Raw genomic sequence first — 56,840 nt, 5'->3', positions numbered from 1 at the left:
GCTGAGCCGGAGGATCAGCATGCCCAGCAGCGCGATGCAAACGGTGGCACCCGCGAACGCGACCGCTCGCCCGGTGGTCGCGACGGCGTTCTCGGCGGCCTCGGCGACCGTGAGGCCGCGCTTCAGTCCGCGCCGGTGCCTGGTGACGATGAAGAGCGCGTAGTCGATGCCGACGCCGAGTCCGATGAGGGTGCCCAGCATGGGCGCGAAGTCTGCGACGGTCATGGCGTGGCCGAGCAGGGTGATGCCGGCGTAGGCGGTGCCGACGGAGACCAGCGCGGTGGCGATGGGCAGCAGGGAGGCGGCCAGGGAGCCGAAGGCGAGGAAGAGGACGACGGCGGCGACGGCCACGCCCACGACCTCGGCGAGGTGGCCGTCCGGCGCCTCGGTCACCGCGACGGCGCTGCCGCCCAGTTCGACCTGGAGCCCGTCGGTCCCGGCCGCCTTCGCGGTGTCGACCACGGCCCGCGCCTCGGCCGGGTCGATGTCCTGGGAGGCGTCCTCGAAGGTGACCGAGGCGTACGCCGTGTGGGCGTTCTCGCTGATCTGCGGCGAGTCGGCGTCGTCGTAGGGGTTGGTCACCGAGGCGACGCCGGGGAGGTCCGCGATGCGGTCCAGGGTGCGGGTCATCGTCTGTTCGACGTCGGTGGCGCGCACGGTGTCGGTCGTCGTGTGCCAGACGATCGTGTCGCTGTCGCCGCCGAGGCCGGGGAAGCCGGAGGTGAGCAGCCGGGAGGCACGGTCGGAGTCGGTGCCGGGCACGCCGTAGTCGTTGGAGTACGCCGATCCCGCGACGCCGGCGGCCGCGGCGACCCCGCCGAAGGCGAGGAGCCAGAGCAGGACGGTGCCGAGACGACGTCGAACACACCAGCGTGCGAGGGCTGCCACGAACATGCTCCCAGGTGTCTGATTGTGGATCTTTGACCGGGAACAGTCGTCCTTGGTGTGAACGGCCCGCAAAGAACGCATGAGCAATGCAAAGTCACTCTTGCAGGCGGACGTGATCGTTTGCGGATTTAGTGGGCTTATTCACAACAACGGCCCTGGGGAACTCGTCGTGGTGACGTGTTCCCCAGGGCCATCGGTGCCGGGCCGCGGAGGTGCTCAGCCTTCGGAGACTCCCAGCTTCTCCAGGATCAGCTCCTTGACGCGGGCCGCGTCCGCCTGACCCCGGGTCGCCTTCATGACCGCGCCGACCAGGGCGCCGGCCGCGGCCACCTTGCCGCCGCGGATCTTGTCGGCGATGGCCGGGTTGCCGGCGATGGCCTCCTCGACCGCGGTGGTGAGCGCGCCCTCGTCGGAGACGACCTTCAGGCCGCGCTTGTCGACGACCTCGTCCGGGGTGCCCTCACCGGCGAGGACGCCCTCGATGACCTGGCGGGCCAGCTTGTCGTTCAGGTCGCCCTTGGTGACCAGCTCGGCGACGCGGGCCACCTGGGCCGGCGTGATCGCCAGCTCGTCGAGCGCCTTGCCGGACTCGTTGGCGGCGCGGGCCAGCTCGCCCATCCACCACTTGCGGGCGGAGGCCGCGTCGGCACCGGCGTCGATCGTGGCGACGATCGGGTCCAGCGCGCCGGCGTTGAGGATCGACTGCATGTCGGTGCCGGAGATCCCCCACTCCTCGCGGAGCCGGTTGCGGCGCACCAGCGGCAGCTCGGGCAGCGCGGAACGGATCTCCTCGACCCACTCGCGGGACGGGGCGACCGGCACCAGGTCGGGCTCCGGGAAGTACCGGTAGTCCTCCGCCTCCTCCTTCACGCGGCCGGAGGTCGTGGACCCCGTGTCCTCGTGGAAGTGGCGGGTCTCCTGGATGATCGTGCCGCCGCCGCCCAGCACCGCCGCGTGGCGCTGGATCTCGAAGCGGGCCGCGCGCTCGACGGAGCGCAGCGAGTTGACGTTCTTCGTCTCGCTGCGGGTGCCGAACTTCTCGGTGCCGTTCGGGCGCAGCGACAGGTTCACGTCGCAGCGCATCTGGCCCATCTCCATGCGGGCCTCGGAGACGCCGAGGGCGCGGATGAGCTCGCGCAGCTCACGGACGTACGCCCGGGCGACCTCGGGGGCGCGCTCGCCCGCTCCCTCGATCGGCTTGGTGACGATCTCGATGAGCGGGATGCCGGCGCGGTTGTAGTCGAGGAGGGAGTGCGAGGCGCCGTGGATACGGCCCGTCGCGCCGCCGACGTGCGTCGACTTGCCGGTGTCCTCCTCCATGTGGGCGCGCTCGATCTGGACGCGGAAGGTCTCCCCGTCCTCCAGCTGCACGTCGAGGTAGCCGTCGAAGGCGATCGGCTCGTCGTACTGGGAGGTCTGGAAGTTCTTCGGCATGTCCGGATAGAAGTAGTTCTTCCGGGCGAAGCGGCACCACTCGGCGATCTCGCAGTTCAGCGCGAGACCGATCTTGATCGCCGACTCGACGCCGGTCGCGTTGACGACCGGGAGCGCGCCGGGCATGCCGAGGCAGACGGGGCAGGTCTGGGTGTTCGGGTCGGCGCCGAGCGCGGTCGAACAGCCGCAGAACATCTTGGTCTTGGTGCCGAGTTCGACATGGACCTCGAGGCCCATGACGGGGTCGTACGACGCCAGCGCGTCCTCGTACGACACCAGGTCGGTCGTGGTGGTCACGGTGTAACTTCCCTCTCAGCCCAGCAGGACGTCGTCGTCGCCCAGGCGCTTCAGCTCGCGGTAGAGGATGGCGAGGTTGGTGACGACGGCGGCGCCGGTCACGACGGCGTCGAGCAGCCGCAGCGTGTCACTCTCGCCACGCGCCTTCTTGATCTGCTTGTAGACCCCGACGGCGCCGAACGCCGAGGTGGCCATCGAGACGTACAGACCGGACTTGGACTTCTTGAAGCCCTTGGCCTTGGACAGTGCGCTCACAGCGACGGTGCCTCCTCGATCAGCGGGTGGCCCCACTTTTCCACGAAGGCGGCCTCGACGGCGGCGCCGACCTTGTAGAGCCGGTCGTCCTTCATGGCGGGGGCGATGATCTGCAGACCCACCGGCAGGTTGTCCTCCGGCGCGAGGCCGCAGGGCAGCGACATGGCCGCGTTGCCCGCCAGGTTGGTGGGGATGGTGCACAGGTCGGCCAGGTACATCGCCATCGGATCGTCGGCGCGCTCGCCGATCGCGAAGGCGGTGGTCGGGGTCGTCGGGGAGACGATCACGTCGACCTGCTCGAAGGCCCGCTCGAACTCCTGCTTGATGAGGGTGCGGACCTTCTGGGCGCTGCCGTAGTACGCGTCGTAGTAGCCGCTCGACAGGGCGTACGTGCCGAGCATGACGCGGCGCTTGACCTCGGGGCCGAAGCCGGCCTCGCGGGTCAGGGAGGTGACCTCCTCCGCGGAGTGCGTGCCGTCGTCGCCGGTACGGAGGCCGTAGCGCAGGCCGTCGAAGCGGGCGAGGTTGGAGGAGCACTCGGAGGGGGCGATCAGGTAGTACGCGGAGAGCGCGAGGTCGAAGGACGGGCAGTCCAGCTCGACGATCTCGGCGCCCAGCTCCTTCAGCAGCTCGACGGACTCGTCGAAGCGCTGGACGACGCCGGCCTGGTAGCCCTCGCCGCGGAACTGCTTGACGACGCCGACGCGCATGCCCTGCACGCTGCCGTTGCGGGCCGCCTCGACGACCGCGGGGACCGGCGCGTCGATCGACGTGGAGTCCATCGGGTCGTGCCCGGCGATCACCTCGTGCAGCAGGGCCGCGTCCAGGACCGTGCGGGCGCAGGGGCCGCCCTGGTCGAGGGAGGAGGAGAAGGCCACCATGCCGTAGCGCGAGACGCCGCCGTACGTCGGCTTGACGCCGACCGTGCCGGTGACGGCCGCGGGCTGGCGGATGGAGCCGCCGGTGTCGGTGCCGATGGCGAGCGGCGCCTGGAAGGCGGCGAGGGCGGCGGAGGAGCCGCCGCCGGAACCGCCGGGGATCTTGGTGAGGTCCCACGGGTTGCCGGTCGGGCCGTACGCGCTGTTCTCCGTCGAGGACCCCATGGCGAACTCGTCCATGTTGGTCTTGCCGAGGATGACGACGTCGGCGGCCTTGAGGCGCTTGGTGACGGTCGCGTCGTACGGCGGGAGCCAGCCCTCGAGGATCTTCGAGCCGACGGTCGTGGGCACGCCCTCGGTGGTGAAGATGTCCTTGAGCGCGAGCGGCACGCCGGCCAGCGGGCCGAGCTTCTCGCCGCGCTGGCGCTTGGCGTCCACGGCGCGGGCCTGGGCGAGGGCGCCCTCGCGGTCGACGTGCAGGAAGGCGTGCACCTTCTCGTCGACGGCCTCGATGCGGGCCAGGTGGGCCTCGGTGACCTCGACGGCCGTCAGCTCGCCGGCGGCGATCTTCGCGGCGATCTCGGCCGCGGTGAGCTTGATGATGTCGCTCATGGCGGTTACTCCTCCCCCAGGATCTGCGGCACCTTGAAACGCTGCTGCTCCTGGGCCGGGGCGCCGGAGAGCGCCTGCTCGGGCGTGAGCGACGGACGGACCTCGTCCGGCCGCATGACGTTCGTCAGCGGGAGCGGGTGCGAGGTCGGCGGTACGTCTTGGTCGGCGACCTCACTGACGCGGGCGACCGCGCCGATGATGTCGTCCAGCTGTCCCGCGAAGTGCTCGAGCTCTTCGGGCTTCAGCTCCAGACGCGCCAGCCGGGCGAGGTGGGCGACCTCCTCGCGCGTGATGCCAGGCATGCAGCGTTCCTCTGGGGTGAGTGTGTGGTTGGGGCAAATCGGCTTTGGCAAGTCGGTTTGGCCCAATCCTATGGGGCGCCGCCCCGTGCCCGTGAAACGGTTTCCCCCGCCACCCGCTCAGGCACGGCGCGCGCCCCGGGTCCCGCACGGCTGCCGGGGCACACACGCAGGCGGAAGGCCACAGGTGACCGGACCACAGACAGCACGCCCCCGGCACCCCGGCCCTGGCACCAAACCTCAGCCGACCCGGCCCAGGTCACCCCCGCCACCGCTCAGCCACGGGCACGCCCCGGGTCCCGCACGGCTGCCGGGGCACACACGCAGGCGGAAGGCCACGGGTGACCGGGCCGCGGGCAGCGTGCCCTGGGCATCCCGGCCCTGGCGCGGAACGTCAGCCGACCCGGCCCGGGTCACCCCCGCCACCGCTCAGCCACGGGCACGCCCCAGGTCCCGCACGACTGCCGGGGCACACACGAAGACGAAAGGCCACAGGTGACCGGGCCGCAGGCCGCCGTGCCCCGGACCGGGCGTCAAACGTCAGCCGACCCGGCCCGGGTCGTCCCCCGCTGCCGCGGGGAGCGCGGCGGCGGGGCGCTGCCAGCCGCGGGCGCCGCGGGCCAGCAGCCAGGCGGTGGTCTCCTCCGGCGGCATCGCGGCGGCGACCAGCCAGCCCTGTACGGCGTCGCAGCCGAGGTCGCGCAGGCGTTCCCAGGTCTCGTCGTCCTCCACGCCCTCGGCGACGACCAGCAGGCCGAGGGAGTGCGCGAGGTCGACGGTGCAGCGCACAATCTCGGCGTCCTCGGTGTCGACGGCCAGCCGGGCCACGAAGGAACGGTCGATCTTCAGCTCGCTGACCGGCAGGCGGCGCAGGTGGACGAGGGAGGAGTAGCCGGTGCCGAAGTCGTCCAGGGACATCTTGACGCCGTGCCCGGTCAGGGCGTTGAGGGTGTCGGCGGCGCGCTGCGGGTCCTCCAGGAGGACGTGCTCGGTGATCTCCAGTTGGAGCGCTCCCGCCGGGACGCCGTGCCGGGCCAGCCGGGCGGCGACCGAGCCGGCGAAGCCGGGGGTGTGCACGTCGCGCGGGGAGACGTTGACCGCGACCGGCACGAACAGGCCCTGGGAACGCCAGTGGGCGACCTGTTCGAGCGCCGTCTCCAGTACGTACTCGGTGAGATGGGGCATCAGCCCGGACGACTCCGCGATCGCTATGAACTCGTCCGGCGGCACCTTGCCCCGCTCCGGGTGCACCCACCGCACCAGCGCCTCCAGACCGGCCACGTGTCCGTCGAAGCGGACCTTGGGCTGGTAGTGCAACTGCACCTCGTGGGCGTCCAGGGCGCGGCGCAGGTCGCCGAGGAGACCGAGCCGGTCCGGGGTGTTGGAGTCCCGCTTGGACTCGTAGACCTCGACGCCCGTGCGGTCCCGCTTCGCCTGGTACATCGCCACGTCCGCACGGCGCAGCAGCCCCTCGGCGTCCAGCGCGTGGTCGGGGAAGACCGCGACACCGGCGCTGGCCTCCAGGACGAGGGTGAGCCCGTCGAGGTCCATCGGGGAGCTGAGCGCGCCGACCAGCCCCCGGGCGATCCGGGTCGCCGACGTGGTCGAGTCGGCGACGGGCAGTAAGACGGCGAACTCGTCGCCGCCGAGCCGCGCGGCCTCCGCCCCGCGCGGCAGGGCCTGCCGCAGCCGGTCGGCGGTCTGCAGCAGCAACCGGTCGCCGGCGAGGTGTCCGAGGGTGTCGTTGACCGAACGGAAGCGGTCGAGGTCGATCAGCATCAGGGCGGCGCGGGCGCCGATGCGCTCGGCGTCGTCCAGCGCGGTCCAGGTGCGCTCCAGCAGCCACTGCCGGTTGGGCAGGCCGGTGAGCGGGTCGCGCAGCTGCTCCTCGGCGCGGGCGCGGGCGATCCACAGCGTGTAGTCGAGGGCGATCAGCGGAATGGCGAACAGCGGCAGCAGCAGCGGCTTGGCGACGGCCACCACGCAGACCAGCGGGGCGATGCCGAGCAGTGCCACGGCGACCAGGCCCTGTCTGACGAGGGCGGTGCGGGCCACGGTGGGCAGACCGGCCCGCGGCGCCTGGAGGTACCACAGCAGGGCTCGGGTGACGGCGAGGTAGGCGACGGCGACGAGCACCACCTTGGGCGCCGCGTACACCCCCCAGGTGTGCGGGTCCCAGGGTTCCTCCACGGACGGCACGGAGCCGCAGACACCGAGCAGCGTCGCCCCCGCGGCGATGCCGAGGATGTCCACCGCGCCGTGCAGGACGCCGTGCCGCCAGCGGCCCCGCCGGGCTATGCCGACCAGGACGACGACGGTGAGGCTGACCATGCCGGCCGGAACCCAGCCGTACAGCAGCAGGACGGCCAGGGTGAGGGCGGCGCCGGAACCGGTGCCGCCCCACCAGCGGGAGCGGCCGAGCATGACCAGGTGGCCGACGACGATGCCGGTCAGCACGGCCAGCGCCCAGCCGGCGGTGCCGGACGGGAAGAGCGCGTGGCCGCCGGTGAACGCCCGGTAGAAGCCGGCGCCCAGCACGAAGGCGGCGGCCGCGACGACCGCCGAGGGCAACGCGGGCCAGGACAGGTGCCGTTCACCGTCCGGGCCGGGGCCGTCGACCGCCCTTTCCGAGCCGTGGCCGTCGGACGACCACGCCCGGCCGTGGCCGGTCGGCGGCGGAACCGAGCCGTGGCCCGTCGCCGAGGGGGCCGGACCCCGGCCGGTCGCCGACGGGGCGAAGCCGTGGCCGGGCGGCGACGCTGAGGCACGGGCGTCCGCGGCCGGACGCGGTGCGCCACCGCCCCGCTGCCCGAACCACCGGCTCACGGGCCACGCGCCCACCATGCGGCGCAGGCGCAGCCGTGAGCCTTCGGCGGCGCTCTCGGTCGGTTCCATTCCCGTCCCTCTCACAGCCGGCGGTGCCCACGCCACGCGGCCCCCGCCTCGACCACCCTCAACGGCTCCGCGTTGGAAGACCCTTCCCCTTGCCCCTCCGGAGCAGGGGAATGCCCCGGCCGCAGCTGGGCACGGCAGGCGCACACCTCAACAGTAGGCCGCGGAAGGCTTCCAGGGGCACCGGTCGTCGACGGTTGCCCGAATGCGACCCGGCCTCCCGTATGCATCTGGTATGCGCCGATCGGGTGGCCTTCAACCGCTATTCCTCGGCCGAAAGCGCGACTTCGGCCGCCGCCTCGGGTCCCTGCTCCAGCAGGACGGTGAAACCGTCCTCGTTCAGAACCGGCACCTTCACTTGCATGGCCTTGTCGTATTTGGACCCTGGATTGTCACCGACCACGACGAACGAGGTCTTCTTGGAGACCGATCCGGTCACCTTGGCGCCCCTGCTCTGCAGGGCGTCCTTCGCTCCGTCCCGGGTGAAGTTCTCCAGGGTGCCGGTGACGACGACGGTGAGTCCCTCCAGCGGGCGCGGGCCCTCGTCCTCGCCGGTCGACTGCTCCTCCAGCGGAACTCCGGCCGCCTTCCACTTACGGACGATCTCGCGGTGCCAGTCCTCGGCGAACCACTCCTTGACCGCGGCGGCGATGGTGCCGCCCACTCCGTCCGCGAGCGCCAGCTCCTCCTCGGTGGCCTGCTCGATCCGGTCGATGGAGCGGAACTCCCGGGCCAGCGCCTGGGCGGCGACCGGACCCACGTACCGGATGGACAGGCCGTTGATGAAGCGGGCCAGCGGGCGGGTCTTGGCCTCCTCGATGTACTTGAGCAGGGCGAGCGTGTTCTTCTTCGGCTCGCCCTCCTTGTTGGCGAAGACCGTGGCGATCTTCTCCTCGCCCGTCTTGGGGTCGCGCCTGGGCAGTCCGCTGTCCGGGTCGAGGACGTACGCCTTGATGGGCAGCAGTTTCTCGACGGTGAGGTCGAAGAGGTCGCCCTCGTCCACCAGCGGCGGGTCGGCCGGCTCCAGGGGCCCGGTCAGCGCGGCCGCCACGACACCGCCGAAGTGCTCGATGTCCAGGCACTCACGGCCGGCGAGGTAGGCGACGCGCTCGCGCAACTGGGCCGGGCAGGTGCGGGCGTTGGGGCAGCGGAGGTCGATGTCGCCCTCCTTCATGGCCCGCAGCGGCGTCCCGCACTCGGGGCACTCGGCCGGCATCACGAACTCCCGCTCGCCGCCGTCCCGCAGGTCGGCGACCGGGCCGAGGATCTCCGGGATGACGTCACCGGCCTTGCGCAGCACCACGGTGTCGCCGATGAGGACGCCCTTGGCCTTGACGACCTCCTGGTTGTGCAGCGTGGCGAACTCCACCTCGCTGCCGGCCACGGTGACCGGCTCGACCTGCGCGTACGGAGTGACGCGGCCGGTGCGGCCGACACCGACCTTGATGTCGACGAGCTTGGTGTTGACCTCCTCCGGCGCGTACTTGTAAGCGATGGCCCAGCGGGGCGCGCGGGCCGTGGAGCCGAGGCGTCCCTGAAGGCGGATCTCGTCGAGCTTGACGACGACACCGTCGATCTCGTGGGCCACCGAGTGCCGGTTCTCGCCGTAGTGGGCGATGAACTCGCGTACGCCGTCGAGGCCGTCGACCACCCTGTTGTGCGGGGAGGTGGGCAGGCCCCAGGTCTTGAGCAGGTCGTAGGCCTGGGAGAGGCGGGTCATGCCCTTGTACCCCTCCAGGACGCCGATGCCGTGGACCACCATGTGCAGCGGGCGAGTGGCGGTGACGCGCGGGTCCTTCTGGCGCAGCGAACCGGCCGCCGCGTTGCGCGGGTTGGCGAAGGGCTTGTCCCCCGCCTCGTTCAACCGGGCGTTGAGCTCCTGGAACTTCTCCATCGGGAAGTAGACCTCACCGCGGATCTCCACGAGGTCGGGGACCTCGTCGCCCTTCAGGCGGTCCGGGATCTCGGTGATGGTGCGGACGTTGGGGGTGATGTCCTCGCCGGTGCGGCCGTCGCCGCGGGTGGCGGCGCGGACGAGGCGGCCGCGTTCGTAGGTGAGGTTGACGGCGAGTCCGTCGACCTTCAGCTCGCACAGGAAGTGGTACTCCTGCTCGCCCAGCTCCTTGGCGATGCGCTCGGTCCAGGCGGCCATCTCCTCGTCGTTGAAGGTGTTGTCGAGGGAGAGCATGCGGGAGCGGTGCTCGACGGCCGTGAACTCCGTCTCGTAGGACCCGGCGACCTTCTGGGTCGGGGAGTCCGGGGTGCGCAGCTCCGGGTACTGCTCCTCCAGCTCCTCCAGGGATCGCAGCAGCCGGTCGAAGTCCGCGTCGCTGACGACGGGGGCGTCGTTCACGTAGTACCGGAAGCGGTGCTCCTCGATCTGCTCAGCGAGCTGCACGTGCTTCTCGCGTGCCTCGGCGGGCACGTTCGTCGTCTCCGCTTGCTTGTCGCCGGCCACCGTGTGGTCCTCCCGTTACTCTGGGTTGTCCGCGAGGGATCTCGTCGCCCGGACGCAGTGGGCGAGGGCCCGGCGGGCGTACTCGGGGGACGCGCCCGCGAGTCCGCACGACGGCGTGACGGTGACTGCCTCCGCGAGAAGCCCCGGATGCAGCCCCAGCCTGCGCCACAGCGTTCTGACACCCATGACGCTACCGGCAGGGTCTGACAATGCGGTGTCCGTGCCCGGGACGACACCGGCGAACAGGTGGGTGCCGCCCTCGACCGCCTCGCCGATCGCCTCGTCGTCACGCTCGGTGAGGAGCGAGAAGTCGAAGGAGACGCCGGCGACGCCCGCCCGGCGCAGCAGGGCGAAGGGCACTTCGGGGGCGCAGGAGTGGACGACGACCGGGCCGTCGGCGTGGACGGCGACGAGGTCGCGGAGGGCGGACTCGACGACCTGCCGGTCGGCGGCGCGGTGGGTGCGGTAGCCGCTGGCGGTGCGCACCCGGCCGCGCAGCACGGCGGTGAGGGACGGCTCGTCGAGCTGGAGGACGACGCGGGCGCCGGGCACCCGGCGCCGCACCTCGGCCAGGTGCAGGCGCAGGCCCTCGGCGAGCGAGGCGGCGAGGTCGCGGCAGGCGCCGGCGTCGGAGAGGACGGCCTCTCCGTTGCGCAGCTCCAGGGCGGCGGCGAGGGTCCAGGGGCCGACGGCCTGGACCTTGAGCGGGCCCTCGTAGCCCTGGGTGAACTCCTCCAGGGCGTCGAGGTCCTCCCCGAGCCAGGAGCGGGCCCGTTTGGTGTCCCGGCCGGGATGGTCGCCGAGGCGCCAGCCGCTGGGTTCCACCCGCGCGTACAGCTCGACGAGCAGGCCGGCGGTGCGGCCGATCATGTCGGCGCCGGGGCCGCGGGCGGGCAGTTCCGGGAGGAAGGGGAAGTCCTCGAAGGTGCCGGTGCTGGTTTTCGCGGCCTCGCGGGCGTCCTGGCCAGGCAGGGAGCCGATGCCGGTGGCGGGGCCGAAGCGGGGGTTGTCGTTCACGGGGGAAGCGTACGCAGGTCTCCGACGGCGGGGCGGGGGTGGTCGCGCCGGTGGCGCGGGCGGGGTTTCGCCCCCGCCGCCCCTTCCCGTCTCGTCCCCTGGGCTGCGCCCCCGGACCCCCGCTTCGGCCCTGAACGGGCCTCGTCCTCAAACGCCGGACGGGCTGAAAGACCGGTACTTACCGTCCCGGGCGCACCGTCAGGTCGTTGACCTCCGCGTCCCTCGGGAGGTCCAGCGCCATCAGGATCGTCGTGGCCACCGACTCGGGGTCGATCCACTGCGCGGGGTCGTACTCCTTGCCCTCCTGCCGGTGAACCTTGGCCTGCATGGGGCTGGCGGTGCGGCCGGGGTAGACGGAGGTGACGCGGACGCCGTGGGCGTGCTCCTCGTGGCGGAGGGAGTCGGCGAGGGCCTTCAGGCCGTGCTTGGAGGCGGCGTACGCGGACCAGCCGGCGTGGGCGTTGAGGCCCGAGCCGGAGTTGACGAACAGCACGTGGCCCTGGGCGACGCGGAGCTGGGGCAGGAAGAGGCGGGTCAGCTCGGCGGGGGCGACCAGGTTGACGTTGAGCTGGCCCCGCCAGGTCTTCGGGGTGAGGTCGCCGACCGGGCCGAGGTCGACGACGCCGGCGATGTGCAGCAGGGAGTCCACGCGGTCGGGCAGCGTCTGGTGGGAGAACGCCCAGGAGAGCTTGTCCGGGTCCGCCAGGTCGCCGACCAGCGTCCTCGCGCCGGGGAGCGCGGCCGCCAGTTCCTTCGCGCGGCCCGCGTCGCGCGCGTGGAGCACGATCTCGTCGCCGCGTTCGTGCAGGCGGCGGGCGACGGCCGCGCCGATGCCGGAGCCCGCTCCGGTGATCACATGTGTAGCCATGCCCGCCATGCTCGCATCACCGGCGGCTCACTCGATGCCCTGGCTCTCCTCCAGGTAGGCGAGCGCGCCGACCGGCTCCTCGGCGAAGAAGACCAGCTCGGTGAGGGGGCGGGGCAGGAAGCCCTCGTCCTCCATGCGGCGGAACTGCTCCTTGAGTCCGTCGTAGAAGCCCGCCGTGTTGAGCAGGACGACGGGCTTGTCGGTGTGCCCGTGCTTCTTCAGCTCCAGGATCTCGGTGGCCTCGTCCAGCGTGCCGGTGCCGCCCACCATGATCACCACGGCGTCGGCCTTCTCCAGCAGCAGCCGCTTGCGTTCGGCGAGGTCCGGCGCGATCACCATCTCGTCGGCGCCCTCGCGCGCCTTGGCCGCCAGGAAGTCGACCGAGACCCCGAGCAGGCGTCCCCCGGCCTCCTGGACCCCGTCGGCGACGACCTTCATCAGACCGACGTCGGAGCCGCCCCAGACGAGGGTGTGACCGCCCTTGCCGAGCAGTTCGGCGAACTCCCGCGCGGGGCGTGTGTAGCGCTCGTCGAGGTCGGCGGCGGAGAGGAAGACGCAGATGTTCATGGCGTCCACCGTACGGCCCGGTCCGGAGGGGAAGAACCGGGCCCACGGGGACGCTGTAGTGACGGAGACCACTGCCACCAGGAGGACGACCGTGACCGAGGGACTCAAGGGACTCAAGGGACACCGCATCACCGTCGAGCCGAGCGAGCGGCACGTGCGCGTGGTGCACGGCGGGCAGGTGCTGGCGGAGAGCGACGCGGCGCTGGTGCTGCACGAGACGGGCTGTCCGGACCGGTACTACATCCCGGCCGGCGACGTGCGGACCGACCTGCTGTCGCCGTCCGCCACGACCACCCACTGCCCCTTCAAGGGGGACGCCTCCTACTGGTCGCTGCCGGACGCGGCGGACCTGGTCTGGGCGTACCCGGACCCGAAGCCGGAGGTGGCGGAGATCGAGGGGCACCTCTGTTTCTACGACGTCGAGGTGTCCTGAACGATGAATGGCCCACCGTGCGGCAGTCTGCACAGGCATGGAGAAGACGACTGTTTCACGTGACGGCACCCTGATCGCCTACGAGCGCTCGGGACGGGGACCGGCGGTCGTGCTCGTCAGCGGCGCCATGTCGACGGGCGCCACGATGGCGCCGCTGGCCGCCGGGCTGGCGGGGCGCCTCGACGTCACCGTGTACGACCGCCGGGGGCGCGGCGCGAGCGGCGACACCGCGCCCTACGCGGTGGAGCGCGAGATCGAGGACCTGGCGGCGCTGATCGAGGCGGTGGGCGGCGAGGCGTCGTTGTACGGCATGTCGTCGGGCGGCGCGCTGGCGCTCCGGGCGGCGGCGAGCGGGCTGCCCGTGCGCCGGGTCGCGGTGTACGAGGTGCCGTACGCCATGGACGACGCCGCCGCGCGGGCCGCGGCCGAGTACACCGAGCGGCTGACCGAGGCGCTGGGGCAGGGGCGGCGCGGGGACGCGGTGGAGCTGTTCCTGCGCCACACCGGGTTGGGTGAGGAGATGATCCGGGGTGCCCGGCAGTCTCCCATGTGGGCGGGGATGGAGTCGGTGGCGCCGAGTCTGGCGTACGACGACGCCGCGATGGGCGACAGCCGGGTACCGCGTGACGCGATCGCCTCGATCGGCGCACCCGTGCTGGCCCTCGCGGGCGGCGCGAGCGACGCGTGGTGGCACGACGCGGCACGCGCGGTCGCCGAGGCGGCTGCGGACGGCACGTACGGCACCGTCGAGGGGCAGACCCACATGGTGGAGCCGGGAATGCTCGCGCCGGTGCTGACGGAGTTCTTCGGCCGGTGACCGGGGCGGAGGTCAGGGTCCGCGCGGTGCCGCCTTCCCTCAGGCCGCGCCCGCCCGCGCGCGCGTGGTGGACGCGATCGTCGCCGACCCCACCACGCGTGTGCCGTCGTACAGCACGATCGCCTGGCCGGGGGCGACGCCGCGCACCGGCTCGGTGAACGTCACCTCCAGGGCGCCGTCGACCGGTTCCGCGCGCACCTCGGTCTCGCCGCCGTGGGCGCGGAGCTGGGCGGTGTAGGTGCCGGGACCGGTGGGGGCGGCGCCGCACCAGCGGGGCTTGACCGCGCGCAGGGCGTCCACGTCCAGGGCCTCGGCCGGCCCGACCGTCACGGTGTTGTTCACCGGGGAGATGTCCAGGACGTAGCGCGGCTTGCCGTCGGGGGCCGGGGTGCCGATCCTGAGGCCCTTGCGCTGGCCGATGGTGTACCCGTAGGCGCCCTCGTGGGTGCCGAGCCGGTTGCCCGCCTCGTCGACGATGTCGCCCTCCGCCTTGCCGAGGCGCCCGGCCAGGAAGCCCTGGGTGTCGCCGTCGGCGATGAAGCAGATGTCGTGCGAGTCGGGCTTCTTGGCGACGGCCAGGCCCCTGCGCTCGGCCTCCGCGCGGATTTCGTCCTTGGTGGTGACCGTGTCGCCGAGGGGGAACATCGCGTGGGCGAGCTGGCGGTCGTCGAGCACGCCGAGGACGTAGCTCTGGTCCTTGGCCATGTCGGACGCGCGGTGCAGCTCGCGGGTGCCGTCCTCGCGGAGGATCACCTGGGCGTAGTGGCCGGTGCAGACGGCGTCGAAGCCGAGCGCCAGCGCCTTGTCGAGCAGCGCGGCGAACTTGATCTTCTCGTTGCAGCGCAGGCACGGGTTCGGGGTGCGGCCCGCCTCGTACTCGGCGACGAAGTCCTCGACCACGTCCTCCCGGAAGCGGTCGGCGAGGTCCCACACGTAGAACGGGATGCCGATGACGTCCGCGGCGCGGCGGGCGTCCCGCGAGTCCTCGATGGTGCAACAGCCCCGCGCGCCGGTGCGGAAGGACTGCGGGTTCGCGGAGAGGGCGAGGTGGACGCCGGTCACGTCGTGCCCCGCCTCGGCGGCGCGGGCGGCGGCGACGGCGGAGTCGACGCCGCCCGACATGGCGGCGAGGACGCGGAGGGGACGGGTGCGCTGCGGGGTGTCAGTCATAACCCTTCCAGGGTACGGGGAGGCGGGAACCGGAGCGCGCGAGTACGCGTTCACGGTCACATGGGGGCGAAGCACGAATCCACAGGCGCATCCGGCGGCGGGTCCAAGGACGGGGACCGGCGCATCGGCCGGCGGGCGCTGCTCGTCGGCGGCACCGCGGCGGCCGTGGGCACCGCCGTGCTGGCGCGCGACGAGCTGTCCCGCCTGTGGTGGCGCGTTCCGGGCGTGGAGCGGCCCCGCGAGGAGGGTGCGGTCGACTACACCGCGGCCCGCTGGGTGGCGGCCTCGGACGAGAACTGGCGGCGCGCCGACCGGCCCGACGACTTCGGCATCGACATGGTGATCGTCCATGTCACGCAGGGCAGCTTCGCGAGCGCGGTGAAGGCGTTCCAGAACCCGGCGCACAAGGCGGCCACGCACTACATCGTGGGGCAGGACGGCCGGGTCACCCAGATGATCCGCGAGCTGGACGTCGCCTACCACGCGGGCAACCGCGACTACAACGAGCGCAGTGTCGGCATCGAGCACGAGGGTTTCGTGGACCGCCCGCAGGACTTCACCGACGCGATGTACGCCGCATCGGCGCGGCTGACGGCGGGGATCTGCGCGCGGTACGACATACCGCTGGACCGTGAGCACATCATCGGTCACGTGGAGGTGCCGGGCACCGACCACACCGATCCGGGGCCGCACTGGGACTGGGACCGGTACCTGGAGCTGGTGCGGCGGGCGGCGACGAGTGCCCCCTCCCCCGGCACCTCGCAGAGCGCCTGACACCGGCTCCGGCTAACTCAGCCCTGCCGCCCGTGCCCGCTCCACCGCCGGGCCGATCGCCTTGGCGAGCGCCTCCACGTCCGCCTCGGTGGAGGTGTGGCCGAGGGAGAAGCGCAGGGTCCCGCGGGCCAGGTCGGGGTCGGTGCCGGCGGCGAGCAGGACGTGGCTGGGCTGGGCGACGCCCGCGGTGCAGGCGGAGCCGGTGGAACATTCGATGCCCTGGGCGTCGAGCAGGAGGAGGAGGGAGTCGCCCTCGCAGCCCGGGAAGGTGAAGTGGGCGTTGGCGGGCAGGCGGCCCTCCGGTGCCGGGTCGCCGCCGAGGATCGCGTCCGGGACGGCCGCGCGGACCGCGGCGACCAGAGCGTCGCGCAGGGCGCCGACCTCGCGGGCGAACCACTCGCGCTGCCCGGCGGCGAGGCGCCCGGCGACCGCGAAGGAGGCTACGGCGGGGACGTCGAGGGTGCCGGAGCGGACGTGGCGTTCCTGGCCGCCGCCGTGCAGGACCGGTACGGGGCTGTACTCGCGGCCCAGCAGCAGCGCGCCGATGCCGTACGGACCGCCGATCTTGTGGCCGGAAACCGTCATCGCGGCGAGCCCGGAGGCGGCGAAGTCGACCGGGAGCTGACCGAACGCCTGGACCGCGTCGGCGTGCAGCGGCACGTCGAACTCGGCCGCCGCATCGGCGAGTTCACGGACCGGCATGATCGTGCCGATCTCGTTGTTGGCCCACATGACGGTGGCGAGGGCGACGTCGCCGGGGTTTCGGGCGATGGCCTCGCGCAGCGCCTCGGGGTGGACGCGGCCGTGGGGGTCGACGGGCAGGTACTCGACCGTCGCGCCCTCGTGCTCGCCGAGCCAGTGGACGGCGTCGAGGACGGCGTGGTGCTCTACGGGGCTGGCCAGGACCCGGGTGCGGGCCGGGTCGGCGTCGCGGCGGGCCCAGTACAGGCCCTTGACCGCGAGGTTGTCGGCCTCGGTGCCGCCGGAGGTGAGGACCACCTCGCTGGGCCGGGCACCGAGGGCCTCGGCGAGCGTCTCGCGGGCCTCCTCGACGGTGCGCCGTGCGCGGCGGCCGGACGCGTGGAGGGAGGAGGCGTTGCCGGTGGCGCTCAGGTGCGCGGTGAGTGCCTCGACTGCCTCGGGAAGCATCGGGGTCGTCGCGGCGTGGTCGAGGTAAGCCATGGTGGGGCCGATTCTACGGGGCGGCTCCGCCGGGCCTCAGACCCAGGCTGGCCTCGTCGGGACCCCTTTCGGTCACAGGCTCCAGGACATGGTGTTGTCCGCCGACATGAACGCCGCGAGGACGACCAGGTCGGCGACGCCCAGTCCGAGGCCGAGGAGCGCCCGGCCGCGCCGCGCGGTGCCGCGCCGCAGGGCGATGCTCGCCAGGGCGACGGCGATCGGGCCTAGGAAGACGTTGAGGACGAGCAGGCCGAGCAGGCCGAGGACGAAGGAGGCGACGGCCATGCCGTCGGTGTCGCGGATGCCGGTCGCGCGGGCGGCCGGTGCGGTGAGCTGCATGGTGTTCTCCTTGCCGTGCGTCGGTGGACCGTGCGTCGGTGGTCCTTGCGTCAGCGGGCGGAGGTGTTCCGCCGCCGGCCGTGCCGTTCACGGATCGCGAAGATGCCGAGCCAGACGGCGATGACGAGGCCCGCGGTGACGGAGAAGGCCGGCGGCGCGTGGGCGACCGTGCCCAGGACCACGCCGAGGAGCAGGAGTGCGGCGACGAGAAACAGCATGGAGCGGATCTCCCAACCTTCGGTGAACGATTGTAGTTACACTTGTTCACTGACTCGCCAGTCTAGCGCGCCTCGCGGCTTTTCAATTACAGAGAACAGTTGTTAACTGCATGGCATGAGTCACATCTCCGGCGTTCGCCAGGCCCAGAAGCAGAAGACCCGGCAGGCACTGCTGGACGCGGCGCTCGTACTGCTGGAGGACCAGAGCCTGAGCAGCCTGGGCCTGCGGGAGGTGACCCGCGCGGTGGGCATCGCGCCGACCGCGTTCTACCGCCACTTCCGCTCCACGGCCGACCTGGGCGTGGCGCTGGTCGAGGAGGCGCTGGGGAGTCTGCACCCGATGATCCGGGCCACGGTGTCACCGGACGGGGGCAGCGAGGAACGCATCGCGCGGGCGGTGGAGTTGATCGCCGGGCATGTGGCCGCCCACCCGGCGCACGTGCGTTTCGTCGCGCGCGAGCGGCACGGCGGGGTGCGGCCGGTGCGGGAGGCGATACGGGAGCAACTGGCCCGGTTCGCCGGGGAGGTGAAGGACGAGCTGGCCAAGGACTCGGTGTCGGCGGGCTGGAGCGAGGCCGACCTGTTGATGCTCGCGGGCCTCTACGTCGACCAGATGCTGGCCACGGCCTCGCTGTTCCTGGAGGCGCTGGAGACCCCGGAGGGCGAGCGCCGGCGCGCGGCGGACCACGCGACGCGCCAGATGCGGCTGATCAGCGTCGGCCGCCGGCACTGGCTGGAGTGACCCCCGGCACCGGCGGCGTACGACGGCCTCGACCGCGCGAGGCGGACCGGGTCAGCCGAGGCGGACCCGGGCGAGCTGGCGGGACTGGGCGACCAGGCGGTCGGCGCTGTCCCAGACCTCTGCGTCCTCCTCCAGGAAGCCGCCGGCGAGGTTGCGGGTGGCGATGGAGACGCGCAGCGGGCCCGGGGCCGGACGGCACCGCACGTGCACGGTCAGCTCGACCGTCGGCACCCAGCCCTTCAGCCCCAGCTCGAAGGCGGTGGGCGGCAGCGCGTCCACCGCGAGGAGCAGCGAGAGGGGATCGGCGTCACGGCCGTCGGCGAGCCCGAACCAGGCGCGCATCTCACCGCGGCCGGAGGGCTGCCCGAGCGCCCAGCCCAGCGTGGCGGGGTCCAGCTTGAGCATCAGGCGGTCGGCGATGGCGGAACTGCCGTCGACGGGGGCGGGGCCGTCCTCCGGGCCGAAGCACTGGTCCGTCGGCGGGAGCGCGGGCGGCTTCGCCGAGGTGCGGACGTCGTCGGGCAGCGCGTCGAGGTCGCCGTAGGAGGCGAGGACGCGGATGCGCTCGACCTCGTTGCCCTCGTCGTCGTACTGGAAGAGGGAGGCCTGGCCGGTGGAGAGGGTGCGCCCGGTCCGGACCGTCTCGGTGCGCACGACCGCCGGGCCCGGCTGGGAGGCGGTGAGGTAGTGCGCCGAGACCGTGAAGGGGTCGGGGTGCGGGAGGGCGTCCCCGAGGGCGCGGCCCAGGACGGCCAGCAGATAGCCGCCGTTGACGGCGTTGATGATCGTCCAGCCGGCGGAGAGGTCGATGTCGTACACGCCGGGGGCGCGCCGGGAAACGGCGGTGTCCCGGTCGAACTCGCTGTCGCCGATGGTGGCCCGCGTGGCCGCTGCGGAGGCTGCTTCTGGCATGGCTGTACGGTACAACACGAAATTACTAAGCGGTAGCTTTTAGGAGTGGCCGGGAGTGCGGCCCGGGGTGCGGCCCGGGGTGCGGCCCACCTTCCGTCGCGAGCGTTCCCGCAGGTACGCCTCCAGTTCGGCGGCTCCCGTGAGCATCGCCCGTCCGCGTGCGGAGACCCGGTCGTACCAGTCCCGCAGGGCGGCCTCCAGCGGTTCCGGACCGCCGGCTCCTCGCACCTGGGCGATCACGGGGGCGATCTGCTCCAGCAGGTAGCCGCCCCGCCGCAGCTGGTGGACCAGCCGGGCGTCCCGGACGTCGGTCTCGCCGTACACGCGGTACCCGGTCAGCGGGTCGCGGCGCGGGTGGACCAGACCGGCGCGCTCCCACTTCCGCAGTGTCGCGGGCCGGACGCCGAGCTCCCGGGCCAGCGGCCCGACGAACACGCCGCCCCGGCCGGGCGCTTCCGGGGCGGGCGCGGACGTCAGGTCGCGCAGCGCGCGCTCCACCGCCCACAGGGTCCGCCGGTCGGTGAGGAGCTGGGCGTGGCTCTCGTCGATGAGCCGGAACGCCTCCCCCTCCGCGTCCCGGTTCACGGCCCGCATGACCGACGCCGCTCTCTGGTGGCCGTGCCCCGGCACCAGGGCGAGGAAGGCGCCGAGGGCGCGCGCGTGCAGCGGGGTGTAGGTGCGGTATCCGCTGTCCGTGCGACCGGCGGCCGGGAGGATGCCGGACTCCTCGTAGTTCCGGACGGCCTGCGTGGACAGACCGTGACCGCGCGCCAGATCCACCGGGCGCAGCTGTTCACCACTTTTAAGGTTACGGACCACCGAGTCGACGTTACCGCTGAGAAGTCTCCACCGAAAGTTCAACGATAGCGTTGAACGCATGGCTGACGACATCAAGGACACCGCCCGTGCCGTCGAGGCCGCCGCCCTCATGGAGCTGCTGCCGGCCCGGCCCCGGATGCTCGCGCTGGGCGAGCCGACCCATGGCGAGGAGCTGCTGCTCGACGTGCGCAACGAGCTGTTCCGGCGACTGGTCGAGGAGGAGGGCTACCGGACGATCGCGCTCGAGAGCGACTGCCTGGCCGGGCTGGTCGTCGACGACCACGTCACCTCGGGCACCGGCACGCTCGACGAGGCCATGGAGCGCGGGTTCAGCCACGGGTGGGGCGCGTCCGCCGCCAACCGCGAACTGGTGCGCTGGATGCGGGCGTACAACGAGGGACGGCCCGCCTCCGAACGCGTCCGCTTCGCCGGTTTCGACGGCCCGCTGGAGATCACCCACGCCGAGAGCCCGAGGCCGGCCCTCACCGCCCTGCACGCCTGCCTCGCGGACCGGGTGGACGCCGGTCTGCTCCCCTGCACCCGGGAGACGCTGGACCGCCTGCTGGGCGCGGACGGACAGTGGACGGAACCCGCCGCGATGACGGACCCGGCCCGGTCGGTGGGGCGGTCGGCCGAGGCCCGGGAACTGCGGCTGCTCGCCGACGACCTGGTGTCGCTGCTCGACGAGCAGGCGCCCCGGCTGCTCGCGGCGGACTCGCCAGAGGGCCGGGAGAGCCTGGAGCGGGCGCTCCTGTACGGACGTACCGCCACCGGCCTGCTGCGCTACCACTCCTGGATGGCCGACCCCTCACCGGTCCGCATGAACCGGCTGCTGGGCCTGCGGGACCGGATGATGGCGGAGAACCTGCTCGCGCTCGCCGACCGGGGCCCGGTGCTCGTGTACGCCCAGAACGCCCACCTCCAGCGGGAGAAGAGCAGCATGCGGATGTGGCAGGGGCCGGTGGAGTGGTGGGGTGCCGGTGCGCTGGTGAGCGCGCGGCTCGGCGGGGAGTACGCCTTCGTCGCCACGGCTCTCGGCACCATCCGGCACCGGGGCGTGGACATCCCGCCGCCGGACACCCTCGAAGGGCGCCTGTACGCCCTCCCGCGGGACCGCTGCCTCGTCGACGCCGCCCGGCTGGCCGCCGCCCTCGGTGACCCGGCGCCCGCTCCCCGCGAGTCCCCCTGGTTCGGCTACGCGCCGCTCGCCCCGGACCACCTGCCCTCGATCGACGGCGTGCTCTTCGTCAAGGACCTGCCGCGCGAGGACGTCCCGCACCGCCCGTGACTCACTCCCCCTCCGCCACGGCCGACCGCCGGTTCCAGGCGCGCGGTGCCCGCCAGTGGAAGCGCAGGGCGAGCAGGCGCAGGACGAAGGCGGTGACCACCGCGAGCCCGGTGGTGAACGGGGTGAGGGCCTCGTAGCGGATGCAGAGGGCGACCATGGTGGCGCCGACGATCGCGGGGACGGCGTACAGGTCGCGGTCCCAGCGCAGCAGCGAGGGCACCTCGTTGGCGAGGACGTCCCGCAGCACGCCGCCGCCCACGGCGGTGGCCAGGCCCAGACAGGCGGAGGCGGTCAGGCCCAGCCCGTAGTCGTAGGCCTTGGTGGTGCCGGCGACGCAGAACAGGCCGAGGCCCGCCGCGTCGAAGACGTTCACGCCGGTCTGGAGGCGCTCCACGTGCGGGTGGAGGAAGAAGACCAGCGCGGTGGCGAACAGCGGGGTGACGAAGTACCCCAGGTCCGTGAAGGCGGCGGGCGGTACGGCGCCGATGACCAGGTCCCGGAAGAGTCCCCCGCCCAGCGCGGTGACCTCGGCGAGGACGGCGATGCCGAACACGTCGAAGTTCTTGCGTACGGCCAGCAGCGCGCCGGAGATGGCGAAGACGAAGATGCCGACCAGGTCAAGCGTGTGCTGGACGGTGGGGGTGAAGAGTTGCTCGTACACCCTGCCATTCTCACCTGCCGCCGAGCCCCCGCCTTGCAAACGAAGGCGGGGGCTCGGCGGCGCGGCAGGGGCTCCGCAGGGTCACTTCTCCTTGGCGGGAGACTCCTCGTCGGTGTCCTCATCGGGGTCCTGGGCGCTCTCGGCGGCCTCGGCACCCTTCGCGTCCGGTTCCGGAGCCTCGTCCCCGGACTCGGCCTCCGGGGTCTCGGGGACCTCCGGGGTCTCGGTGGTCTCCGAGGTGTCCACGTCCACGGCCACCGCCGCCGAGGTCCGGGCCGACTCCGCGAGCGCGTCCTCGGTGACCAGCTCCGCCGCCTCCTTGGCGTCGGAGAGCAGGACGACGTCCTGCGGGGCCTGGTCCTCGAAGTTCTCCGGGTGGTGGCAGGCGACCTGCTGACCGGGCCGCAGTTCCTTCAGCGGCGGCTCGGTCGTCCGGCAGACCTCCGTCGCCTTCCAGCACCGGGTGTGGAAGCGGCAGCCGCTCGGCGGGGAGATCGGCGAGGGCACGTCGCCCTTGAGCAGGATGCGCTCGCTCTTGGCGCCGCGCCGCGCCGGGTCCGGGATCGGGACCGCCGACATCAGCGCCTTGGTGTACGGGTGCATCGGCGACTTGTAGAGCAGGTCGCGGTCGGCCAGCTCCATGATCTTGCCGAGGTACATCACCGCGATCCGGTCCGAGACGTGCCGGACCACGGACAGGTCGTGCGCGATGATCACGTACGTCAGGCCCAGCTCCTGCTGGAGGTCGTCGAGGAGGTTCACGACCTGGGCCTGGATCGACACGTCGAGCGCGGAGACCGGCTCGTCGGCCACGACCAGCTTGGGGTTGAGCGCGAGCGCGCGGGCGATGCCGATGCGCTGGCGCTGACCGCCGGAGAACTCGTGCGGGTAGCGGTTGTAGTGCTCGGGGTTGAGACCGACCACCGACAGCAGCCGCTGGACCTCCTTCTTGACCCCGCCCTCGGGCTGGACGCCCTGGAGCTTGAAGGGGGCGCTGACGATCGTGCCGATGGTGTGGCGCGGGTTCAGCGACGAGTACGGGTCCTGGAAGATCATCTGCACGTCGCGGCGCAGCGGGCGCATGCCGCCGACCCCGAGGTGGGTGATGTCCTTGCCCTCGAACTCGACCTTGCCGGCCGTCGGCTCCAGCAGCCGGGTGATCAGCCGGCCCATGGTCGACTTGCCGCAGCCCGACTCGCCCACGACGCCGAGGGTCTCACCGGAGCGGACCTCGAAGTCGATGCCGTCGACGGCGCGCACCGCGCCGACCTGGCGCTGCAGCAGGCCCTTCTTGATCGGGAAGTGCTTCTGCAGCCCGGTCACCTTCAGCAGCGTCTCGCCACGGGCGGCGCCCTTGGTGAGGGTGGCAGTGCCTGCCGAGCCGTCGCTCTGTGCGGGGATGGTCACCGCTTCGTCCTCTGCCTTTGCCTTTGCTTCGTCGCTCACAGCTTCGGCGCAATCTCTTCGGTCCAGATCCGCTCCCGCTGCTCCTGCGACATGTGGCAGGCGGCCCAGTGCTTGCTGCCGACCTCGGTCAGCTCGGGGCGGACCGTGCGGGTGACGTCGTCCCCCGGCACGTCGGCGTACGGGCAGCGCGGGTTGAAGGCGCAGCCGGACGGGAGGTTGATCAGGGAGGGCGGGGAGCCCTTGACCGGGGTGAGGCGTTCCTGCTGGTCGCGGTCGAGCCGCGGCATCGAGCCGAGCAGGCCCCAGGTGTAGGGGTGCCGGGGCTCGTAGAACACCTTCTCCGCCGGGCCGCGCTCGACGCAGCGGCCGCCGTACATCACCAGGAGGTCGTCGGCCAGCTCGGCGACGACGCCCAGGTCGTGGGTGATGACGATGACCGCGGAGCCGAACTCCTTCTGCAGGTCCCGGATCAGGTCGAGGATCTGCGCCTGGACGGTCACGTCCAGGGCGGTGGTCGGCTCGTCCGCGATGAGCAGCTCGGGGTTGTTGACCAGCGACATCGCGATCATCGCGCGCTGGCGCATACCGCCGGAGAACTCGTGCGGGTAGCTGTCCACCCGCTTGTCCGGCTGCGGGATGCCGACGCGGTCGAGCATCTCCACCGCGCGGCGCTTGGCGGTCTTCTTGTCCACGTCGTGGTGGATGCGGTACGCCTCCACGATCTGCTGGCCGATCGTGTAGTACGGGTGCAGCGCGGACAGCGGGTCCTGGAAGATCATCGCCATCTCGCGGCCGCGCAGCTTGCGCACGTGGTCCGGGTCGGCGGAGAGCAGCTCGGTGCCGTCCAGCCAGATCTCGCCGGAGAGCTGGGCCTTGCGCTTGCCGTACTGGCCGGCGGTGTGCAGGCCCATGATGCCGAGCGAGGTCACCGACTTGCCGGAGCCGGACTCGCCGACGATGCCGAGGGTCTTGCCCCGCTCCAGCTGGAAGCTGAGTCCGTCGACGGACTTGACCAGGCCGTCGTCGGTCGGGAAGTGCACCTTCAGGTCGCGTACTTCCAGGAAGGCGCTCGGCGCGGGCGAGGAGCCGGTGGGTTCGCCCACGGCTGCTCCGCTCTTGCTGAGGTCGGTCATGCGAGCCTCACTCGGGGGTCGATCACGGCGTACAGGACGTCCACCACGAGGTTGGCGATCAGCACCGCGAGAGAAGTGATCAGGGTGACGCCCAGGATAAACGGCAGGTCGTTGTTCTGGATCGCGTCCAGGACCTTCTGGCCGAGACCGGGGAGGCTGAACGTCGTCTCGGTGAGGATCGCGCCGCCCATGAGGGCGCCGAGGTCCATGCCGAGCATGGTGAGCAGCGGGGTCAGCGTCGACCGCATGGCGTGCTTGCGGATGACGACCGGTTCCCTCAGGCCCTTGGCGCGCGCGGTGCGGATGTAGTCCTCGCCGAGGATCTCCATCATGGTGGCCCGGGTGATCCGGGCGTACATCGCGGCGTACAGGAAGGCCAGGGTGACCCAGGGAAGGATCATGCCGCCGAGCCAGCCGGTGAGGCTGTCCTCCAGGGGCACGAACTGGCCGTCGATCCAGCCCAGGCCGTAGGAGAAGACCGCCAGGCTGAGCAGACCGGTGAAGTAGATGGGGAGGGAGACGCCCGCGAGCGCGACGATCATCGCGCCGCGGTCCCACAGGGTGCCCCGCTTGAGCGCGGAGAGCACACCGGCGGCGAGGCCGAAGATCAGCCAGAGCACGGCGGCACCGAGAGCGAGGGCCAGGGTCACCGGGAAGCGATCGGTCAGCACCGGCCAGACGGCCTGCTCGGTCTTGAAGGAGTACCCGAAGCACGGCGCGGTGCAGTTGGTCACGTCGCCGCCGGAGGCGTAGGTGCGCCCCACGAAGATGCCCTTGATGAACTCCCAGGCCTGGACGACGACCGGGTCGTCGAGGCTCAGCTTCTGCCGCACGGCCTCGACGGCGTCGGGGCCGGCCTGCTTGCCCACGTAGTTCAGGGCGATGTCGACGCCCGCCCACTTGGGGACGAGGAAGAAGATGCAGAAGACCACCAGGATGATGACCACCAGCATCACTGCGGCGGCGAACAGCCGCCTGATGAGGTAAGCGAGCACAGCGTGCGGCCCGCCGCGGACCGCGGACCACCGGAGATCGTCCGGTGGTCCGCGGTCACGCCGCGCCGGCCTTCACCTGCCTTTCGTGCCGTACGGCGGGTGTGCCGGTTACTTCTTCGGGTTCTTCAGACCGAGGTTGACGAAGTCGTACATACCGCTGTAGCCGTCGGTGGTGTACACGTTCGCCAGGTTGTCCGAGCGCCAGTTGATGAACTTCTCGAAGACGAAGGGCAGGTAGTACCCGCCCTCCATCACCTTGTGGTTGATCTCCGTGGCGATCTTGGCCTTGCCGGCGTCGTCCAGCTCGGTCAGGTAGTCGGCGAACAGGCCGTCGATCTCCTTGTCCTTGATCAGCGCGTAGTTGTTGTTGGCGCTCTCAAGGATGTAGTCGCTGTGCCACAGCGGCAGACCGTAGCCCTGGACGGACGGGAAGTCCGGACCCCAGCCCATGATGATGACGCCGTAGCCCTTCTTGGCCACGTTGGAGGGGCTGCCGATGACGCTGGCGATCTGCGAGCCGTCGTACTGCTCGATCTCGAGGTCGATGCCGACCTTCTTCAGCGACGCCTGCATCGACTCGGCCGTGGCGACCTCGACCGGCTTGTTGTTGCGGACGGCGATCTTGCTCTTGAAGCCGTTGGGCTGGCCGCAGGCCTTCAGCTCTTCCTTGGCCTTCTCGACGTTGCCCTTCTTGTTGGCACCGGCGATCTCGTACGGGTCGTACTTCTGGCCCTCGGAGCCCGGGACGGACGGCGGCAGCATGTTGGTGCCGATGTCGCCGCCGGCCACCGGGCCGCCGCGCGCGGTCTGCAGCGAGACGTGGTCGGCGCCGTAGATCATGGCCTTGCGGCAGTGGATGTTGTCGAACGGCTTCACGTTCGTCGCGAAGGTCGCGTAGCGGATGTAGCCGGAGACCGGGTTGTCCAGGTTCTCCTTGTGCTCATTCAGGGCGGTGGTGCGGCCCTGCGGGGACAGACCGGTCTGGGCGAGGTCCAGGTCGTAGTCACCCGCGATGAGACGGGCGTCCAGGTCGTTGGCGTTGGAGAAGAACTTGATCGTGATCTTGTCCGGGTACGCCTTGCGGACCGGGTCCGAGTCCTGGTTCCACTCGGTGTTGCGGACCAGGGTGAGGTCCTTGCCGGGGTTGTAGGACTCGAACTTGTACGGGCCCGAGGAGAACGGGTGCAGGCCGTACTTGGACTTGGTGTCCTTGTCCTGGCGGACCGGGGACGCCGAGGTCAGCGCCAGCATCTCCTCGAAGTCCGAGTTGGCCTTCGGCAGCTTGAAGACGATGGTCTTGTCGTCCGGCGTCTCGATGGCCTTCAGACCCAGCTTGTCCTTGGACTTGTCCTTGTACGGACCCTGGTACTCGTCCTTGGGGTCGAGCACCTCCTTGAGGTACGTCGGACCACCCGACAGCACGTCCTGCGCCCAGACGCGCTCGATGCCGTACTTGACGTCCTTGGAGGTGATCGGCTTGCCGTCCTCCCAGGTGATGCCGTCACGCAGGGTGTACGTGTAGGTCTTGCCGTCGTCGGAGACCTTGGCGAGACCGGTGGCGAGGTCGGGGGTGACCTCGGCGCCCGCCTTGCCCGGCTCCGTCTTGTTCGTGACGAGCTGGCGGCTGTAGTAGCGGGAGAAGTTCCACATGAAGCCGTAGTAGCCGCGCGTGGTGTCCCACGAGTCGGCGTCCTGCGTGCTCGCGAACTTCAGGGTGCCGCCCTTCTTGGCCGCGGAGGCCTGGGCGACCTTGTTGTTGGCCGCGTCGAAGCCGGGCGCGCCGTTCTTCGAGCCGCCCTTGCTCTCGTCTCCGCCGCCGCCGCACGCCGCCGTGGTCAGCAGCGCGGCGACCACTGCGGCAGCGGCCAAAGCCTGCTTGCGCCGCCCTGAGGTGCGTTGGGTAGTCACGATCTCGGATCCTCCGGATTAGATGAGAGACCCCGTGCAGGTGCCACGGGTCGCTTTACGGAACGGCAGGTCAGCGGGAACCCTTCGGGTCCAGCGCGTCGCGTACGCCGTCACCGAAGAGGTTGAAGGCAAGAACGGTGATGAAGATCGCCACACCCGGGATCACCATGTACATGGGATCCGACTTGTAGTAGTCGATCGCGCTCGACAGCATCTGCCCCCAGGACGAGGTGGGCGGCTTGACGCCCACGCCCAGGAAGCTGAGTGCGGCCTCGGTGAGGATGTTGGTCGGGATCATCATCGTGGTGTAGACGATGATCGGCGCGACCAGGTTGGGCAGCAGTTCCTTGAACAGGATGTAGAAGCGTCCGGCACCCAGGGACCGGGCCGCCTCGACGTACTCCCGCTCGCGCATGGAGAGGGTCTGGCCGCGGACCACACGGCCGATGTAGGGCCAGCCGAAGAAACCGATCACCAGGATCATCATGAGCAGGCGGACGCCGGTGCCGCTGAGGCCCAGCATGCTGTCCGGCATGACCGAGACCAGCGCGATGATGAAGAGCAGCTGCGGGAAGGCCAGCAGGCCGTCCATGATCCGGCTGATGAGGGCGTCGACCCAGCCGCCGAAGAAACCGGCCAGGACGCCGAGGACGGTACCGATGATCACGGCCACGATCGCGGACAGGAAGCCGACGAGGAGCGAGATCCGGGCGCCGTGGACGATGCGGGCGAAGATGTCGCGGCCGTTGACGGGCTCGACGCCCAGCCAGTGCTCGCCGCTCATGCCGCCCAGGGAGCCGGTGGGCGTGCCGAACAGCGGGTCGATCAGGTCCTCGTGGAACTCGTTGGGGTCCTGGCCGTAGAGCGAGGTGATCAGGGGCGCGAAGATCGCGACCACGATGAGGAAGAGCACGACGATGCCACCCGCGAGGGCCAGCTTGTCCCGCTTCAGGCGCTCCCAGGCGATGCGGCCGAGGGAACGCCCCTGAACCGCCTTGGCCTCGGTGCCGGCAACCGCCGCTTCCTCGGCCGCGCTCGGGGCCGCCTCCGCGGTCGGCTCGTGCAATGGTGCCGTCATCTGGCAGGGACCCCTCTCAACCGGCGGTAGCCGGCCCGCACTTGCCGCTGTAGCGGCGTGATCAGTCCGTCGTACACAGGGGCGAACAACCACCCCTTGGTGCGGGAGTCTTCAACGCTTTGGCGATCTGTAGCCAGACTTGACGGGGAATGGATGCGCAACCGTGATGCTGTTCGAGGTGTTCCGTTATCCGGACAGTGGGTAACGGGGGTCGGACGAGGACGAGTTGGGGCATCGACGACACAGTGGTGCCATACGTCCTCGTCTACGCGCGAAGATGTCCGCCCACCGCGGGCGGGAGGAGCCACCGGGCGGTCAGTACCGGCCCTGCGCCGGAGGGTATCCGTACCCGCCCGCCGGCGCCTGTGCGGGGGCGGCCACGTGGGCTTCGCGGTCGTAGAACGGGCGGGCATTGGCACGCAGCCACATGGCGACCGGGTCGTGGGCGTCGGTCATCGCGACGGTCGACACGGGCAGCCCGTCCGGGACCGCGCCGACGGACTGCTGCATCATGGCGCGCACCGCGTCGACGGCCGGCGGGGAGGTGTCGTACACGTCGAGGCCGATGGCGAGATAAGGCGCCCCGAGCGCCGGCTGCACCCAGGCGCGGCGCAGCGCGCGGACCGCGGGGGTGCGGTGGGCGTTCTGCGCGAGCAGGGCGTAGAACTGCGGGATCTCGATGGCCGGTTCGGACAGCCGCAGGGGACCGGCGGGCTGGCGGTCCAGGCCGGAGGCGATGCGGCGCAGGTCGAGCCAGGGGACGCCGACGCCGCCGCCGGGGGCGTGCGGGTTGAGCCACAGGCCGTAGTGGTCGGGGTAGAGGGCGCGGGCCGCTTCGAGTCCGTCGACCACCTCGTACGACCGGTTCCAGCCGCTGGCCGACAGCTCCTGGGCGGAGGTGACGCAGGGGGCGTACCCGTAGCCGTCGACCTCCATGTTCCCGTACTGGGCGTCCGGGGATCCGGCTTGGCCGTGCCAGAGCAGCATCCAGACCTGGCCGGACGTGGGGGTGGCGAGCGCGCGGAGCAGGGACTCGTAGGCGTCGTAGCGCCCCGGGGTCACCTGGCGCAGCATGTGCTCGACCTGTCCGGTCGTGGTGCCGCTGGCGCTCACGCGTATCGCCCCTTCGAGAAGTTCCCCGGTTGTGAACCCAGCTTAAGGCTCCGCCGGGTGCGGGACGCCTATGTGCTCGGGGGGGTGCTGTCCGTTGGCGGGTGCGGGTCCGGTTGTGGCTGGGCGCGCAGTTCCCCGCGCCCCTGGGGCGGCTGCCCTGACCGGCGTCCGGACGTCCCGTAGATCGCTTCTTACAAGTCCCGGTCGTAGAACGGGTGGACGTTCGTGCGCAGCCAGTCGCAGACCGGGTCCTGGGCCGCCTCCAGGAGGACCAGGTTGACCTGGGTCTTCAGGGGGGCCTTGGCTAGGGCCCGGCCGAGGGCCTCCAGGGGGAGGGTGCGGGCGTCGCCCTCCCAGTGGGTGAGTTCGACGCCTACGAAGACCACCGGGTCGGCGGTCTCGATGGCGGCCATGCAGCGGCGGGCGGTGCGGACGACGCCGGTCGCGGCGAACTCGGCGGAGGCGGCGGCCAGGAAGTCCACCGGGTCGTCCTGCCAGTCCGGCTCGAAGAGGCGGACCCGGCCGCCGGACGCGGGCCCGTCCAGCGGGGTGCGGCCGGCCCGGCACAGCTCGGCCACGGCGGGCGGCGGCAGCGGGATGCCGACGACGCCGTCCGGGTTGACGGCGATGCCGACCTGCGGGGGCAGGCCCCGGGCGAACTCCGCGGCCGGGGCGACGGTGTACGCCATCTGCGCGCCGGCGACCTGGCGGAACTGCTCCTCGGAGCTGAACACCGGGACGTAGGCCTGGCCGTCGATCTCCAGCGAGGGCAGGTCGAGGGGACCGCTGTGCGGGCCGCCGCCGTTCGGCAGGGGTATCCACAGGAAGCTGCGGCCGAGCACCTCCACGATCCGGCCGCCGGCCGACGGGACGCCGAGGGAGGCGGACAGCACCTCCTCCAGCTCGTTGCCGGGCCACCCGCCGTGCGGGTGGGGGTGTGCCTGTGCCGGAAAGTCCATCTGTCCGCCTACCGCCTGCCTGGTACCGCTGCTGTGGCTGAAAAGGCTAACCCTTTCGGGTGTGCGGTCCTACGGTGCGTCACCCGGTGAACGCGATCCGGTGGAGGGTGTCGGCCGCGGCCCGGTCCAGCAGGACGGCCGAGGTGCAGCCCGCGGGCAGGGTGCCCTCGGTCACCGCGCGCAGCAGGCGGGTGCTGGCCGTGCGGTGCCGCAGGAACGCGTACCGCGACACGCCCCGGCCGCGCTCCCGCTGGCCGGCCAGCGCCTCGTCGGCGTCGACGTCGAGGAGCAGCAGGTGCAGGGTGCCCTCGCGGCGGCGGGCCTCGCGGGCCAGCCAGGCGCGCACCCAGGACTGTGTGCCGCAGTCGTGCACGACGACGCCCTCGCCGGAGCGCAGCGCGCTGCGCAGTCCGGCGTAGTGGGCGAGGCGGACGAGGGGGCGGTAGAGGGCGTACGGCAGGAAGCGCGGCATGCGGCGGTCCCAGCGGTCGCGGGTGTCCTGGGAGTCGATACGCCGGCCGCGCACGGTGCGCTCCATCAGCGTGGACTTGCCGCTGCCGGGCAGGCCGGTGATCACCACCAGGTCCCGGGGCCCGAAGAGCAGGGCGTGCGGGCTGCGGCCGTCGCGGTCCCTCAGGTCGCGGACGACGGGTGCGGGCAGTTCGGCGCACGCCTGAGGTGCCGGGGCGGCGGGCTGCTTGGGCAGCGCGAGACCCGAGGTGGCGGCGTACGCCGTGGTCCTGTTCACCGTGATCGTCCTCCCCTGGGGCGGTTCACGAGTTCCCATCCCCGTCGAGTGTAAAGAGAAGGTAATGCGCAGGTCTCGCGTTTTCGTGCGCTTACTGCCACAGGCCGGTTACAGATCACGGTCTGCCCAGGGATCGGCCGGGCGTGCAATGATGGCGGCGCCAACTGCATACCGGCCGTTTGAATCCGCGCGGGAGAGTCCCCGGCCGCGCCGGGGCGCCGAAGGAGCAAGTCCCTCCCTTGAATCTCTCAGGCACCGTTACCGCGCGGGCGAGGCACATCTGAAAAGCGGGCCGCCCTGACACGGCGGCCCCACCCAAGGTGCAAGCCCTGATCGCCGTACTCCGGTGGTCGTGGCGAACCTCTCAGGTTCCGATGACAGATGGGGAGGAACGACCTCGCCCGTGCCGTCCTGTCCTGGGAGACGACCGACCGATGAGCAGCACAGAACTCCGCCGTACCGCGCTCGATGCCACGCATCGCGCGCTTGGCGCGACGATGACCGACTTCGCCGGCTGGGACATGCCCCTGCGCTACGGCTCCGAGCGCGACGAGCACGTCGCGGTGCGCACCCGGGCCGGGCTCTTCGACCTCTCGCACATGGGTGAGATCACCGTCACCGGTGCGCAGGCCGCCGAGCTGCTGAACTACGCGCTGGTCGGCAACATCGGCAGCGTGAAGCCGGGCCGCGCCCGCTACACCATGATCTGCCGCGAGGACGGCGGCATCCTGGACGACCTGATCGTCTACCGGCTCGACGACACCGAGTACATGGTGGTCGCCAACGCCTCGAACGCCCAGGTCGTACTCGACGCGCTGGCCGAGCGGGCCGCCGGCTTCGACGCCGAGGTGCGCGACGACCGGGACGCGTACGCGCTGCTGGCGGTGCAGGGCCCGGAGTCCCCGGGCATCCTCGGGTCGCTCACCGACGCCGACCTGGACGGCCTGAAGTACTACGCCGGCCTGCCCGGCACCGTCGCGGGCGTCCCGGCGCTCATCGCGCGCACCGGCTACACCGGCGAGGACGGCTTCGAGCTGTTCGTGAAGCCCGAGCACGCCGTCGAGCTGTGGCAGGCGCTGACCGAGGCGGGCGAGGGCGCCGGGCTGGCCCCGTGCGGCCTGTCCTGCCGGGACACGCTGCGCCTGGAGGCGGGCATGCCGCTGTACGGGCACGAGCTGACGACCGCGCTGACGCCCTTCGACGCCGGGCTCGGCCGGGTGGTGAAGTTCGAGAAGGAGGGCGACTTCGTGGGGCGCGCCGCGCTGACCGAGGCCGCCGAGCGCGCCGCTTCGGAGCCTCCCCGCGTCCTGGTCGGCCTGGTCGCCGGGGGCCGCCGGGTCCCGCGCGCCGGGTACCAGGTCGTCGCCGGCGGCGAGGTGATCGGCGAGGTCACCTCCGGTGCGCCCTCCCCGACGCTGGGCAAGCCGATCGCCATGGCGTACGTCGACCCCGCGCACGCGGCGCCGGGCACCGAGGGTGTCGGCGTGGACATCCGGGGCAGCCACGAGCCCTACGAGGTCGTGGCGCTGCCGTTCTACAAGCGCCAGAAGTAGACACTGGGCGGCGGGACCTTCGCCGTCCCGCGCGCGTTCTCGCTGATCACCAGCGGTTTCCGTAGTCCCCCCCTTCATCAGCACTCCCCCGCGTACAGGAGAATTCAGGCCATGAGCAACCCCCAGCAGCTGCGTTACAGCAAGGAGCACGAGTGGCTGTCGGCCGCCGAGGACGGCGCTTCGACGGTCGGCATCACGGAGCACGCGGCCAACGCGCTCGGTGACGTCGTCTTCGTCCAGCTCCCCGAGGTCGGCGACTCGGTGACCGCGGGCGAGACCTGCGGCGAACTGGAGTCCACCAAGTCGGTCTCCGACCTGTACTCCCCCGTCTCCGGCGAGATCACCGAGGTCAACGAGGACGTCGTCAACGACCCGTCGCTGGTGAACTCCGCGCCCTTCGAGGGCGGCTGGCTGTTCAAGGTGCGGATCACGGACGAGCCGGCCGACCTGCTCTCGGCCGACGAGTACACCGCCTTCACCGCCGGCTGAGGAGACACGGACCGCATGTCGCTTCTGAACACACCCCTGCACGAGCTCGACCCCGACGTCGCCGCCGCCGTCGACGCCGAGCTGGACCGCCAGCAGTCCACCCTCGAGATGATCGCCTCCGAGAACTTCGCGCCGGTCGCGGTCATGGAGGCCCAGGGCTCGGTCCTCACCAACAAGTACGCCGAGGGCTACCCGGGCCGCCGCTACTACGGCGGCTGCGAGCACGTCGACGTGGTCGAGCAGATCGCCATCGACCGGGTCAAGGCGCTTTTCGGCGCCGAGCACGCCAACGTGCAGCCGCACTCGGGCGCCCAGGCCAACGCGGCCGCGATGTTCGCGCTGCTCAAGCCGGGCGACACGATCATGGGTCTGAACCTCGCCCACGGCGGGCACCTGACCCACGGCATGAAGATCAACTTCTCCGGCAAGCTCTACAACGTGGTCGCCTACCACGTCGGCGACGACGGCCAGGTCGACATGGCCGAGGTGGAGCGCCTCGCCAAGGAGAACAAGCCGAAGCTGATCGTGGCCGGCTGGTCGGCGTACCCGCGCCAACTGGACTTCGCCGCGTTCCGCAAGGTCGCGGACGAGGTCGGCGCCTACCTCATGGTCGACATGGCGCACTTCGCCGGTCTGGTCGCGGCGGGCCTGCACCCGAACCCGGTTCCGCACGCCCACGTCGTGACCACCACCACCCACAAGACGCTGGGCGGCCCGCGCGGCGGTGTGATCCTCTCCACGGCCGAGCTGGCCAAGAAGATCAACTCCGCCGTCTTCCCCGGTCAGCAGGGTGGCCCGCTGGAGCACGTGGTGGCCGCGAAGGCCGTCGCCTTCAAGGTCGCCGCGAGCGAGGACTTCAAGGAGCGCCAGGGCCGTACGCTGGAGGGTGCCCGCATCCTCGCCGAGCGCCTGGTGCGGGACGACGCGAAGGCGGCGGGCGTCTCCGTCCTGACCGGCGGCACGGACGTCCACCTGGTCCTGGTCGACCTCCGCGACTCCGAGCTGGACGGACAGCAGGCCGAGGACCGTCTCCACGAGGTCGGCATCACGGTCAACCGCAACGCCGTCCCGAACGACCCGCGTCCGCCGATGGTGACCTCCGGTCTGCGCATCGGTACGCCGGCCCTGGCGACCCGCGGCTTCACGGCCGAGGACTTCGCCGAGGTCGCGGACGTGATCGCCGAGGCGCTGAAGCCGTCCTACGACGCCGAAGCCCTCAAGGCCCGGGTGAAGGCCCTGGCCGACAAGCACCCGCTGTACCCGGGTCTGAACAAGTAGACACCGCGTGCGCACGGGGGTGCCGTGCCCGTCACGAGCGGGCACGGCACCCCGCCCCCCCGAAGCACCACCTCTGCACCACCCCCGTTCTGAGGAGTCCCCCGTGGCCATCTCGGTCTTCGACCTGTTCTCGATCGGCATCGGCCCGTCGAGCTCCCACACGGTCGGCCCGATGCGCGCGGCCCGCATGTTCGCCCGCCGCCTGCGGGGCGAGGAGCTGCTGGGCTCCGTCGCCTCGGTCCGCGCCGAGCTGTACGGCTCGCTCGGCGCCACCGGCCACGGCCACGGCACGCCCAAGGCGGTGCTGCTCGGCCTGGAGGGCGACTCGCCCCGCACCGTGGACGTGGAGACGGCCGACGACCGCGTCGAGACGATCAGGTCGTCCGGCCGCATCAGCCTCCTCGGCGAGCAGGAGATCGCCTTCTCCTACGACGACGACATGGTCCTGCACCGCCGCAAGGCCCTCCCCTACCACGCCAACGGCATGACCCTGTGGGCGTACGACGCGGCGGGCACGGAAGTGCTCTCCAAGACCTACTACTCGGTCGGCGGCGGCTTCGTCGTCGACGAGGACGCGGTGGGCGCCGACCGCATCGTCCTCGACGACACTGTCCTCAAGTACCCCTTCCGCACCGGCGACGAGCTGCTGCGCCTCGCCCGCGAGACGGGCCTGTCCATCTCCGCCCTGATGCTGGAGAACGAGCGGGCCTGGCGCGACGAGGACGAGATCCGCGAGGGCCTGCTGGAGATCTGGCGCGTGATGCGGGCGTGCGTGGAGCGCGGCATGACCCGCGAGGGCATCCTGCCGGGCGGCCTGAAGGTCCGCCGCCGCGCCGCCAACACCGCGCGCAAGCTGCGCTCCGAGGGCGACCCGCAGGCCCTGGCGATGGAGTGGATCACGCTCTACGCCATGGCCGTGAACGAGGAGAACGCGGCCGGCGGCCGGGTCGTCACCGCCCCGACGAACGGCGCGGCCGGCATCATCCCGGCGGTCCTGCACTACTACGTGAACTTCGTCCCCGGCGCCGACGAGGACGGCGTGGTCCGCTTCCTCCTGGCCGCGGGCGCCATCGGCATGCTCTTCAAGGAGAACGCCTCCATCTCCGGCGCCGAGGTCGGCTGCCAGGGCGAGGTCGGCTCCGCCTGCTCGATGGCGGCCGGCGCCCTCGCCGAGGTGCTGGGCGGCTCCGCCGAGCAGGTGGAGAACGCCGCCGAGATCGGCATGGAGCACAACCTCGGCCTCACCTGCGACCCGGTCGGCGGCCTGGTCCAGATCCCGTGCATCGAGCGCAACGGCATGGCCGCGGTCAAGGCGGTCACGGCGGCGCGGATGGCGATGCGCGGCGACGGCTCGCACAAGGTGTCCCTGGACAAGGTCATCAAGACCATGAAGGACACCGGCGCGGACATGTCGGTCAAGTACAAGGAGACGGCGCGGGGCGGGCTGGCGGTGAACATCATCGAGTGCTGAGGTTCTAGGCCCTGAACAGCGCGTTTGCTTCTTTCAGCGCTGTCAGGGCCTTCCCTGCTTACCTGGCGGAAGTCCCTGGGACCTCCCTGGGACAGACGTGAAAGTCCCTGAAAAGGTCCTGGGATGTCCCTGCTTCGAGGGCACCCTGCGGGCGGTCGGACATGATGGGAACTCCCGCGTAGGGCACCTGCCCGACACCTGTCAGCAGCCGAGAAGGTACTCGGCAAGCGCTCCGTCAAGCAGGACGTAGTCGGGGTCGGTCTCCCGCAGGATTCTTAGCACCCGGGCGCCCGGCGGGCGAGGTGGCCGACGGCAGCGGTGACGACGGCGATCCGTGTGAGCGGTTCGTGCCGCCGAAGGTAGACCAGCGGACGAGAGCACTCTGATGGGGCGGGAGCTTGCCGCGACGGTCACCCTCACGGGTGACGATGAGCATGATTACCCACTCGACCAGGACGTGGCGCAAGTCGAGTGCGGCAGGGCAGGAAGACCAACAAGGCTCTTGCGCAGATGAGTTGAGACGTCGAACACCTCTGTCAACGGCACAGGAGCTTCGCGCTTTGCGGAACGCCGGCCGGTCACCCGATCGGTGGGCACTCTGGAGAGATCGATGTACAGGGTGTCGTTGGCATGCTCCAGACTGCGTCGCGCACCAGTTCGCCGTAGCAGCGGAGTCGAAGCCCAACACCGTGGGCCGGCAGCGGGCCCGGGCCATCGCTGCCGGGCTCCCCGACACTGAGCATGACCTGGCCAGCCACCTGCTGACGTTCGCGACGCTGTGAAGCGTCGAAGCGCACAGGTTCGGTGAGAGCGAGGCGCTGCAGTGGAGACCTCTACCGCGGGCGCGTCTCGTCGACGACCCAGGACAGGTACGCCTCCGATCCTCCGGTCACAGGCAGCGTGACCCACTGGGGGACGTCGTACGGATGCCTCTCGTGCAGCCATGCCTGTAGCGCGGGGAGGCGATCCGACGACGTCATGTAGGAGATCCGCCACTCCTGAGCCGCCTCGACCTTCCCCTGCCACCAGTAGAAGGCGGTGATGGGCGCGTCAATGTGGACGCCCGCCGCCAGTTTGCTCTCAACAGCGCCTCTGGCGAGGGTCTTCGCCTGCTCCTCGTCGTCACTCGTCGTCTGCGCGATCACGATCTCGGGATCCATGCGGCTACCTCTCCAGTTCGGGTACCGACCTCCATGATCGAGTGCCCCTCGGCGCACTCCAGCACGATCCGCGAGCGCAAGGCCAGAGCCCGGGCCGTCGAACGACGCCGCACCCAGCCCTCCAGCACCGCCCGCTGGGCATCGGTCACCGACAACGGCGGAATCTCCGGACCCGGACGACTCATGCCCGACCAACGACAAATCTCCGACTCAGGTCACTAGCGTTGCACACGGTGATCCGCATGCCACCGCATCGGCGGGGTTCGTGTCCGGGCGAGAACCTTCGTGCTGTCCTCGAGACGGCGACTCTGCCCAGCTGCGGGGAAGAGGAAGAAAGCGGTGCAGTCAGCCGAACGCAGACCAGATGGCTGACAGGACGGTGGCCGCGTACTCCTCCCCTCGTGTGATGACGTGGGTGTAATCGACTCGCCCGCGACGGGCGCCGGCTTCCCAGTACAGAGCGCGGACCGCGCCGGCGGTTGCCGGAGCCGAAGCGTTACACCCCCGAGGGGCGGGTTCCGGGTGGTGCCGCGGGGTGCCATTCGAACAGGACGATGGTTGCGTCATCGGTGAGCTGGCCTTGCTGTTTGTGCATGAGGAGGGTGTGCATGAGCCGGCGCAGGGCTTCGGGGGCGGGTTCACCGGCGGCCATGGCGCGGATGATGAAGTCGGCGAAGCCGCCCTCGCCGAAGCGTTCACCGGCGTGGGAGCGGGCGTCGGTGACGCCGTCGGTGTGGAGCAGGACCCGGTCGCCGGGGTTGAGCTGAAGGTGGTGAAGGGTGCGGGGCATGTCCGGTCGGACAGCGCCCAGCCCCAGGGGCAGTTCGCCGGCGTGCTCCATGGCTCCGTGCACCACCTCCGCGCTGCGGATCAACAGGGGAGCGGGGTGGCCGCAGTTGATCCAGGTCAGGTGTCCGGTGAGCAGGTCGAGGTGGGTGAGGACGGCGGTGGCGTACCGGTCGGGGAACGCGTCGGACACGACCTGGTCGATGGCGTGGGCGGTGTCGGTGAGACTGGCGCCGCGGCGTCGGGTGTTGCGGCTGGCGGCCAGCGCGACCGAGGAGGTCAGGCCCGCCTGCAGGTCGTGGCCCATGGCGTCGAAGACGGCCGCGTGCAGGAGGTTGCCGATGATGCCGTGCTCGAACGCGTCCCCGCCCAGCTCGTAGGCCGGTTCCAGGACCGCGCTGGAGGTGACCTGTCCGGTACCAATGGTGCGCGCGGGCAGGAACGCCCACACCATTTCGGCGGGCAGACTCATCGGCTGCGCCCGCATGGCCGTCGCATAGTCGTCGCTGTAGCCGGCCTTGTCCAGGACGATGAGGGTGATCAGCGACGCCAGGGACTCGCAGAGCAGCATCCTGGGCTTGTCGAAGCTGGGGGCCTGCACTTTCAGGACTCCGACACGTTCGACACCGTCCAGGAGCGGCAGCCACAGCGTCAGCCCGTCCTCGTCCTCATCCGCGCTGACACGCGGAGAGACACTCCGGTACGTCCATCCCGCCTGGGTTCCCTCGATCGGCAGATCATTGACCGGGTTGGCCTGCGCGTCCGGCATCGCCACCAGCACGTTCTCCTGCAGATCCGCCAAGTACACCGTCAACCGGGTCACGCCCAACGCCGCGTAGTGCCCGCGCAGCACCCCAGGCAGGTCGGTGGGCGCCATGTCGTGGATCTGCCGCAGCAGCCGGCCCAACACCGCATCGTCAGACACCGTCCTACCCCAATCTCACCGCTCACCGGATCCGCCAGCCGCCCGGGCCATCAGTCCTTCCAGTGTCAAGGCAGACCACCACGACGGCATCAGCACAGCGCGCTTCGCCTGGCGTCGACGGGAGTCGGGCGTCGACTGGGCTTGATCGCCACTGTGGGGCCGAGGCGCCGACCTGTAGGAGACCAAGACCCCCGGGCGGCCCTGATGGTGCACCGCTGATGTCAGACAAACGGCATGAGGTTACTTCCACTGACACGGCATCTCACACAACCGCTGGACACGCCCTCTGCCACCCCGACGGCCCGCCGCGCGACCAGGTCGACGGGACCTGGGCCCAGAGGGTATCGATCGGCCGACGCGCAAGCGGCTGAGCGCGCCCCGCTCCCCCGGCCGCAGCCGTACCGCCCACCCCGCCCGTCCCATACTCTTGCACTCCAGCCAGGGAACATGGGCAAAGCGGCCGCAACGGGAATGTCAGCGATCCGCCCACGGCGAAATCGGGTGGTGGCCTGCGCGAACGCGGAGACGGTCCGCTGGGTCGCGCACCCTTGGGGTAACCTCCAGCGCAACGGCCAGGCGCAACCTCTGCCGCAACCTCGTGCTCCTGGCCGACCGAGGCGCCCGGGTCACGCGGCCCGGACGGCTCCGCGAGCGCGGACCATCTGGCGCAGCTCGGTGCGCGCCGCCGGCACCGAGGGGGCGGTCTCCCGGTACGGGTGCCCACCACAGCCGTATGGACAGGCGCAGCAGGAGGCGGCGCAGCGCGGTGGTGTCGCGGGGGCGGGGTGCGGCGAGCGCGTCGTAGGTGGCGTTCCAGGCGACTTACGTCTGCACCAGATAGTCGGGGAAGTCTGTCGCGTCCATACCGGCATTAGATCTCTCGTTCGAATTTGGTGTCAGATCGGACACTCTCCGGACGAAGTGGTGGTCGGGGTCATTGTCCTGTGCCGGCGAAAGTTGATCAGTGCCATTGAAGGGCTCGCCCTGTCCCGTCAGACAACGTAGGGAAGTCTGAGCGGCTCAGGTCACGTGCACCGTGTTCACCGAGATCGAGGCGACTGCGGTGGCTGTGATGACCAGGGCGTCGGCGGGAAGGAGGACCCGTAAAAGTCAGGGAGGGTGCAGTGAAGGGTGATCGGGTCGGGCTGGCCGAGGTACTGGCAGCAGCGGAGGATGCCGCGCCGGTGCGCTCCCTCGATGTCGTGGCGCACAACCTGCGCGAGCGGTTCGGCGCGCGCTACGTGTCGTTCCTGTTCGTCGACGTCGTCGGCCGACGCCTGCTACGGGTCAACGACGAGGCGGCGGCGCCGCAGGAGCACGGCGCCGATCAGGTTCCCCTGGCCGGCAGTGTCTACGACGACGTCCTGCGCACTCAGAAAGTGGTGCGCGTGCCGCAGGGCGCGCAGGGGCAGCGAGTGCTCGCCCCGGTGACCAACCGCGGCGACACCATCGGGGTCCTCGAGCTGCATCTCACCCACGTCACACAGGACGTCCTGGAGCAGGTCGAGGAGGCCGCGCACGCGCTGGCGTACATCATCGTCACTGACCGGCGCTTCACCGATCTCTACCACTGGGGCAACCGCACCGCCACGGTCACGCTGGCCGCGGAGATCCAGCGTCAGCTCCTGCCGTCGGCTCCCTCGTGCGAGGCTCCCGAGTTCACCCTCGCCGGCGCCCTGGTCCCGGCTTCCGACATCGCCGGTGACACCTACGACTACAGCCTCGACCACGACACCCTGCACCTGTCCATCACCGACGCCATGGGCCACAACGTCGACGCCTCGCTCATGGCCACCCTCCTGGTCAACGCCTCCCGCGGCGCCCGCCGCGCCGGCACCGACCTCGCAGAACAGGCCCGCCAGACACACCAGGCCCTCATCGACCACGGCAGACGGACCTTCGCCACCGGACAACTCATGCGTATCGCTCTGGACGGGAGCAGCGCCCAGCTCGTCAACGCGGGCCACCCGTGGCCCCTACGGCTGCGCGACGGCACCGTCGACGAGATCAAGCTGCACATCAACCTCCCCTTCGGTGTCCCCGTGCAGGGCGCCTACCAGGTACAGGACATCGACCTGCGCCCCGGTGACCGCCTCGTCTTCTACACCGACGGCATGCAGGAGCGCGAAGCAGAAGCCGTCGACCTGCCGCGCCTTGTCCGCGACACCGCGAGCGAGCACCCCCGCGAGGCCGTACGCGCCATGGTCACCGCCGTCACCGACGCCGGCCGCGGCCACGTGAGAGACGACGCCACCGTCCTGTGCCTGGACTGGCATGGCCCCATCACCGCAGACCGAGGCGCAAAGCACCGACGCTTGGCCTAGGGTCGTGTCCGCAAAGTCAGGGCAGCCGGAGTCTGAGGCAGGCCAGGGTGACGAGAACCTGGTTGTGGCCGGCGCGTTTGTCGTAGCGGGTGGCGAGGGCTTTGTTGTGCTTGAGCTTGTTGAAGCAGCGCTCGACGACGTTGCGTCGCCGGTAGGCCGCCCGGTCGAGTCGGCAGAGGCTCTCGCCCCGGCGGATGCGGCCGTTGAGCTGGTCGATCCGCTCGGGAATCGCCGCCTTGATACCGCGACGTCGCATGTAGGTACGGACCTTCGTGGACGAGTAGCCCTTGTCTGCCGCGACCCGCTCGGGCCTGGTTCTGGTCTGCCGGGTCCGCACCGCTGGATGCGGATGCGGGCCACGAACTGCTCGAATTGGGTGCAGTCGTTGACGTTGCCGACGGTGAGGGTGAAGGCCAAGGGGCGGCCTTCACCGTGCAGGCGAGATGGATCTTTGTGGTCAGCCCGCCGCGGGACCGGCCGAGTGCCTCGCCCGGCCAGTCCTGCCCCTTTTTCGGGCTCCCGCGGCGTGCTGATGGGCCCGCACGGTCGTGGAGTCCAGGCAGACAACGGTCCAGTCGACCGCACCGACCGCGTCCGAGTGCTGCTGGGCGTGGGCTAGGAGGCGGTCCCAAGTGCCGTCGGCGGACCAGCAGCGGAAACGTTCACAGACCGTCTTCCACGGGCCATACCGCTCGGGCAGGTCCCACAAGGCAGCCCCGGTGGACAGTTTCCACAGGATCCCGTTGACCACCTGCCGGCACCCCGCGCCGGACGACCCATCCGTGGCGGAGCCAGCAACGGCTCGATCACCGCACACGACTCATCAGTCAGCTCATGACGACGCACGACGAACAGACCAAGACCACAGCACTTTGCGGGCACGACCTAGGCGGACAACCCAAGTCGAGGGGCAGCGTCGTGCACGCCTCGCTCCGGGCCTGCCAGCCTGATGTCTCCGAACCGGCGTGAAGAGCGACCGGTTCTCAGCTCCTGCCGCGACTCTCCATGGGGACAGCTCGACGACCGCAAACGAGCGCCAGTCCGTCACACTGTGATGGCCCAGCAGGTCGGCCGCGACCACCCGGCAGGTGCTGCCAAAGCGCAGCTCCTGCCGGGTACTCACCTTGCTCGGCTGTCGGCAACTGCGTACCCATTGGTCCCCCGATCATCAGTGCTCTGTCCGCGATGCCGGAATCGATCACAGCCGGTAGTGCCAGTAGTGCGTCGCCCGTCAGCCCTCGGATACGTGCTCGTGCTGCAGCCCCCGACTGACGCCCCCTATCTCAAGAATCCGGATCGTCCAACTCGCCCTTTCTCCGGAATCTCGTCCTGTCATCGCCCCACACACGACAGGAGTCGACCCATGCCGGAGCCGCGCGCAGCATCCCAGACCGCCTTCTTGACCCTCCCCAGGGCTGCCGAGTACCTCGGTATCTCACCCAACACGTTGTACGTCTGGCGACACCGCCGACAGGGACCTCCCAGCTTCCGCATGGGACGGCGCGTGATGTACCGGATCACGGCGCTCGACGAGTGGGTCCGCGATCAGGAACGAGCGGACTCCCGCTCCAACCGCGCCCTTGCCCCGCTGAACCGGAAGCCGCAACGGCGCTCGAAAGCCGTGAAGTAGCGCGGTGACTTACGCGTCCCGTCTCCCCCGAGAAGAAGTGCTCCGCACGGGGATTGGATCGTGCCGCAGATCGCGTTGGCACCGACCAGCTCATGATCACGCACCACTGGAGGGCCCCATCATGGCGGGTTACATAGAAGACCGATGGCTGAAGAAGCGTCCCGACAAGCTGACCGGGAAGTGGGAGCGGACCGCGATCTACGGCACCGGGAAGCGCTACCGGGTGAAGGGGATTCCCGGCATCCAGGACCGGTCGTTCCACACGAGCGAGGACGCGAAGCAGTGGCTCGCCAGCGCCAAGACGGACTCCAGCCGTGGCGAGTTCGTCGATCCCCGCAAGGGTGAGATCCTTCTCGCCGACTACATCGTCGAGCACTGGTGGGCGGGCCGTTCCGACGAGCCCTCAACGGCGGACCCGATGCGCAGCCGCATCTGGAACCACATCATCCCGTTGGTGGGCGACTACGCCCTGCGTGAGATCGACGCTTCCGCTCTGCGGACCTTCGCGGCAGCACTGCTCACGAGGGTCGAGGAGTCGACGGCCGAGGTGATCTGGGGACACCTGTCCTCGATCCTCGGCAGCGCCGTCGACGATCAGCGTCTGCTGCGCAACCCGATGAAGGTGAAGAACAGCGTCAAGCCCCCACGAGCGATCGACAGCAAGGCCAAGGCGTGGACACGTGAGGTCGTCGATGCCGTCCGCGCGGGGCTGCAAGACCGCTACCAGATCGCGGTCGATCTCGGCATCGGCCTCGGGCTGCGCCAAGGCGAAGCATTCGGTCTCGCCGAAAAGGACTTCGACTTCGCAGCTGGAGTCGTCCACGTCCGCCGCCAGCTCAGGTGGGACATCAAGGGGCGCCCCTACTTCTCGCTCCCCAAGGGGCGCAAGACCCGCGAAGTCCCCCTGCCGGCCCATCTCGCGCTCCGGGCCCGAGATCACTTTCGCAGGTTCCCGTCGACTCCCTGCACGCTGCCCTGGCGGAGCCCGGAAACCCCCACCACCGCCCTCGAAGAGCGCCAGCGGAAGCCGATCACGGTCGACCTGATCCTCACCTCGTCGCACGGCAACCGCATCTACTACCGCACCTGGAACGACCGCAGCTGGAAGCGTGCGCTCGCCGCCGCCGGGCTGATCAAGCCCGTGGGCTAGAAGGTGCGGCACGACGGCAACCGGATCCGCCGGGTCCCGCGTTATACCGCCCCACGCGAGGACATGTTCCACGTCCTCCGCCACACTTACGCGAGCGTGCAGCTGGAGGCTGGCGAATCGGTCGTCAGCCTGTCCAAATGGCTCGGGCACTCGACACCGAAGGTCACACTCGACCACTACGCTCACTTCATGCCCGGTGCGGGTCAGCGAGGGCTCGCCGCAATGGACGCCTGGCTGCGGGACCCCTCCCGGCCGAAAGTTCCTGAGAAGTCCCTACAGGCGTGGACCGCGCCTCGAGTACCCTCGAACGTGCAGGTCAAGGGCATAGTGCGCCAGGGGGCGGACATGTCGGTCAAGTACAAGGAGACGGCGCGGGGCGGGCTGGCGGTGAACATCATCGAGTGCTGACCCGGCGGGAGCGATGGCGCGGGCACGGCTGGGGCCCGGGACGCGGGTGTCTCACATGATGACACCCGCTTTCCGAAAAACAAGACGGCTGAGATCGTTGCAGTCTCCATGTTTCGCACGTGAAAGACCGAGCAATGCCCGCACCAGCACCCGGTTCAGCCCAGACCCCCGTCAATCCCCGGTCGCGGGTCCTCATCGCCAGCCTCATCGGCACGACGATCGAGTTCTACGACTTCTACATCTACGCGACCGCCGCCGTACTGGTCTTCCCCGCGCTGTTCTTCCCCAGCAGCGACCCGACCACGGCCCTGCTGTCGTCCTTCGCCGTCTTCGGCGCCGCGATGGTCGCCCGGCCGATCGGCGCCGTCTTCTTCGGGCACCTCGGTGACCGGCTCGGCCGCAAGAAGACGCTGGTGGTCTCCCTCCTCACCATGGGCATCGCCACCTTCCTCATCGGCGTACTGCCCACCTACGCGCAGGCCGGCTGGATCGCCACCGGGCTGCTGGTGCTGATGCGCCTCGCCCAGGGCTTCGCGCTCGGCGGCGAGTGGAGCGGTGCGGCGCTGGTCGCGACCGAGAACGCCCCGCGCGGCAAGCGCGCCCTGTACGGCACCTTCCCGCAGCTCGGCGCTCCGCTCGGCTTCATCATCGGCAACGGCCTGTTCCTGATCATCGGCGCGCTGCTGCCGTCCGCGGCCGGCGCCGATCCCACCCAGCCGTCCGAGGCCTTCACCAGCTGGGGCTGGCGCATCCCGTTCCTGTTCTCGGCCGTGATGGTCGCGATCGGCCTGTGGGTGCGCTCGCGGCTGGTGGAGTCGGCGGTGTTCACCAAGACCCAGGAGACCGGGAAGGTGCGCAAGCTGCCGCTGGCCACCGTGGTCCAGGGCCACTGGAAGCAGCTGATCCTCGGCACCTTCATCATGCTGGCGACGTACGTGCTCTTCTACCTGATGACCACGTTCTCGCTGAGCTACGGCCGCACCGCCGAGGACGCCGACGTGCCCGGGCTCGGCTACGGCTACACCACCTTCGTCCTGATGATGATCTTCGGCGTGCTGTTCTTCGCCGTCTTCACCCTGGTCTCCGGCCCGCTCGCGGACAAGTACGGGCGGCGCGCCACCCTGATCTGGATCACCGCCGCGATCGTGGTCTTCGGCCTGGTCTGGGTGCCGTTGATCGGCCTCGGCACGCTCGGCGTGGTGCTGTGGCTGGTGCTCGGCTTCACGCTGATGGGCATGACCTTCGGCCCGATGGGCGCGCTGCTGCCCGAGCTGTTCCCGACCAGCGTGCGCTACACCGGTTCCGGCATCTCGTACAACGTCAGCTCGATCCTCGGCGCGGCCGTCGCGCCGTTCATCGCGGTGGCGCTGTGGGAGGCCGGGGACGGCTCGCCGTGGCTGGTCGGCGTCTACCTCTCCGCCATGGCCGTGCTGACGCTGGTCGCGCTGCTGCTCGGCAAGGAGACCAAGGACGTCTTGCTGGACGAGGGCGAGGCAGCACCGGCCGCCGAGGACGCCCCGGCGGCCCCGGTCACCACCTCCGCCCCCTGATCCGACCGGCGTTCACCACCGCCGTACGCCGAGCGCCCACGCGCCCGGCGTACGGCCGCCGCCCACCGGGCATAACAACAACCTCCGCCCCGAGGGCGCTTCGGCCCCACCGGCATCCGAGGGAGTCCGCATGCTGCGCGGCATCGACGTCAGCTCGTACCAGTCCTCCAGCTACGACACGGACGGCCTTTCCTTCGTCTTCATCAAGGCGACGGAGGGCCGTTCGTACGTCAACCCCAAACTCGCGGCCCAGACCGAACGCGGCCGCGACGCCGGGCTGGTCGTCGGCTTCTACCACTTCCTGTGGCCCGGCAACCTGACCGCGCAGGCCGAGTACTTCGTCTCCAAGGCGCCCGAGCGGAAGGGCGACATCCTCGCCGTCGACTGGGAGACGACGGGCGAGGGCACCCACGCGAGCAACTCGGAGAAGGACCGGTTCATCCGGAAGGTGAGAGAGCTACGGCCGAACAATCGGGTCATTCTCTATGCGAACAGGCACTTCTGGCTGAACGTCGACACGACCTCGTACGCCGGTGACGGCCTCTGGATCGCCGACTACGTGTCGGCCGGCAAGCCCCGCATCCGGGCCAAGTGGCGCTTCCACCAGTACACCGACGACCCGGTCGACACGAACGTGGCGGACTTCGGCAGCAAGGCCGCGCTGAGGGAATGGGCCCAGGGGGCTTAGCCGGGCTCAGCCCCCTCCCGGCGCCTGCCTAGCCCCTGAACGCCGCCGGACGCTCCGGCGACGCCTCCGCCAGGGCCTTGGTGACGCCCTCGACGCCCGCGCGCAGGCCGTAGACCGGGGTGTCGGGCTGCTGGCGCCAGGACTCGTCGATGCCGCCGGCGTCGACGGTGTCGAAGCCCAGTTCGTCGATGAGGGCCCGCACCTTGGCCTTGGCCGCCTCGTCGTCGCCGGCGACCGGCAGCGCCATGCGGCCGGGGTCGCCGGCCGGGCGCGGGCGGTCCAGGATGTCCTGGGCGTACGTGCCGTTGAACGCCTTGATCACGGGGTGGCCGAGGTGGTCCTCGACCCAGCGGCTCTCGGTGCGGCCCTCGTCCTCGATGGCGGCGATGCGCCCGTCGCGCTGCTGCGGGTAGTAGTTGTTGGTGTCGATGACCGCCACGCCGTCGGCGGCGCCGTCGAGGATGCCGGAGGGCAGGCCGGGGACCGCCTTCAGCGGGACCGTGACGACCACGACCTCGGCGCCCCGGGCCGCCTCCTCGGCTCGCACCGGGGTGGCGCCGGTCTCCTCGGCCAGCGCGGTGAGCGTGTGCGGTCCGCGGGAGTTGGCGACGGAGACGTCGTGCCCGAGCGCGGTCAGCCGCCGGGTGAGGTTGCCGCCGATGTTGCCCGCGCCGATGATGCCGATCTTCATGATGCCGACTCGCCTTGCCTTTCGGGGGTCGTGTCCTGCGGAACCCGGCGGCACGCGCCGGTGATCAGCGGTAACCCCCGGACGGCGCGGGCTATTCCAGCGAGTCCGGACATACCGAGGGGCGCCCGCCCGGTGACCGGACAGGCGCCCCTCGCGGCGTCGCTACTTGTTCAGGTGCGCCCAGAACTCGTCGAACGACAGCACCTTGTCGCCGTCCAGGTCGCGGCCGGCGATGATCGCCTCGGCCACCGACTCGGTGACGTTCCAGTCGCCGCCCTGGGCCAGCGCGGTCTTGAACTCGGCCGCGGTGATGAAGCCGTCACCGTCCGTGTCGATCCGCTCGAACTGCTTGCGTGCTTCCTCGATGTCCGCCACCGGTCCGCCCCTCATTTCCGTGCTCTGCTCGTCCTGTGGACGCGTCTGACGCAGGTCAGATTAGCTGCCCGTGCGAGCGCCCAGTGCGGCGACCACCCACCCGAACTGCTCCTCGTAGGCGGACGGCGGCTCCACGCCGTTCACGATCGCCGACAGCTCCCGGTAGCGCACGAGGCGGGCGCTCGTCATCGAGGTGAGGCGTTCGCGTACGACGGCCGGGTCGGCGTCGCCGATGAGCGCGCGCAGGATGCCGGCGGCCTGCGGCGAGTCGGGCACGACGCCCTCCCGCAGCGCGTCGCCCGCGAGCCGGACCAGACGGCTCACGAACCACAGGGAGGAGCCGGTGGGCACGTCCGCTCCCCGGTCCGCCGCGTTGGACTCGATCATCCGGCGCATCGTCGCCCGGAACTCCGGGTCCTGGATCAGCTCGGCCAGCTCCACCCAGGCGTCCACCTGCTCGGGGGTGGGATCGTCGGGCAGGTTTGCCGCGGCGAAGCGCAGACGGGTGCGGATGTCGGGGTCGGCGGTGTCGATGCCCTCGAAGACCTCCGCCATGAAGTCGTCGATGATGCGCCGTCGTTCGGCGGCGGACAGTCGTGCCAGCTTGTTCATCAGGGTCGTCTCCTTCGCGGTCGAGCCGCGTCTCGCCACGGTCGACAGCACCGCGCGGGTCACCCGCAGCGACCGGATCTGCGCGTCCAGCGCGCTCACGTGGGCCGCCGCCACCTGCGCGACCGTCTCCTCGCCGGCCAGCACGCGGCGCACGGCGTCCAGGCCGAGGCCGAGTTCGCGCAGGGTGCGGATCAGCTCCAGCCGGGCGACGGAAGCGCTGTCGTAGAGGCGGTAGCCGCCCGTGGAGCGGGCCACCGGGGGCAGGGCGCCCTCGTCGGACCAGTAGCGGATGGTGCGCACCGTCAGTCCGGTGGCGCGGGCCAGCTCGCCGATGGTCATCAGGGCGGTGCCGTCGTCGTTCACGTGTGTGAGCCTGGGCCTTCCAGTGGGTGGAGACTCAAGGAGCGCGGTGTGGCGGAGAGCCTGCGGGACATTCTGGAGGCGGCGGGGCGGGGAGTCTTCCCGGTGGCGGACGGCGGGATCACCGTGGTGCCGCAGCACGGCGACCGGGACGCGGGGGTGATCGCGTTCACGGCGCACTCGGTCGTCTTCACGGACGAGCCGGAGGGGTGGGTGCGCGAGACGCTGGGAGCGCTGGGGTGTGACCCGCTCGCCGCGGCCATGAATCCCCGGTTCCTGAGCGCCTTCGGGGAGCGGGCCGGGCGGGTCACCGACACGGTCGACGTGCTGCTGACCGGGGCTCCGCTGCCGGGCCGGCCGGAGGCGGTGCTGGAGGAGGTCGCCGACCCCGGACATCCCCGGGTGGTCTCGGCGGGCGGGCGGCGCGACGAGGTGCGGGTGTGGGCTGCGGACGGCGGGGAGCTGGTGCTGGGCCGCGGGATCGCCGGGCGGCTGGAGGTCGCGGTGGAGGTGGCGGCGGGGGCCCGGCGCCGGGGGCTGGGCCGGCGCCTGGCGACGGCGGCGCGGCGGCTGGCCGGGGGCGAGCCGGTGTGGGCGCAGGTCGCGGCGGGGAACGCCCGCAGTCTGCGGGCGTTCCAGGCGGCGGGTTACCGGCCGGTGGGGTCGGAGGCGCTGTTCCTCCGCCCCTGAGATGCCCGGTGCCCGGGTCAGTGCCAGGGCTTGTAGTGCGGGTTGCTCTCGCACTCGCTCATGATCTCGGTCTTGGTCTGCCGGTCGACCGGGCAGACGCCGATGACGTACTGCCGCTTGATGCCGCCGGGGAAGGCGACCTCGACCTGGTCGGCCCACTTGTGGGTGTCGCCGATGGTCTTGTTGACGTCGATGCCGCCGGGGGCGTCGATGTAGTAGTTGTAGCCGGACTTGTACCAGGTCTTGTAGAGGTCGTGGTCGTAGGTGGTCGAGACGTACGGCGAGGGCTGGTTGACGAGGACGTACCTCTCGACGTCGTACTGGCCGTCGGTGACGTCCTTGGCGTGGAAGCCCTCCTCGAAGACGACCTGCGGGCCGCGGCTGTCGCTGCGGTAGAGGGTGCCGCAGGTGGTGCGCCAGACCGGCTCCGGCGTGATGCGGTCGAGGTCCACGTCGGGGTCGGCAGCGGCCTTGAGCTTGTCGTCGAACTGGGGGCAGGCGGCGGCCTTCGCGGCGGGTGCCGTCGGCGCGGCCGTGGTGCCGGGGGCCGTGGCGGCCGTGGTGGCGAGGACGGCGGAGAGGGACAGGACGGCGGCGGCGCCCCTGCGGCGCAGGCGAGTGGTGAACATGGGCTTACGATCCCGGGTTCCCAGCGGCAGGCTCCGGATCTTCACCCGTAGGCGGCGTGTCCGCCGAACCTCCTTGCCACCGGCCCGAGATGGGCCCTCACCGGTCGACCACCCGCATCTCGAACCAGGTCGTCTTGCCGCGCGGCAGCAGGTCGACACCCCAGCGGTCGGACAGCTTGTCGACGAGGAAGAGGCCGCGTCCGCTGACGTCCGTGTCCTGCACCGGCATCAGGCAGGGCAGCCCCCTGGAGGGGTCGCGGACCTCGACGCGGATCCAGCCCGGGCGGCGGCGCATGTGGAGGCCGAAGACGCGGGCTCCGGTGTGCCGCACCGCGTTGCCCACCAGCTCGGACACGAGCAGGACGGTGTCCTCCGTGACCCGGGGGCCCACCTGCCACTGACGCAGGGCGATGACCTGGGCCAGTCGGCGGGCGGTGGCGGCGGACTCGGGGCGGGACGGTAACGGAACTTCGCGCTCCGTGGGATTGCCGAACAACTCCAGCGCCTTGAGCGCGTGTTCGTCCTCGACCGCCGGCGACCAGCGCGCCGCGGTCGCACGTCCGGCTCCCCGCGGCTGTTCCGTACCCTCCAGCCCCGCCATGCCCCCATCATGGCCGCCCCCGGGGGGCTCCGGGGGCGTTCCCGGGGAATACACTCCCGCCGGGGGCCGGCCCGACGACGGTCGATCGGCATATGCCGCAGGCAGTTCGGGGCCGCGAACAGCCTCGCTGACCTGCACGGACGGCTCGGCCCGGGACAAGCGACGGACTCCCTCGACAAGACGCGCTTAATGGTGCGTTAAGGCTCCCATAAACCGCCCCATCGAGGGACCCGGATGAGACACCGCGTCAATTGCAAGTGGACGGGCCGGACTTCGGGCGACGGAGGTGCGGGCGTCGGCTAGAGGAACTTCGCCTTCCCCGGTCCCTCTTCCACGAAGCTGCGCATCCCGCGTTCGCGGTCCTCGGTCGCGAACAGACCCGCGAACCAGTTCCGCTCGACGGCGAGACCGGTGTCGATGTCCGTCTCCAGTCCGGTGTCGATCGCCTCCTTCGCCGCGCGCAGCGCGATGGCGGGGCCCTTGGCGAGCCGGGCGGCCCAGGCGTGCGCCTGCTCGTAGACCTCGCCGGCCGGTACGACGCGGTCCACCAGGCCGAGCGCCAGCGCCTCGTCGGCCTTCACCTGCCGGCCGGTGAAGATGAGGTCCTTGGCCTTGGAGGGGCCGATCAGCCGGGACAGCCGCTGGGTGCCGCCCGCGCCGGGGATCAGGCCGAGCAGGATCTCGGGCTGGCCGAGCTTGGCGTTCTGGCCGGCGATGCGGAAGTCGGCGCAGAGGGCGAGCTCGCAGCCGCCGCCGAGGGCGTACCCGGTGACCGCCGCGACCACCGGCTTGGGGATGCGGGCCACGGCCGTGAAGGAGTCCTGCAGGGCCCGGGACCGCGCGATCATCGCCGCGTGGTCCATCACCTGCATCTCCTTGATGTCCGCACCCGCCGCGAACACCTTCTCGCCGCCGTGGACGACGACGGCGCGCACGTCGTCGCGGCGCGTGACCTCCTCGGCGAGCTCCTTGAGCCGGTCCTGGGTGGCGACGTCCAGTGCGTTCATGGGCGGGCGGTCCAGGCGCAGCGTGCCGACGCCGTCCGCGACTTCCAGATGTACGGTCATGCTCCGCAGGTTAGCGGTCGTTCACGTGCTGTGGCAGTCGGCCCCCGGAGGCCATGTCACCGGCCCGCTGCTTTCAGCAGCAGCACCGTCCGCCCCGGCACCGTGATCTCCGCCCCCGCCGGGTACGCGGTGTCCGGCGCCTCGGCCTGCTCCTCCCGGCCGGTGTCGACGACCACCTCGTACCGCCTTGCCCACGGGGGACCCGGCAGGACGAAACCGGCCGGTTCCCCGCCCGCGTGCAGGACGGCCAGGAAGCTGTCGTCGACGACCTGGTCGCCGCGCTCGTCCCGGCCCGGGATGTCCCGTCCGGACAGGTACATGCCGACGGTGGCGGCGGGAGCGTACCAGTCCCGTTCCGTCATCTCCGTGCCGCCCGGGGTGAACCAGGCCAGGTCGCGCAGGCCGTCCGCGGAGTGCGCGCGCCCGGAGAAGAAGGCCCGGCGGCGCAGCACCGGGTGCCGGTGGCGCAGTCTGATCAGGCGGGAGACCAGGTCGAGCAACGGCCGCCACTGAGGGTCGTCCCGCAGGCTCCAGTCCACCCAGCTCGTCTCGTTGTCCTGGCAGTAGGCGTTGTTGCCGCCGCGCTGGGTGCGGCCCATCTCGTCGCCCGCGACCAGCATCGGCACCCCGGTCGACAACAGCAGCGTGGTCAGCAGGTTGCGCAGTTGGCGGCGGCGCAGCGCCCGGATGCCGGGGTCGTCCGTCTCGCCCTCCGTGCCGCAGTTCCAGGACCGGTTGTCGTCCGTGCCGTCCCGGTTGCCCTCGCCGTTGGCCTCGTTGTGCTTGCGCTCGTACGACACCAGGTCGCGCAGCGTGAAGCCGTCGTGCGCGGTGACGAAGTTGACCGAGGCGTACGGGCGCCGCCCGCCCCAGGCGTACAGGTCGCTGGAGCCCGACAGGCGGTACCCCATCTCCCGCACGTCCGGCAGCGCGTGCCGCCAGAAGTCCCGGACCGCGTCCCGGTACCGGTCGTTCCACTCCGTCCACAGCGGCGGGAAGGCGCCCACCCGGTAGCCGCCCGAGCCCACGTCCCACGGCTCGGCGATCAGCTTCACCCGGCGCAGCACCGGGTCCTGCGCGATCACCGCGAGGAACGGGGAGAGCATGTCGACGTCGTGCATCGAGCGGGCCAGCGCCGCCGCCAGGTCGAAGCGGAAGCCGTCCACGCCCATCTCCGTGACCCAGTACCGCAGCGAGTCGGTGATCAGGCGCAGTACCTGCGGCTGGACGACGTGCAGGGTGTTGCCGCAGCCGGTGTAGTCGGCGTAGCGGCGGGCGTCGGTCTGGAGGCGGTAGTAGCCGCGATTGTCGATGCCCTTCAGCGAGAGCGTCGGGCCCAGCTCGCCCGCCTCCGCCGTGTGGTTGTAGACCACGTCGAGGATGACCTCGATGCCGGCCGCGTGCAGCGCGCGCACCATCCGCTTGAACTCGCCGACCTGCTCGCCGGTGGTGCCGGAGGCGGCGTAGGCGGCGTGCGGGGCGAAGTAGCCGACCGAGTTGTAGCCCCAGTAGTTGTTCAGCCCGCGCTCCAGCAGGTGGCTCTCGTGCGCGAACTGGTGCACCGGCAGCAGCTCCACCGCCGTCACGCCCAGCCGCCTCAGGTGCGCGACCGCCGCCGGGTGCGCCAGGCCCGCGTAGGTGCCGCGCAGCTCGGGCGGGATGTCCGGGTGGAGCCTGGTGAAACCGCGCACGTGCAGCTCGTAGATGACCGAGTCCGCCCACGGCGTCTTGGGCCGGCGGTCGTCCGACCAGTCGTCGTCGTCATGGACCACGACCCCCTTCGGGACGTACGGCGCCGAGTCCCGGTCGTCGCGCACGGTGTCCGCCACGTGCTGCTCCGGCCAGTCCCGCACGTGCCCGTACACCTCGGCGGGCAGGGAGAAGTCACCGTCCACCGCACGCGCGTACGGGTCGAGCAGGAGCTTCGCCGGGTTCCAGCGGGCGCCCGTCCACGGGTCCCAGCGGCCGTGCACCCGGTAGCCGTAGCGCTGTCCGGGCCGCACGCCGGGCACGAAGCCGTGCCAGATCTCGTGGGTCAGCTCGGTCAGCCGCACCCGGCTCTCCGTGCCGTCGGGGCCTCGTTCGTCGAACAGACACAGCTCCACCGCCTCCGCCCCGCCCGCCCACAGCGCGAAGTTCGTCCCCGCCACCCCGTCCGGGCCGGTCCGGAACCGGGCACCCAGCGGCACCGGTGCCCCCGGCCACGCCGGCACGGCGGGCGGCGGCGCGGCCCGCCGTGCGCCGTTCACCACGACGGCGGGGCGCGCGGGCCCGTCCCCGGCGGCCGGTTCCCCGGCCACCGCCTCCTGCTCGGCTGCGCTGGACACCTGTCAGCCTCCCGCGGCTCGTGGTCCTCCCCACAGTTCTGCCCACCGCATGGCTCGCACTCACGTTTCCCCAGGGCGGACCGGTCGTTACGGGTGGATGTGAGGCACGTACATGGGCGCGCACGGCGCGCGGCGACCGTCTGGGCCGCCGTACTGACATGGGCAGGACTGCTGGCCGGGGCCGCCGGATGCACCTCCGACGGCGGCGGCATCGGCTCGGACATCGGCGAGATGCTCGGCAAACCACCCGCCGCGGAGGACGTCATCCGCATCACCCCGGACGACGGCAGCAAGAGCGTCCGGCCCGAGGAGAAGAAGCTGTCGGTGCGGGTGCCGGACGGCCGCCTGGAGTCGGTGAAGGTCGTCAAGTCGCAGGACGCGCGGGAGACGGAGGTGCCCGGCCGGATCTCCGGGGACGGACTGCGCTGGGAACCCGACGACGAGCGGCTGGCCCTGGCCGCCAAGTACACCGTCGACGCGGTCGCCCTGGACGGCCACGGCCGCCGCTCCGCCCGGCACGCCACCTTCACCACCTACGTCCCCGACGAGCGTTTCATCGCCTACTTCGCCCCCGAGAACCGCTCCGTCGTCGGCACCGGCATGATCGTTTCGCTGCAGTTCAGCGACGAGATCACCGACCGCGCCGCCGTCGAACGCGCCGTCGAGGTGACCGCGAAGCCCGCCGTCGAGGTCCGCCCCCACTGGTTCGGCAACGACCGCCTCGACTTCCGCCCCGAGAAATACTGGAAACCCGGTACCGAGGTCACCGTCGGCCTCGACCTGCGCGACGTCGAGGGCGCGCCGGGTGTCTACGGGCTCCAGCACAAGACGTTCTCCTTCACCGTCGGCCGCAGCCAGGTCTCCCTGGTCGACGCGGCTGAGCGGACCATGGAGGTCCGGCGGGACGGCACCCTGCTGACCACCGTGCCGATCACCGCGGGGGCCCCGACGACCCCGACGTACAACGGCAAGATGGTCATCACCGAGATGCTCGACGTCACCCGCATGAACAGCCGCACGGTCGGCTTCGGCGGCGAGTACGACATCCCCGACGTCCCGCACGCGATCCGTCTGACCAGCTCCGGCACCTTCCTGCACGGCAACTACTGGGCGCCCGCCGACACCTTCGGCCGGGCCAACGTCAGCCACGGCTGCGTCGGCCTGCGCGACGTCAAGGGCGGCGGGTCCGACACCCCGGCGGGCTGGTTCTTCGACCGCAGCCTCATCGGCGACGTCGTCGAGGTGGTCAACAGCAAGGACAAGACGGTCGCCCCCGACAACGGTCTGGGCGGCTGGAACATGAAGTGGAAGAAGTGGAAAGCGGGCAGCGCGGTGAAGTGACCCCGGCGCGCCCCCGCCGGGTGTCAGCCAACTCGGTACGGAACGGTGACATTTCCCCTGTCCCCTGAGCCGCTGGCCTGCGGTTACGATGCGCCCGTGCGCGTCGGCGCACTGGGGCGCGGGCCGGTTCGGGCCCGGCGAGGGGAGACAAGTTGAACGTGCGTCCGATATCGGGGGCGTCGCCGGCGGGTGCCCGGGGGCGGGGCGGCAGGGGACGCGGCAGGGCACTGCCGGCGCTGGCACTGGGCGTGCTGCTGACACTCACCGCCTGCGGCGGGCCGGGTTCCGGTGCCGGGGCGGGCGGCGACGGCAAGAACGCCAAGGACTCCACGGCGGCACAGAGCAAGCAGTCCGAGGCCGTCGTCAGCATCACGCCCGAGGACGGGGCCAAGGCCGTCGACACCAGCGGCGCCCTGAAGATAGCCGCCGCCCAGGGCAAGCTGACCGAGGTCGTCGTCAAGGACGCCGAGGGTGCGAAGGTCGAGGGGAAGATATCCGGGGACGGCGCCACCTGGACGCCGTCCACCCACCTGGCCGCGGCCACCACGTACACCGTGCACGCGGTCGCCAAGGACTCCGCGGGCCGCACCGCCGCCGAGGACTCCCGCTTCACCACCCTGACGCCCGAGAACACCTTCATCGGCCACTTCACCCCCGAGGACGGCTCGAAGGTCGGCGTCGGCATGCCGTTCTCGATCCGCTTCACCCGGGGCATCACCAACCCCGAGGACGTCGAGAAGGCCATCCGCATCAAGACCGAGCCGGCCGTCGAGGTCGAGGGCCACTGGTTCGGCAACGACCGCCTCGACTTCCGCCCGGAGAAGTACTGGAAGGCCGGCACCAAGGTCACCGTCGACCTCGGCCTCGACGGCGTCGAGGGCCGCGACGGCGTCTACGGCGAGCAGGACAAGACCGTCTCCTTCACCGTCGGCCGCAGCCAGGTCTCCGTGGTCGACGCCAAGAAGCTCACCATGAAGGTCGTGCGGGACGGCAAGACGATCAAGACCGTCCCGGTCACCACCGGCGCGCCCGGCTACGAGACCTGGAACGGCCAGATGGTCATCACCGAGCGGCTCCCCGTGACCCGCATGAACGGCGCCACCGTCGGCTACGGCGGCGAGTACGACATCAAGGACGTCCCGCACGCCATGCGCCTGTCCACCTCCGGCACCTTCATCCACGGCAACTACTGGGGCGGCGACGCCTTCGGCAACCGCAACTCCAGCCACGGTTGCATAGGCCTGCGCGACGTGCGCGGCGGCTGGGACGGGAAGGCGCCGGGCTCCTGGTTCTTCGAGAACTCGATGATCGGCGACGTGGTCGTGGTGAAGAACAGCAACGACGCGACCATCGCCCCGGACAACGGCCTCAACGGCTGGAACATGTCCTGGGAGAAGTGGAAGGCCTGATCCGAGGCGCGGCGGCACAAGTATGTGCGGTTCAGTGGCCGCCGTGTTGTTGAACTGCGGTGCGGTTGGCCCTCGGTATCTTCTTGCTGGTGTGCAACTCACACGAGCCACCAGCAAGAGAAGGTCAACACATTGTCACAACCAGCCATCAGCCGCCGCGCTTTC

General features: G+C 70.9%; 53 protein-coding genes, 2 pseudogenes and 2 riboswitches (2 of these 57 cut by a window edge). Of the genes and pseudogenes, 19 read left to right on the top strand and 36 right to left on the bottom strand.

Features of this window, described 5'->3' with window-relative positions:
* The 10 genes from M6G08_RS15555 to M6G08_RS15510 all read right to left on the bottom strand — a co-directional run.
* Positions 1–888, bottom strand: partial view of an MMPL family transporter gene (locus M6G08_RS15555; protein WP_272587770.1) — the start only. The gene continues 1,359 nt to the left of window position 1, outside the view; the window shows 888 of its 2,247 coding nt (coding positions 1–888); the start codon lies at positions 886–888; the stop codon falls past the left edge of the window.
* Between the two features lie 216 nt (positions 889–1,104).
* Complete coding sequence (gene gatB, locus M6G08_RS15550) at positions 1,105–2,619, bottom strand: Asp-tRNA(Asn)/Glu-tRNA(Gln) amidotransferase subunit GatB (protein ID WP_272587769.1); 1,515 nt, start codon at positions 2,617–2,619, stop codon at positions 1,105–1,107.
* 15 nt (positions 2,620–2,634) lie between these two features.
* Positions 2,635–2,874: a hypothetical protein gene (locus M6G08_RS15545; protein ID WP_030188427.1), complete on the bottom strand. Its 240-nt coding sequence runs from the start codon at positions 2,872–2,874 to the stop codon at positions 2,635–2,637.
* Positions 2,871–4,364, bottom strand: a complete 1,494-nt coding sequence (gatA, locus tag M6G08_RS15540; protein WP_272587768.1) for an Asp-tRNA(Asn)/Glu-tRNA(Gln) amidotransferase subunit GatA — start codon at positions 4,362–4,364, stop codon at positions 2,871–2,873. The genes M6G08_RS15545 and gatA overlap by 4 nt, the downstream gene beginning before the upstream one ends.
* 5 nt (positions 4,365–4,369) lie before the next feature.
* Complete coding sequence (gene gatC / locus M6G08_RS15535) at positions 4,370–4,666, bottom strand: Asp-tRNA(Asn)/Glu-tRNA(Gln) amidotransferase subunit GatC (protein ID WP_003973500.1); 297 nt, start codon at positions 4,664–4,666, stop codon at positions 4,370–4,372.
* A gap of 537 nt (positions 4,667–5,203) precedes the next feature.
* Positions 5,204–7,558 (bottom strand): putative bifunctional diguanylate cyclase/phosphodiesterase, encoded by a 2,355-nt coding sequence (locus M6G08_RS15530; protein ID WP_272587767.1) that lies wholly within the window; start codon positions 7,556–7,558, stop codon positions 5,204–5,206.
* A 259-nt stretch (positions 7,559–7,817) separates the two neighbouring features.
* Positions 7,818–10,013, bottom strand: a complete 2,196-nt coding sequence (ligA, locus tag M6G08_RS15525; RefSeq protein WP_272587766.1) for an NAD-dependent DNA ligase LigA — start codon at positions 10,011–10,013, stop codon at positions 7,818–7,820.
* 15 nt (positions 10,014–10,028) lie between these two features.
* Positions 10,029–11,030, bottom strand: a complete 1,002-nt coding sequence (locus M6G08_RS15520) for a methionine synthase (protein ID WP_272587765.1) — start codon at positions 11,028–11,030, stop codon at positions 10,029–10,031.
* 178 nt (positions 11,031–11,208) lie between these two features.
* Positions 11,209–11,898 (bottom strand): SDR family oxidoreductase, encoded by a 690-nt coding sequence (locus tag M6G08_RS15515; RefSeq protein ID WP_272587764.1) that lies wholly within the window; start codon positions 11,896–11,898, stop codon positions 11,209–11,211.
* A gap of 27 nt (positions 11,899–11,925) precedes the next feature.
* On the bottom strand, positions 11,926–12,465 hold the full coding sequence (locus tag M6G08_RS15510) for an LOG family protein (RefSeq protein WP_272587763.1): 540 nt from the start codon (positions 12,463–12,465) through the stop codon (positions 11,926–11,928).
* 91 nt (positions 12,466–12,556) lie between these two features.
* On the opposite strand from M6G08_RS15510, the gene M6G08_RS15505 reads away from it, so the two are divergent.
* Positions 12,557–12,898: a DUF427 domain-containing protein gene (locus M6G08_RS15505; RefSeq protein WP_272587761.1), complete on the top strand. Its 342-nt coding sequence runs from the start codon at positions 12,557–12,559 to the stop codon at positions 12,896–12,898.
* A gap of 37 nt (positions 12,899–12,935) precedes the next feature.
* Positions 12,936–13,715 (top strand): alpha/beta fold hydrolase, encoded by a 780-nt coding sequence (locus M6G08_RS15500; RefSeq protein WP_272587760.1) that lies wholly within the window; start codon positions 12,936–12,938, stop codon positions 13,713–13,715.
* 39 nt (positions 13,716–13,754) lie between these two features.
* Here M6G08_RS15500 and mnmA read toward each other — a convergent pair whose 3' ends face one another.
* Positions 13,755–14,885, bottom strand: a complete 1,131-nt coding sequence (gene mnmA / locus M6G08_RS15495; protein WP_272587759.1) for a tRNA 2-thiouridine(34) synthase MnmA — start codon at positions 14,883–14,885, stop codon at positions 13,755–13,757.
* Positions 14,886–14,945: 60 nt separating this feature from the next.
* Here mnmA and M6G08_RS15490 point away from each other — a divergent pair, with 60 nt between their 5' ends.
* A complete protein-coding gene (locus M6G08_RS15490) occupies positions 14,946–15,659 on the top strand; it encodes an N-acetylmuramoyl-L-alanine amidase (RefSeq protein WP_272587758.1) in 714 nt (237 codons plus the stop codon).
* 12 nt (positions 15,660–15,671) lie between these two features.
* On the opposite strand, the gene M6G08_RS15485 is transcribed toward M6G08_RS15490, so the two are convergent.
* The 3 genes from M6G08_RS15485 to M6G08_RS15475 form a co-directional block, all read right to left on the bottom strand.
* A complete protein-coding gene (locus tag M6G08_RS15485) occupies positions 15,672–16,841 on the bottom strand; it encodes a cysteine desulfurase family protein (RefSeq protein WP_272587757.1) in 1,170 nt (389 codons plus the stop codon).
* 72 nt (positions 16,842–16,913) lie between these two features.
* Positions 16,914–17,180: a DUF4190 domain-containing protein gene (locus M6G08_RS15480; RefSeq protein ID WP_272587756.1), complete on the bottom strand. Its 267-nt coding sequence runs from the start codon at positions 17,178–17,180 to the stop codon at positions 16,914–16,916.
* A 50-nt stretch (positions 17,181–17,230) separates the two neighbouring features.
* Positions 17,231–17,398 carry a hypothetical protein gene (locus M6G08_RS15475; protein ID WP_272587755.1) on the bottom strand — a complete coding sequence of 56 codons (168 nt, stop codon included), beginning with the start codon at positions 17,396–17,398 and terminating at the stop codon, positions 17,231–17,233.
* A 115-nt stretch (positions 17,399–17,513) separates the two neighbouring features.
* Here M6G08_RS15475 and M6G08_RS15470 point away from each other — a divergent pair, with 115 nt between their 5' ends.
* Complete coding sequence (locus M6G08_RS15470) at positions 17,514–18,140, top strand: TetR family transcriptional regulator (RefSeq protein ID WP_272587754.1); 627 nt, start codon at positions 17,514–17,516, stop codon at positions 18,138–18,140.
* Between the two features lie 51 nt (positions 18,141–18,191).
* On the opposite strand, the gene M6G08_RS15465 is transcribed toward M6G08_RS15470, so the two are convergent.
* Both M6G08_RS15465 and M6G08_RS15460 read right to left on the bottom strand, forming a co-directional pair.
* Positions 18,192–19,052, bottom strand: coding sequence for a thioesterase family protein (locus tag M6G08_RS15465; RefSeq protein ID WP_272587753.1), 861 nt, complete (start codon positions 19,050–19,052; stop codon positions 18,192–18,194).
* Between the two features lie 39 nt (positions 19,053–19,091).
* Positions 19,092–19,871 (bottom strand): TioE family transcriptional regulator, encoded by a 780-nt coding sequence (locus M6G08_RS15460; RefSeq protein WP_272587752.1) that lies wholly within the window; start codon positions 19,869–19,871, stop codon positions 19,092–19,094.
* Positions 19,872–19,929: 58 nt separating this feature from the next.
* Here M6G08_RS15460 and M6G08_RS15455 point away from each other — a divergent pair, with 58 nt between their 5' ends.
* Complete coding sequence (locus tag M6G08_RS15455; RefSeq protein ID WP_272587751.1) at positions 19,930–21,159, top strand: erythromycin esterase family protein; 1,230 nt, start codon at positions 19,930–19,932, stop codon at positions 21,157–21,159.
* A gap of 1 nt (position 21,160) precedes the next feature.
* On the opposite strand, the gene M6G08_RS15450 is transcribed toward M6G08_RS15455, so the two are convergent.
* From M6G08_RS15450 to M6G08_RS15410, 9 genes are all read right to left on the bottom strand, one after another.
* A complete protein-coding gene (locus M6G08_RS15450) occupies positions 21,161–21,820 on the bottom strand; it encodes a trimeric intracellular cation channel family protein (RefSeq protein ID WP_272587750.1) in 660 nt (219 codons plus the stop codon).
* Between the two features lie 81 nt (positions 21,821–21,901).
* Complete coding sequence (locus M6G08_RS15445) at positions 21,902–23,227, bottom strand: dipeptide ABC transporter ATP-binding protein (protein ID WP_272587749.1); 1,326 nt, start codon at positions 23,225–23,227, stop codon at positions 21,902–21,904.
* 35 nt (positions 23,228–23,262) lie between these two features.
* Positions 23,263–24,360, bottom strand: coding sequence for an ABC transporter ATP-binding protein (locus M6G08_RS15440; RefSeq protein ID WP_272587748.1), 1,098 nt, complete (start codon positions 24,358–24,360; stop codon positions 23,263–23,265).
* Positions 24,357–25,355: an ABC transporter permease gene (locus M6G08_RS15435; RefSeq protein WP_272587747.1), complete on the bottom strand. Its 999-nt coding sequence runs from the start codon at positions 25,353–25,355 to the stop codon at positions 24,357–24,359. The genes M6G08_RS15440 and M6G08_RS15435 overlap by 4 nt, the downstream gene beginning before the upstream one ends.
* Positions 25,356–25,463: 108 nt before the next feature.
* Complete coding sequence (locus M6G08_RS15430) at positions 25,464–27,263, bottom strand: ABC transporter substrate-binding protein (protein ID WP_272587746.1); 1,800 nt, start codon at positions 27,261–27,263, stop codon at positions 25,464–25,466.
* A gap of 70 nt (positions 27,264–27,333) precedes the next feature.
* The gene (locus tag M6G08_RS15425; RefSeq protein WP_272587745.1) at positions 27,334–28,341 is read right to left on the bottom strand and encodes an ABC transporter permease; all 1,008 of its coding nucleotides are present in this window, start codon (positions 28,339–28,341) and stop codon (positions 27,334–27,336) included.
* Positions 28,342–28,656: 315 nt separating this feature from the next.
* A complete protein-coding gene (locus tag M6G08_RS15420) occupies positions 28,657–29,454 on the bottom strand; it encodes an enhanced serine sensitivity protein SseB C-terminal domain-containing protein (RefSeq protein WP_272587744.1) in 798 nt (265 codons plus the stop codon).
* 191 nt (positions 29,455–29,645) lie between these two features.
* Positions 29,646–30,413: an enhanced serine sensitivity protein SseB gene (locus M6G08_RS15415; RefSeq protein WP_272587743.1), complete on the bottom strand. Its 768-nt coding sequence runs from the start codon at positions 30,411–30,413 to the stop codon at positions 29,646–29,648.
* Between the two features lie 79 nt (positions 30,414–30,492).
* Positions 30,493–31,161 carry an AAA family ATPase gene (locus M6G08_RS15410; protein ID WP_272587742.1) on the bottom strand — a complete coding sequence of 223 codons (669 nt, stop codon included), beginning with the start codon at positions 31,159–31,161 and terminating at the stop codon, positions 30,493–30,495.
* Between the two features lie 180 nt (positions 31,162–31,341).
* Positions 31,342–31,435, top strand: a riboswitch (glycine riboswitch).
* A riboswitch (glycine riboswitch) is annotated at positions 31,436–31,552 on the top strand.
* Positions 31,553–31,595: 43 nt separating this feature from the next.
* Between M6G08_RS15410 and gcvT the strand changes: the two genes are divergently transcribed.
* The 4 genes from gcvT to M6G08_RS15390 all read left to right on the top strand — a co-directional run bounded on the left by gcvT (position 31,596) and on the right by M6G08_RS15390 (position 35,952).
* Positions 31,596–32,714, top strand: coding sequence for a glycine cleavage system aminomethyltransferase GcvT (gcvT, locus tag M6G08_RS15405; RefSeq protein WP_272587741.1), 1,119 nt, complete (start codon positions 31,596–31,598; stop codon positions 32,712–32,714).
* A gap of 111 nt (positions 32,715–32,825) precedes the next feature.
* Positions 32,826–33,203: a glycine cleavage system protein GcvH gene (gcvH, locus tag M6G08_RS15400; RefSeq protein WP_272587740.1), complete on the top strand. Its 378-nt coding sequence runs from the start codon at positions 32,826–32,828 to the stop codon at positions 33,201–33,203.
* Positions 33,204–33,218: 15 nt separating this feature from the next.
* On the top strand, positions 33,219–34,481 hold the full coding sequence (glyA, locus tag M6G08_RS15395; RefSeq protein WP_073731685.1) for a serine hydroxymethyltransferase: 1,263 nt from the start codon (positions 33,219–33,221) through the stop codon (positions 34,479–34,481).
* 103 nt (positions 34,482–34,584) lie between these two features.
* Complete coding sequence (locus M6G08_RS15390; RefSeq protein WP_272587739.1) at positions 34,585–35,952, top strand: L-serine ammonia-lyase; 1,368 nt, start codon at positions 34,585–34,587, stop codon at positions 35,950–35,952.
* A gap of 219 nt (positions 35,953–36,171) precedes the next feature.
* Here the strand turns inward: M6G08_RS15390 and M6G08_RS15385 are convergent.
* From M6G08_RS15385 to M6G08_RS15375, 3 genes and pseudogenes are all read right to left on the bottom strand, one after another.
* A pseudogene (locus tag M6G08_RS15385) lies at positions 36,172–36,388 on the bottom strand (IS5/IS1182 family transposase); the annotation flags it as partial.
* Between the two features lie 397 nt (positions 36,389–36,785).
* Complete coding sequence (cutA, locus tag M6G08_RS15380) at positions 36,786–37,112, bottom strand: divalent-cation tolerance protein CutA (RefSeq protein WP_272587738.1); 327 nt, start codon at positions 37,110–37,112, stop codon at positions 36,786–36,788.
* A gap of 496 nt (positions 37,113–37,608) precedes the next feature.
* Positions 37,609–38,823, bottom strand: coding sequence for a PP2C family protein-serine/threonine phosphatase (locus tag M6G08_RS15375; RefSeq protein ID WP_272587737.1), 1,215 nt, complete (start codon positions 38,821–38,823; stop codon positions 37,609–37,611).
* A gap of 1,124 nt (positions 38,824–39,947) precedes the next feature.
* Between M6G08_RS15375 and M6G08_RS15370 the strand changes: the two genes are divergently transcribed.
* Positions 39,948–41,147 carry a PP2C family protein-serine/threonine phosphatase gene (locus M6G08_RS15370; RefSeq protein WP_272587736.1) on the top strand — a complete coding sequence of 400 codons (1,200 nt, stop codon included), beginning with the start codon at positions 39,948–39,950 and terminating at the stop codon, positions 41,145–41,147.
* A 16-nt stretch (positions 41,148–41,163) separates the two neighbouring features.
* Here the strand turns inward: M6G08_RS15370 and M6G08_RS15365 are convergent.
* A pseudogene (locus M6G08_RS15365) lies at positions 41,164–41,993 on the bottom strand (IS5 family transposase).
* Between the two features lie 103 nt (positions 41,994–42,096).
* Between M6G08_RS15365 and M6G08_RS35865 the strand changes: the two are divergent.
* From M6G08_RS35865 to M6G08_RS15340, 5 genes are all read left to right on the top strand, one after another.
* On the top strand, positions 42,097–42,777 hold the full coding sequence (locus M6G08_RS35865) for a helix-turn-helix transcriptional regulator (RefSeq protein WP_336298996.1): 681 nt from the start codon (positions 42,097–42,099) through the stop codon (positions 42,775–42,777).
* 121 nt (positions 42,778–42,898) lie between these two features.
* Positions 42,899–43,927, top strand: a complete 1,029-nt coding sequence (locus M6G08_RS15355) for a tyrosine-type recombinase/integrase (RefSeq protein ID WP_272587734.1) — start codon at positions 42,899–42,901, stop codon at positions 43,925–43,927.
* Between the two features lie 189 nt (positions 43,928–44,116).
* Positions 44,117–44,335 (top strand): hypothetical protein, encoded by a 219-nt coding sequence (locus tag M6G08_RS15350; RefSeq protein WP_272587733.1) that lies wholly within the window; start codon positions 44,117–44,119, stop codon positions 44,333–44,335.
* Between the two features lie 134 nt (positions 44,336–44,469).
* A complete protein-coding gene (locus M6G08_RS15345) occupies positions 44,470–45,885 on the top strand; it encodes an MFS transporter (RefSeq protein WP_272587732.1) in 1,416 nt (471 codons plus the stop codon).
* A gap of 130 nt (positions 45,886–46,015) precedes the next feature.
* Positions 46,016–46,573 carry a glycoside hydrolase family 25 protein gene (locus M6G08_RS15340; RefSeq protein WP_272587731.1) on the top strand — a complete coding sequence of 186 codons (558 nt, stop codon included), beginning with the start codon at positions 46,016–46,018 and terminating at the stop codon, positions 46,571–46,573.
* 28 nt (positions 46,574–46,601) lie between these two features.
* Here M6G08_RS15340 and M6G08_RS15335 read toward each other — a convergent pair whose 3' ends face one another.
* From M6G08_RS15335 to M6G08_RS15325, 3 genes are all read right to left on the bottom strand, one after another.
* On the bottom strand, positions 46,602–47,318 hold the full coding sequence (locus M6G08_RS15335) for an NADPH-dependent F420 reductase (protein WP_272587730.1): 717 nt from the start codon (positions 47,316–47,318) through the stop codon (positions 46,602–46,604).
* Positions 47,319–47,426: 108 nt separating this feature from the next.
* Positions 47,427–47,639, bottom strand: coding sequence for an EF-hand domain-containing protein (locus tag M6G08_RS15330; RefSeq protein WP_043379704.1), 213 nt, complete (start codon positions 47,637–47,639; stop codon positions 47,427–47,429).
* A 60-nt stretch (positions 47,640–47,699) separates the two neighbouring features.
* Complete coding sequence (locus M6G08_RS15325; RefSeq protein ID WP_272587729.1) at positions 47,700–48,614, bottom strand: helix-turn-helix domain-containing protein; 915 nt, start codon at positions 48,612–48,614, stop codon at positions 47,700–47,702.
* A 48-nt stretch (positions 48,615–48,662) separates the two neighbouring features.
* Between M6G08_RS15325 and M6G08_RS15320 the strand changes: the two genes are divergently transcribed.
* Positions 48,663–49,301 (top strand): GNAT family N-acetyltransferase, encoded by a 639-nt coding sequence (locus M6G08_RS15320; RefSeq protein WP_272587728.1) that lies wholly within the window; start codon positions 48,663–48,665, stop codon positions 49,299–49,301.
* 17 nt (positions 49,302–49,318) lie between these two features.
* Here the strand turns inward: M6G08_RS15320 and M6G08_RS15315 are convergent, their stop codons facing one another.
* The 4 genes from M6G08_RS15315 to glgX all read right to left on the bottom strand — a co-directional run bounded on the left by M6G08_RS15315 (position 49,319) and on the right by glgX (position 53,925).
* Complete coding sequence (locus M6G08_RS15315; RefSeq protein ID WP_272587726.1) at positions 49,319–49,930, bottom strand: ADP-ribosyltransferase; 612 nt, start codon at positions 49,928–49,930, stop codon at positions 49,319–49,321.
* A 97-nt stretch (positions 49,931–50,027) separates the two neighbouring features.
* Complete coding sequence (locus M6G08_RS15310) at positions 50,028–50,531, bottom strand: ATP-binding protein (protein ID WP_336298995.1); 504 nt, start codon at positions 50,529–50,531, stop codon at positions 50,028–50,030.
* Positions 50,532–50,830: 299 nt separating this feature from the next.
* Complete coding sequence (locus M6G08_RS15305; RefSeq protein ID WP_272587725.1) at positions 50,831–51,598, bottom strand: enoyl-CoA hydratase/isomerase family protein; 768 nt, start codon at positions 51,596–51,598, stop codon at positions 50,831–50,833.
* Positions 51,599–51,654: 56 nt separating this feature from the next.
* The gene (glgX, locus tag M6G08_RS15300) at positions 51,655–53,925 is read right to left on the bottom strand and encodes a glycogen debranching protein GlgX (RefSeq protein WP_272587724.1); all 2,271 of its coding nucleotides are present in this window, start codon (positions 53,923–53,925) and stop codon (positions 51,655–51,657) included.
* A gap of 99 nt (positions 53,926–54,024) precedes the next feature.
* Between glgX and M6G08_RS15295 the strand changes: the two genes are divergently transcribed.
* From M6G08_RS15295 to bla, 3 genes are all read left to right on the top strand, one after another.
* Positions 54,025–55,266, top strand: coding sequence for a L,D-transpeptidase (locus tag M6G08_RS15295; RefSeq protein ID WP_272587723.1), 1,242 nt, complete (start codon positions 54,025–54,027; stop codon positions 55,264–55,266).
* 152 nt (positions 55,267–55,418) lie between these two features.
* Positions 55,419–56,675 (top strand): L,D-transpeptidase, encoded by a 1,257-nt coding sequence (locus M6G08_RS15290; protein WP_443048805.1) that lies wholly within the window; start codon positions 55,419–55,421, stop codon positions 56,673–56,675.
* A 132-nt stretch (positions 56,676–56,807) separates the two neighbouring features.
* Positions 56,808–56,840 carry the beginning of a class A beta-lactamase gene (gene bla, locus M6G08_RS15285; protein ID WP_272587721.1) on the top strand. The gene runs 906 nt beyond the window's last position, so only the first 33 of its 939 coding nucleotides appear in the window; its start codon is at positions 56,808–56,810; its stop codon lies beyond the right edge, outside the window.

Origin of the sequence: Streptomyces sp. M92 (genome assembly GCF_028473745.1) — a bacterium.
Taxonomy (GTDB): domain Bacteria; phylum Actinomycetota; class Actinomycetes; order Streptomycetales; family Streptomycetaceae; genus Streptomyces.
This window is presented reverse-complemented; position numbering and strand designations above follow the sequence as displayed.

Bases quoted from the DNA above. Each gene is read 5' to 3' on its own strand.
- gatA (WP_272587768.1), bottom strand. From the start codon at position 4,364: ATGAGCGACATCATCAAGCTCACCGCGGCCGAGATCGCCGCGAAGATC.
- gatC (WP_003973500.1), bottom strand. From the start codon at position 4,666: ATGCCTGGCATCACGCGCGAGGAGGTCGCCCACCTCGCCCGGCTGGCG.
- M6G08_RS15530 (WP_272587767.1), bottom strand. From the start codon at position 7,558: ATGGAACCGACCGAGAGCGCCGCCGAAGGCTCACGGCTGCGCCTGCGC.
- M6G08_RS15515 (WP_272587764.1), bottom strand. From the start codon at position 11,898: ATGGCTACACATGTGATCACCGGAGCGGGCTCCGGCATCGGCGCGGCC.
- M6G08_RS15510 (WP_272587763.1), bottom strand. From the start codon at position 12,465: ATGAACATCTGCGTCTTCCTCTCCGCCGCCGACCTCGACGAGCGCTAC.
- M6G08_RS15500 (WP_272587760.1), top strand. From the start codon at position 12,936: ATGGAGAAGACGACTGTTTCACGTGACGGCACCCTGATCGCCTACGAG.
- mnmA (WP_272587759.1), bottom strand. From the start codon at position 14,885: ATGACTGACACCCCGCAGCGCACCCGTCCCCTCCGCGTCCTCGCCGCC.
- M6G08_RS15490 (WP_272587758.1), top strand. From the start codon at position 14,946: ATGGGGGCGAAGCACGAATCCACAGGCGCATCCGGCGGCGGGTCCAAG.
- M6G08_RS15485 (WP_272587757.1), bottom strand. From the start codon at position 16,841: ATGGCTTACCTCGACCACGCCGCGACGACCCCGATGCTTCCCGAGGCA.
- M6G08_RS15480 (WP_272587756.1), bottom strand. From the start codon at position 17,180: ATGCAGCTCACCGCACCGGCCGCCCGCGCGACCGGCATCCGCGACACC.
- M6G08_RS15475 (WP_272587755.1), bottom strand. From the start codon at position 17,398: ATGCTGTTTCTCGTCGCCGCACTCCTGCTCCTCGGCGTGGTCCTGGGC.
- M6G08_RS15470 (WP_272587754.1), top strand. From the start codon at position 17,514: ATGAGTCACATCTCCGGCGTTCGCCAGGCCCAGAAGCAGAAGACCCGG.
- M6G08_RS15465 (WP_272587753.1), bottom strand. From the start codon at position 19,052: ATGCCAGAAGCAGCCTCCGCAGCGGCCACGCGGGCCACCATCGGCGAC.
- M6G08_RS15455 (WP_272587751.1), top strand. From the start codon at position 19,930: ATGGCTGACGACATCAAGGACACCGCCCGTGCCGTCGAGGCCGCCGCC.
- M6G08_RS15440 (WP_272587748.1), bottom strand. From the start codon at position 24,360: ATGACCGACCTCAGCAAGAGCGGAGCAGCCGTGGGCGAACCCACCGGC.
- M6G08_RS15425 (WP_272587745.1), bottom strand. From the start codon at position 28,341: ATGACGGCACCATTGCACGAGCCGACCGCGGAGGCGGCCCCGAGCGCG.
- M6G08_RS15415 (WP_272587743.1), bottom strand. From the start codon at position 30,413: ATGGACTTTCCGGCACAGGCACACCCCCACCCGCACGGCGGGTGGCCC.
- gcvT (WP_272587741.1), top strand. From the start codon at position 31,596: ATGAGCAGCACAGAACTCCGCCGTACCGCGCTCGATGCCACGCATCGC.
- gcvH (WP_272587740.1), top strand. From the start codon at position 32,826: ATGAGCAACCCCCAGCAGCTGCGTTACAGCAAGGAGCACGAGTGGCTG.
- glyA (WP_073731685.1), top strand. From the start codon at position 33,219: ATGTCGCTTCTGAACACACCCCTGCACGAGCTCGACCCCGACGTCGCC.
- cutA (WP_272587738.1), bottom strand. From the start codon at position 37,112: ATGGATCCCGAGATCGTGATCGCGCAGACGACGAGTGACGACGAGGAG.
- M6G08_RS35865 (WP_336298996.1), top strand. From the start codon at position 42,097: ATGTCTCCGAACCGGCGTGAAGAGCGACCGGTTCTCAGCTCCTGCCGC.
- M6G08_RS15355 (WP_272587734.1), top strand. From the start codon at position 42,899: ATGGCGGGTTACATAGAAGACCGATGGCTGAAGAAGCGTCCCGACAAG.
- M6G08_RS15350 (WP_272587733.1), top strand. From the start codon at position 44,117: ATGCCCGGTGCGGGTCAGCGAGGGCTCGCCGCAATGGACGCCTGGCTG.
- M6G08_RS15345 (WP_272587732.1), top strand. From the start codon at position 44,470: ATGCCCGCACCAGCACCCGGTTCAGCCCAGACCCCCGTCAATCCCCGG.
- M6G08_RS15340 (WP_272587731.1), top strand. From the start codon at position 46,016: ATGCTGCGCGGCATCGACGTCAGCTCGTACCAGTCCTCCAGCTACGAC.
- M6G08_RS15315 (WP_272587726.1), bottom strand. From the start codon at position 49,930: ATGTTCACCACTCGCCTGCGCCGCAGGGGCGCCGCCGCCGTCCTGTCC.
- M6G08_RS15310 (WP_336298995.1), bottom strand. From the start codon at position 50,531: ATGGCGGGGCTGGAGGGTACGGAACAGCCGCGGGGAGCCGGACGTGCG.
- M6G08_RS15305 (WP_272587725.1), bottom strand. From the start codon at position 51,598: ATGACCGTACATCTGGAAGTCGCGGACGGCGTCGGCACGCTGCGCCTG.